At 63.7% G+C, this 55395-nt stretch carries 60 protein-coding genes, 1 other RNA gene and 1 riboswitch (1 of these 62 only partly in view); of the genes, 22 read left to right on the forward strand and 39 right to left on the reverse strand.

What is annotated here, in order from left to right; all coding sequences use genetic code 11:
* Window positions 1-61: 61 nt before the first annotated feature.
* The 3 genes from BMX62_RS09625 to rsmI all read right to left on the reverse strand — a co-directional run bounded on the left by BMX62_RS09625 (window position 62) and on the right by rsmI (window position 1763).
* Window positions 62-382 carry a MerR family DNA-binding transcriptional regulator gene (locus BMX62_RS09625; RefSeq protein WP_202906247.1) on the reverse strand — a complete coding sequence of 107 codons (321 nt, stop codon included), beginning with the start codon at window positions 380-382 and terminating at the stop codon, window positions 62-64.
* A gap of 133 nt (window positions 383-515) precedes the next feature.
* Window positions 516-866, reverse strand: an RNA gene (rnpB, locus tag BMX62_RS09630) — RNase P RNA component class A.
* A 54-nt stretch (window positions 867-920) separates the two neighbouring features.
* On the reverse strand, window positions 921-1763 hold the full coding sequence (gene rsmI, locus BMX62_RS09635) for a 16S rRNA (cytidine(1402)-2'-O)-methyltransferase (protein ID WP_090207999.1): 843 nt from the start codon (window positions 1761-1763) through the stop codon (window positions 921-923).
* A gap of 108 nt (window positions 1764-1871) precedes the next feature.
* On the opposite strand from rsmI, the gene BMX62_RS09640 reads away from it, so the two are divergent.
* Genes BMX62_RS09640 through BMX62_RS09655 form a run of 4 tightly spaced genes read left to right on the forward strand, consistent with a single transcriptional unit; the run spans window position 1872 to window position 6081 of the window.
* Window positions 1872-3725 carry a penicillin-binding protein activator gene (locus BMX62_RS09640; protein WP_090208001.1) on the forward strand — a complete coding sequence of 618 codons (1854 nt, stop codon included), beginning with the start codon at window positions 1872-1874 and terminating at the stop codon, window positions 3723-3725.
* On the forward strand, window positions 3722-4075 hold the full coding sequence (locus BMX62_RS09645) for a YraN family protein (RefSeq protein ID WP_090208003.1): 354 nt from the start codon (window positions 3722-3724) through the stop codon (window positions 4073-4075). The genes BMX62_RS09640 and BMX62_RS09645 overlap by 4 nt, the downstream gene beginning before the upstream one ends.
* Window positions 4076-4087: 12 nt before the next feature.
* On the forward strand, window positions 4088-4678 hold the full coding sequence (locus BMX62_RS09650) for a phosphoheptose isomerase (RefSeq protein ID WP_090208005.1): 591 nt from the start codon (window positions 4088-4090) through the stop codon (window positions 4676-4678).
* A gap of 2 nt (window positions 4679-4680) precedes the next feature.
* On the forward strand, window positions 4681-6081 hold the full coding sequence (locus tag BMX62_RS09655; protein ID WP_090208008.1) for an FAD-binding oxidoreductase: 1401 nt from the start codon (window positions 4681-4683) through the stop codon (window positions 6079-6081).
* Window positions 6082-6087: 6 nt separating this feature from the next.
* On the opposite strand, the gene BMX62_RS09660 is transcribed toward BMX62_RS09655, so the two are convergent.
* From BMX62_RS09660 to BMX62_RS09685, 6 genes are all read right to left on the reverse strand, one after another.
* Window positions 6088-6492 (reverse strand): ClpXP protease specificity-enhancing factor, encoded by a 405-nt coding sequence (locus BMX62_RS09660; protein WP_090208013.1) that lies wholly within the window; start codon window positions 6490-6492, stop codon window positions 6088-6090.
* A gap of 39 nt (window positions 6493-6531) precedes the next feature.
* Window positions 6532-7155, reverse strand: a complete 624-nt coding sequence (locus BMX62_RS09665; protein ID WP_090208016.1) for a glutathione S-transferase N-terminal domain-containing protein — start codon at window positions 7153-7155, stop codon at window positions 6532-6534.
* An 88-nt stretch (window positions 7156-7243) separates the two neighbouring features.
* A complete protein-coding gene (locus tag BMX62_RS09670) occupies window positions 7244-7978 on the reverse strand; it encodes a cytochrome c1 (RefSeq protein ID WP_090208019.1) in 735 nt (244 codons plus the stop codon).
* Window positions 7978-9360, reverse strand: a complete 1383-nt coding sequence (locus BMX62_RS09675; protein ID WP_090208022.1) for a cytochrome b — start codon at window positions 9358-9360, stop codon at window positions 7978-7980. The genes BMX62_RS09670 and BMX62_RS09675 overlap by 1 nt, the downstream gene beginning before the upstream one ends.
* A complete protein-coding gene (gene petA, locus BMX62_RS09680) occupies window positions 9357-9959 on the reverse strand; it encodes a ubiquinol-cytochrome c reductase iron-sulfur subunit (RefSeq protein ID WP_090208172.1) in 603 nt (200 codons plus the stop codon). The genes BMX62_RS09675 and petA overlap by 4 nt, the downstream gene beginning before the upstream one ends.
* Before the next feature lie 189 nt (window positions 9960-10148).
* Window positions 10149-10898 (reverse strand): Nif3-like dinuclear metal center hexameric protein, encoded by a 750-nt coding sequence (locus BMX62_RS09685; RefSeq protein WP_090208026.1) that lies wholly within the window; start codon window positions 10896-10898, stop codon window positions 10149-10151.
* Between the two features lie 65 nt (window positions 10899-10963).
* On the opposite strand from BMX62_RS09685, the gene BMX62_RS09690 reads away from it, so the two are divergent.
* A complete protein-coding gene (locus BMX62_RS09690) occupies window positions 10964-12124 on the forward strand; it encodes a Do family serine endopeptidase (RefSeq protein ID WP_090208031.1) in 1161 nt (386 codons plus the stop codon).
* Window positions 12125-12139: 15 nt separating this feature from the next.
* Here the strand turns inward: BMX62_RS09690 and hisC are convergent, their stop codons facing one another.
* The 10 genes from hisC to BMX62_RS09740 form a co-directional block, all read right to left on the reverse strand.
* Window positions 12140-13237: a histidinol-phosphate transaminase gene (hisC, locus tag BMX62_RS09695; protein ID WP_090208034.1), complete on the reverse strand. Its 1098-nt coding sequence runs from the start codon at window positions 13235-13237 to the stop codon at window positions 12140-12142.
* Window positions 13238-13262: 25 nt separating this feature from the next.
* The gene (gene hisD, locus BMX62_RS09700; RefSeq protein ID WP_090208037.1) at window positions 13263-14579 is read right to left on the reverse strand and encodes a histidinol dehydrogenase; all 1317 of its coding nucleotides are present in this window, start codon (window positions 14577-14579) and stop codon (window positions 13263-13265) included.
* A gap of 34 nt (window positions 14580-14613) precedes the next feature.
* Window positions 14614-15669 carry a 3-deoxy-7-phosphoheptulonate synthase gene (locus BMX62_RS09705; protein WP_090208040.1) on the reverse strand — a complete coding sequence of 352 codons (1056 nt, stop codon included), beginning with the start codon at window positions 15667-15669 and terminating at the stop codon, window positions 14614-14616.
* A 48-nt stretch (window positions 15670-15717) separates the two neighbouring features.
* On the reverse strand, window positions 15718-16374 hold the full coding sequence (gene hisG / locus BMX62_RS09710) for an ATP phosphoribosyltransferase (protein ID WP_090208043.1): 657 nt from the start codon (window positions 16372-16374) through the stop codon (window positions 15718-15720).
* A gap of 5 nt (window positions 16375-16379) precedes the next feature.
* A complete protein-coding gene (murA, locus tag BMX62_RS09715) occupies window positions 16380-17639 on the reverse strand; it encodes a UDP-N-acetylglucosamine 1-carboxyvinyltransferase (protein ID WP_090208046.1) in 1260 nt (419 codons plus the stop codon).
* A 102-nt stretch (window positions 17640-17741) separates the two neighbouring features.
* Window positions 17742-18047, reverse strand: a complete 306-nt coding sequence (locus BMX62_RS09720; protein WP_090208051.1) for an STAS domain-containing protein — start codon at window positions 18045-18047, stop codon at window positions 17742-17744.
* A complete protein-coding gene (locus tag BMX62_RS09725; protein ID WP_090208054.1) occupies window positions 18044-18697 on the reverse strand; it encodes an MlaC/ttg2D family ABC transporter substrate-binding protein in 654 nt (217 codons plus the stop codon). Before BMX62_RS09725 ends, BMX62_RS09720 begins: the two co-directional genes overlap by 4 nt.
* A 15-nt stretch (window positions 18698-18712) precedes the next feature.
* Entirely contained in the window at window positions 18713-19171 is a 459-nt protein-coding gene (gene mlaD / locus BMX62_RS09730) for an outer membrane lipid asymmetry maintenance protein MlaD (RefSeq protein ID WP_090208057.1), read from the reverse strand.
* Window positions 19172-19189: 18 nt separating this feature from the next.
* Window positions 19190-19969 (reverse strand): lipid asymmetry maintenance ABC transporter permease subunit MlaE, encoded by a 780-nt coding sequence (gene mlaE / locus BMX62_RS09735; protein ID WP_420795823.1) that lies wholly within the window; start codon window positions 19967-19969, stop codon window positions 19190-19192.
* Window positions 19969-20760 (reverse strand): ATP-binding cassette domain-containing protein, encoded by a 792-nt coding sequence (locus BMX62_RS09740; RefSeq protein ID WP_238375946.1) that lies wholly within the window; start codon window positions 20758-20760, stop codon window positions 19969-19971. Before BMX62_RS09740 ends, mlaE begins: the two co-directional genes overlap by 1 nt.
* 378 nt (window positions 20761-21138) lie before the next feature.
* Here BMX62_RS09740 and BMX62_RS09745 point away from each other — a divergent pair, with 378 nt between their 5' ends.
* From BMX62_RS09745 to BMX62_RS09800, 12 genes are all read left to right on the forward strand, one after another.
* Window positions 21139-22116 (forward strand): KpsF/GutQ family sugar-phosphate isomerase, encoded by a 978-nt coding sequence (locus BMX62_RS09745; RefSeq protein ID WP_090208063.1) that lies wholly within the window; start codon window positions 21139-21141, stop codon window positions 22114-22116.
* A gap of 30 nt (window positions 22117-22146) precedes the next feature.
* A complete protein-coding gene (locus BMX62_RS09750; protein ID WP_090208067.1) occupies window positions 22147-22674 on the forward strand; it encodes a KdsC family phosphatase in 528 nt (175 codons plus the stop codon).
* Complete coding sequence (lptC, locus tag BMX62_RS09755) at window positions 22671-23234, forward strand: LPS export ABC transporter periplasmic protein LptC (protein WP_090208071.1); 564 nt, start codon at window positions 22671-22673, stop codon at window positions 23232-23234. The genes BMX62_RS09750 and lptC overlap by 4 nt, the downstream gene beginning before the upstream one ends.
* Window positions 23235-23262: 28 nt before the next feature.
* Complete coding sequence (lptA, locus tag BMX62_RS09760; protein ID WP_238375939.1) at window positions 23263-23814, forward strand: lipopolysaccharide transport periplasmic protein LptA; 552 nt, start codon at window positions 23263-23265, stop codon at window positions 23812-23814.
* Entirely contained in the window at window positions 23811-24536 is a 726-nt protein-coding gene (lptB, locus tag BMX62_RS09765) for an LPS export ABC transporter ATP-binding protein (protein WP_090208074.1), read from the forward strand. The genes lptA and lptB overlap by 4 nt, the downstream gene beginning before the upstream one ends.
* A gap of 165 nt (window positions 24537-24701) precedes the next feature.
* Entirely contained in the window at window positions 24702-26219 is a 1518-nt protein-coding gene (locus BMX62_RS09770) for an RNA polymerase factor sigma-54 (RefSeq protein WP_238375940.1), read from the forward strand.
* Between the two features lie 46 nt (window positions 26220-26265).
* Window positions 26266-26589, forward strand: a complete 324-nt coding sequence (hpf, locus tag BMX62_RS09775) for a ribosome hibernation-promoting factor, HPF/YfiA family (RefSeq protein ID WP_090208077.1) — start codon at window positions 26266-26268, stop codon at window positions 26587-26589.
* Between the two features lie 7 nt (window positions 26590-26596).
* Window positions 26597-27070, forward strand: coding sequence for a PTS sugar transporter subunit IIA (locus BMX62_RS09780; RefSeq protein WP_090208080.1), 474 nt, complete (start codon window positions 26597-26599; stop codon window positions 27068-27070).
* Window positions 27067-28008 carry an HPr(Ser) kinase/phosphatase gene (hprK, locus tag BMX62_RS09785; RefSeq protein ID WP_090208083.1) on the forward strand — a complete coding sequence of 314 codons (942 nt, stop codon included), beginning with the start codon at window positions 27067-27069 and terminating at the stop codon, window positions 28006-28008. Before BMX62_RS09780 ends, hprK begins: the two co-directional genes overlap by 4 nt.
* Window positions 28008-28868, forward strand: coding sequence for an RNase adapter RapZ (gene rapZ / locus BMX62_RS09790; protein ID WP_090208086.1), 861 nt, complete (start codon window positions 28008-28010; stop codon window positions 28866-28868). The genes hprK and rapZ overlap by 1 nt, the downstream gene beginning before the upstream one ends.
* 23 nt (window positions 28869-28891) lie before the next feature.
* Window positions 28892-29287: a PTS sugar transporter subunit IIA gene (locus BMX62_RS09795; protein ID WP_090208089.1), complete on the forward strand. Its 396-nt coding sequence runs from the start codon at window positions 28892-28894 to the stop codon at window positions 29285-29287.
* A complete protein-coding gene (locus BMX62_RS09800) occupies window positions 29287-29556 on the forward strand; it encodes an HPr family phosphocarrier protein (protein ID WP_090208092.1) in 270 nt (89 codons plus the stop codon). Before BMX62_RS09795 ends, BMX62_RS09800 begins: the two co-directional genes overlap by 1 nt.
* Before the next feature lie 21 nt (window positions 29557-29577).
* Here the strand turns inward: BMX62_RS09800 and thiC are convergent, their stop codons facing one another.
* Window positions 29578-31467: a phosphomethylpyrimidine synthase ThiC gene (gene thiC / locus BMX62_RS09805; RefSeq protein WP_090208095.1), complete on the reverse strand. Its 1890-nt coding sequence runs from the start codon at window positions 31465-31467 to the stop codon at window positions 29578-29580.
* Window positions 31468-31508: 41 nt separating this feature from the next.
* Window positions 31509-31607: riboswitch (TPP riboswitch) on the reverse strand.
* Window positions 31608-31657: 50 nt separating this feature from the next.
* On the reverse strand, window positions 31658-33163 hold the full coding sequence (gene pap / locus BMX62_RS09810; protein WP_090208183.1) for a polyphosphate:AMP phosphotransferase: 1506 nt from the start codon (window positions 33161-33163) through the stop codon (window positions 31658-31660).
* A 230-nt stretch (window positions 33164-33393) separates the two neighbouring features.
* Between pap and BMX62_RS09815 the strand changes: the two genes are divergently transcribed.
* The 4 genes from BMX62_RS09815 to BMX62_RS09830 all read left to right on the forward strand — a co-directional run bounded on the left by BMX62_RS09815 (window position 33394) and on the right by BMX62_RS09830 (window position 36410).
* Window positions 33394-34050 (forward strand): protein-L-isoaspartate O-methyltransferase family protein, encoded by a 657-nt coding sequence (locus BMX62_RS09815; RefSeq protein WP_090208098.1) that lies wholly within the window; start codon window positions 33394-33396, stop codon window positions 34048-34050.
* A 30-nt stretch (window positions 34051-34080) separates the two neighbouring features.
* Window positions 34081-34404 carry a rhodanese-like domain-containing protein gene (locus tag BMX62_RS09820; protein ID WP_090208101.1) on the forward strand — a complete coding sequence of 108 codons (324 nt, stop codon included), beginning with the start codon at window positions 34081-34083 and terminating at the stop codon, window positions 34402-34404.
* 103 nt (window positions 34405-34507) lie between these two features.
* Window positions 34508-35833, forward strand: coding sequence for a TolC family outer membrane protein (locus tag BMX62_RS09825; RefSeq protein ID WP_090208104.1), 1326 nt, complete (start codon window positions 34508-34510; stop codon window positions 35831-35833).
* A 4-nt stretch (window positions 35834-35837) separates the two neighbouring features.
* Entirely contained in the window at window positions 35838-36410 is a 573-nt protein-coding gene (locus BMX62_RS09830) for a hydrolase (protein WP_090208107.1), read from the forward strand.
* A 13-nt stretch (window positions 36411-36423) separates the two neighbouring features.
* On the opposite strand, the gene waaA is transcribed toward BMX62_RS09830, so the two are convergent.
* Together waaA and hldE are read right to left on the reverse strand one after the other, a co-directional pair.
* Window positions 36424-37680, reverse strand: coding sequence for a lipid IV(A) 3-deoxy-D-manno-octulosonic acid transferase (gene waaA, locus BMX62_RS09835; RefSeq protein ID WP_090208109.1), 1257 nt, complete (start codon window positions 37678-37680; stop codon window positions 36424-36426).
* A 12-nt stretch (window positions 37681-37692) separates the two neighbouring features.
* Entirely contained in the window at window positions 37693-39117 is a 1425-nt protein-coding gene (hldE, locus tag BMX62_RS09840; protein WP_090208111.1) for a bifunctional D-glycero-beta-D-manno-heptose-7-phosphate kinase/D-glycero-beta-D-manno-heptose 1-phosphate adenylyltransferase HldE, read from the reverse strand.
* A 116-nt stretch (window positions 39118-39233) separates the two neighbouring features.
* On the opposite strand from hldE, the gene lpxL reads away from it, so the two are divergent.
* Complete coding sequence (gene lpxL, locus BMX62_RS09845; protein WP_090208114.1) at window positions 39234-40154, forward strand: LpxL/LpxP family Kdo(2)-lipid IV(A) lauroyl/palmitoleoyl acyltransferase; 921 nt, start codon at window positions 39234-39236, stop codon at window positions 40152-40154.
* Here lpxL and BMX62_RS13140 read toward each other — a convergent pair.
* The 16 genes from BMX62_RS13140 to BMX62_RS09920 all read right to left on the reverse strand — a co-directional run.
* Window positions 40148-40498: a hypothetical protein gene (locus BMX62_RS13140; RefSeq protein WP_238375941.1), complete on the reverse strand. Its 351-nt coding sequence runs from the start codon at window positions 40496-40498 to the stop codon at window positions 40148-40150. The genes lpxL and BMX62_RS13140 overlap by 7 nt on opposite strands.
* Entirely contained in the window at window positions 40495-41646 is a 1152-nt protein-coding gene (locus tag BMX62_RS09850) for an ArnT family glycosyltransferase (protein ID WP_238375942.1), read from the reverse strand. Before BMX62_RS09850 ends, BMX62_RS13140 begins: the two co-directional genes overlap by 4 nt.
* Window positions 41639-42724: a glycosyltransferase family 4 protein gene (locus BMX62_RS09855; protein ID WP_090208117.1), complete on the reverse strand. Its 1086-nt coding sequence runs from the start codon at window positions 42722-42724 to the stop codon at window positions 41639-41641. The genes BMX62_RS09850 and BMX62_RS09855 overlap by 8 nt, the downstream gene beginning before the upstream one ends.
* A complete protein-coding gene (locus BMX62_RS09860; RefSeq protein ID WP_090208120.1) occupies window positions 42724-43776 on the reverse strand; it encodes a glycosyltransferase family 9 protein in 1053 nt (350 codons plus the stop codon). Before BMX62_RS09860 ends, BMX62_RS09855 begins: the two co-directional genes overlap by 1 nt.
* A 57-nt stretch (window positions 43777-43833) precedes the next feature.
* Entirely contained in the window at window positions 43834-44856 is a 1023-nt protein-coding gene (locus tag BMX62_RS09865) for an MraY family glycosyltransferase (RefSeq protein WP_090208124.1), read from the reverse strand.
* Window positions 44857-44944: 88 nt separating this feature from the next.
* A complete protein-coding gene (locus tag BMX62_RS09870; protein WP_090208127.1) occupies window positions 44945-45898 on the reverse strand; it encodes a UDP-glucose 4-epimerase family protein in 954 nt (317 codons plus the stop codon).
* Between the two features lie 4 nt (window positions 45899-45902).
* Entirely contained in the window at window positions 45903-49706 is a 3804-nt protein-coding gene (locus tag BMX62_RS09875) for a response regulator (RefSeq protein ID WP_090208130.1), read from the reverse strand.
* A complete protein-coding gene (locus tag BMX62_RS09880; protein WP_090208135.1) occupies window positions 49690-50928 on the reverse strand; it encodes an ABC transporter substrate-binding protein in 1239 nt (412 codons plus the stop codon). Before BMX62_RS09880 ends, BMX62_RS09875 begins: the two co-directional genes overlap by 17 nt.
* A 196-nt stretch (window positions 50929-51124) precedes the next feature.
* Window positions 51125-52093, reverse strand: a complete 969-nt coding sequence (locus BMX62_RS09885; protein WP_238375943.1) for a LysR family transcriptional regulator — start codon at window positions 52091-52093, stop codon at window positions 51125-51127.
* 259 nt (window positions 52094-52352) lie between these two features.
* Window positions 52353-52625 (reverse strand): 4a-hydroxytetrahydrobiopterin dehydratase, encoded by a 273-nt coding sequence (locus BMX62_RS09890; RefSeq protein ID WP_090208138.1) that lies wholly within the window; start codon window positions 52623-52625, stop codon window positions 52353-52355.
* A 15-nt stretch (window positions 52626-52640) separates the two neighbouring features.
* Window positions 52641-53132 carry a ferritin-like domain-containing protein gene (locus BMX62_RS09895; RefSeq protein ID WP_090208141.1) on the reverse strand — a complete coding sequence of 164 codons (492 nt, stop codon included), beginning with the start codon at window positions 53130-53132 and terminating at the stop codon, window positions 52641-52643.
* Window positions 53133-53134: 2 nt separating this feature from the next.
* A complete protein-coding gene (locus BMX62_RS09900) occupies window positions 53135-53443 on the reverse strand; it encodes an alpha-carboxysome major shell protein CsoS1 (RefSeq protein WP_090208145.1) in 309 nt (102 codons plus the stop codon).
* Between the two features lie 52 nt (window positions 53444-53495).
* Window positions 53496-53801, reverse strand: coding sequence for an alpha-carboxysome major shell protein CsoS1 (locus BMX62_RS09905; protein WP_090208150.1), 306 nt, complete (start codon window positions 53799-53801; stop codon window positions 53496-53498).
* 46 nt (window positions 53802-53847) lie between these two features.
* Window positions 53848-54096: a carboxysome peptide B gene (locus tag BMX62_RS09910; RefSeq protein WP_090208153.1), complete on the reverse strand. Its 249-nt coding sequence runs from the start codon at window positions 54094-54096 to the stop codon at window positions 53848-53850.
* A complete protein-coding gene (locus BMX62_RS09915; protein WP_090208155.1) occupies window positions 54096-54368 on the reverse strand; it encodes an alpha-carboxysome shell vertex protein CsoS4 in 273 nt (90 codons plus the stop codon). The genes BMX62_RS09910 and BMX62_RS09915 overlap by 1 nt, the downstream gene beginning before the upstream one ends.
* Window positions 54368-55395 carry the 3' portion of a carboxysome shell carbonic anhydrase gene (locus BMX62_RS09920; protein WP_238375944.1) on the reverse strand. It continues 574 nt past the right edge of the window, so 1028 of the gene's 1602 nt are visible here — the last part of the coding sequence; the start codon falls outside the window, past its right edge; it ends in the stop codon at window positions 54368-54370. Before BMX62_RS09920 ends, BMX62_RS09915 begins: the two co-directional genes overlap by 1 nt.

Genomic DNA, 55395 nt, shown 5'->3' on the forward strand with positions numbered 1-55395 from the left:
GCTTGAAACGCTGTCAAGCGCTTCGGCAATAACACCTTTCGTCCAGCTTGCCAGCCGACGGTTAATATTCTTGCCGAAGGACTTGCTCGCCATTGAACTCAACGTTCGCCAAACCCCTCGCCACAACAAACTCTTCCAGCACCCGGCGCTGATTAGCCAAGTCTGGCTTCTGCGCCTTTGAGGAGACCCGGCAATAGGCCACCAGTCGCGTTGGACCCTCAGGTGCATGCCGCCATCCGATGAACTCCCGCAATTGGGACTCAGTGTAAAGACGACGATTGCTGTCAGTCCGTGCCGCTGGAATGAGGCGCCCCTCGCGGTCCCAGCGCTGCAGGGTCTTGACCGAAACACCCAGCCGCTTCGCCGCCTTGCCTGTACTCATGGTGTTTTCCATAAGTCAAGAGTACACTATCGCGCATTTTTTGCAAGACTAGAGTCTAGCTCCGCAAAAAACCCCGTCCTTGAGGACGGGGTGGGATAGCGGCCGCAGTATGACAGCCGCCAAAGGCGTATCAGGGAGGAGCCGGCCGATAAGCCGGGTTCTGTCGGGGACAGTCATTCATCTGGGACCCACGTCACCATGGACCTCAAGCAGCCTACCCGGGTGCAGTGCGGGCCACACCGATGCACCCCTATTTGGCCTTGCTCCGAGCGGGGTTTGCCCTGCCACGGGGTGTTGCCACCCGTGCGGTGCGCTCTTACCGCACCATTTCACCCTTACCTGTGCCCAAAGGCCATCGGCGGTATCATTTCTGTGGCACTTTCCGTCGGCTCGCGCCGCCCAGGCGTTACCTGGCGCTCTGCCCTGGGGAGCCCGGACTTTCCTCCACGACCTCGGGGGCCGCAGCGACTGTCTGGCCGACTCCAGCCGGCATTCTAGGCCCTTGGGTACCCAAGGGCAAGACGGGCAGCCATCGGCCTTAGCGCAACGCCAGCGCTCGCTGATAGAGGGTGTTTTTGGAAATACCGGTGATCTCTGCGGCCAGTCGGGCCGCCGACTTGAGCGGCAGTTCAGCCAACAGCAATTGCAACACCCGCTCCGCCTCCGGGGTCAAGGTGACCGCCGCCTGCTGGGGAGCACCCGCCACCAGGATCACAAATTCCCCCCGTCCGTGGTTGGGGTCGGCCTGTTGCCAACGCACCAGCCCCGCCAGGGTATCCCCCTGTACCTGCTCGAAGGTTTTGGTCAATTCCCGGGCCACCACCGCGCGACGATCCCCCCCAAACACCTGGGCCATATCCGCCAGGGTATCGCCAATCCGGTGACTGGATTCATAGACAATCAGGGTACAGGGGGTATCCCGCAGGGCCTGCAGGCGGTTGCAGCGCCCCTGGGTCTTGGCGGGTAAAAATCCCTCGAACAAAAACCGATCCGATGCCAGACCGCTCACGGACAAGGCCGCAATCAGGGCGCAGGCCCCAGGTATGGGAGACACCCGCAGGCCCGCCTCCCGGGCCGCAGCCACCAGACGAAAGCCAGGATCACTGACCAGGGGGGTACCTGCATCACTGATCAGGGCAATGGACTGCCCCTGGGCCAGACGGGATAACAGGGCGGGCACCTGCTGTATTTCATTGTGCTCGTGCAGGCTGATCCGGGGCGTGGTCAAACCAAAATGGGTCAGCAAGGCCCCCGCACGCCGGGTATCTTCCGCCGCAATCAGGTCCACCGTCCCCAGAATATCCAACGCCCGCCGGGACAGGTCGGAGAGGTGACCGATCGGCGTGGCCACTACATATAAAACACCTGCCTTGATTGACATGCCGCACCCCGGCCAAGATACTGGAAAACACACTAAAATGGTTCGCCACTCTAACCTGCCCCCACAGGCAGGAGCAATAACGGCGCAGACCCTGGAAATCATGCACCCATGCGATTGACCATCCTGCCCTTGCTGGTTGCACTGCTGATGTCGGCCTGTGCCAGCCTGCCCCAGCCTGCCGACCCGCCCACCGATACCCTGGCCAGAGCCGCCCTGCTGGAACGGGAAGGCGCCCACCGGGCCGCAGCACTGGAATACCTTGACGCCGCCACCCAGCTACGGGGCGCAGACCAGGCCAGGGCCCAGCTCAATGCGGTCCATCTCCTGCTCCATCCACCGGCGGATGCAGAGCGTCAGGCACAGGCCATCGAGATTCTGGAACAGGTGGAATCAGCTCACCTGGATACCGTGGGCCGGGCACGACAGGCTGAGCTCCAGGCCCGTATCAGCCTCATCCAGGACGACCCGCAACAGGCCCTGGCGCAATTGCCGGTTTCCCTGGACCGGCTCCCCATCGGTCTGGTGGCCCGTATCCTGGAAACCCGTGCCAATGCCCTGGCGGCCCTGGCACGCTGGGATGAAGCCCTGGATACCCGCATCCGCCAAAGTGCCCTGTGGCATGGGGAAGACCGGGCACAACAGGCCAGCCATGAAGCCCTGTGGGCCATGATGGCGCAGATCCCCCCGGATCAACTGGCCCCGCTCATCGCCGGAGCAAGCCGTTTTGAGGCCCGCGGCTGGCTGAGTCTGGCAGCCCTGGCTCAAGATACGCCGCCCCGGCCAGCGGCCCTGGAAACGGCGCTGGATGGCTGGCAGCGGCAGTTTGACGGCCACCCGGCCAGCCCCCGGTTTCCCGACCGGTTGCGGGAACGCTGGGCTGCCCGGGAACAGCCACCAGAACATGTGGCCGTACTGCTGCCCCTGAGCGGTCGTTTTGCCACCGCCGCCCAGGCCATACTGGAAGGCATCATCGCCGCCTATTACGATACCCCCGCCGACCGCCGGCCAGAACTGCGCATCCACGATACCGGAGAGCAGGCAGAATCGGCCTGGACCTATTACCAACAGGCCGTGACCGAAGGCGCCCGCACCATTATCGGCCCCCTGGACCGGGATGCGGTCAACCTGTTTGCCCGTCATGGCCCCCTGCCGGTGCCGGTACTGGCCCTGAACCGGGCCGATGGCCACAGCGGATTTCCCCAGGGCCTGTACCAATTCGGCCTCCATCCTGAAGACGAAGCCCGCCAGGCTGCGGAGCGGGCCATCCTGGAAGAGCGCCAGCGCGCCGTGATCCTGATGCCGCGCACAGAGTTGGGGGAGCGTCTTCAGCGGGCCTTCCATGACCGGTTCGAGGCCCTGGGCGGACAGGTGGTCAGCACTCAGTTCTTTGACCCGGAAGCCGCTGACTATGGTGCGACCATCATGGCAGCCCTCAATATCCGCCCCCGGGGTGGCCGGGAGGGCACCTCTCCGCCCAGGGGCGATGTGGATTTGATCTTTCTCTCCGGCAATCCCCGACAGGCCCGGCTGCTCTGGCCCCAGTTGCGCTTCCATCGCGCCGGACAGATTCCGGTGCTGGCCACCTCCCATGTCTATGGGGGCTGGCCCGATCCCCGTCAGAATCAGGACCTGGACGGGCTGATCTTTGCTGATATTCCCTGGTTGTTGCCCCAGGCCAATCCCCGCCCGGAACTGCGTGCCCATCTGGATACCCAGCTTTCGGGCAACACCCGGCGCCTGCCCCGCCTGATGGCTCTGGGCTTTGATGCTTTCCAGGTGTTGCCACTGCTGGAATGGCTTGCCGACCATCCGGGGGAGCGCCATCAGGGACTGACCGGTGGCCTGCGGATGGATGCCAACGGTCAGATAAGCCGGGACCTGAACTGGGGTCAGTTCGTCGGTGGACAGGCGCAGCAGGTCCGGCAGGCCCAGTTGCCCGTCACCGAAGACGCGCAACCATGAACAACCGCAAGGCCCAGGGTGATGCAGCTGAGGCCCGTGCCTGCGCCTTTCTGGAGCAGCAGGGGCTACGGCTGATCACCGCCCAGTTTCGCTGCAAGGCGGGGGAAATCGACCTGATCATGGAAGACCAGGGTACCCTGGTCTTCGTGGAGGTGCGCCAACGGCGCTCCGCCCGCTATGGCGGTGCCGCTGCCAGCATTCACGGCCGCAAACAGCGCCGTATCCTGGCCGCTGCCGCCTTTTATCTTCAGATTCATGGCGGCAATCGCCCGGCCCGGCTGGATGTGGTGGCCATCGAGGCCGATGACCGCCTGAACTGGATTCCCAACGCCTTTGAGGCCAGCCCCTGAGTCGTATCCCCCATGCTCTTGCAAGACATCATCCACCAGAACTTTGCCGAAACCATTGAAACCCAGCAAAATGCCGCCTTGAGCCTGGCCGAACCCATCGAACAGGCGGCCCAATGCCTGCTGGATACCTTTCTTGCCGGACAAAAACTGCTGATCTGCGGCAACGGCGGATCAGCAGCCGACGCCCAGCATTTTGCCTCGGAGCTGGTCAACCGGTTTGAACATGAACGACCAGGGCTGCCGGCAGTGGCCCTGACCACCGATAGCTCCATCTTGACCGCCATCGCCAATGATCATGCCTACGATCAGGTCTTCGCCCGGCAGGTACGGGTACTGGGTCAGGCCGGGGATGTCCTGGTGGCCATCTCCACCTCGGGCCATTCCGCCAACGTACTTGAGGCCATCAAGGCGGCCCGGGAGCGGGAGTTGCGGGTGGTGGCCCTCACCGGTCGGGATGGCGGCGCCCTGGCGCCCCTGCTGTGTGCCAGGGATATCGAGATTCGGGCACCCACGGGACGCACTGCCCGGGCGCAGGAAATTCATCTGGTGGTGATTCACATCCTGTGTGACCTCATCGACCGTCAGTTGCTGGGCATCCGTTAGTCATGTCCCTGCCCACCAGCCTGCTCAAGTCGCTGGCCACGGCAGTGGGTCGGGACAATCTGCTGACCCGCGCTGCAGATTGCTGGCCCTATGGTGGCGACAACTCCCGTCTGCACGCCCCACCCCAGGCGGTGGTCTTTGCCACCTGTACCGAACAGATCCAGGCCGTGGTGCAGCATTGTCGAGCCCATGGCGTCCCCCTTGTTCCTCGTGGACGCGGCACCGGTACCACCGGTGCCACCGTGCCGGATCAGGGCGGGGTGGTACTGACTCTGGAGCGCATGGATCGCATCCTGGACATGGACCCGGATAACCGGCTGGCAGTGGTCCAGCCCGGTGTCACCAATCAGGCCCTGCAGGATGCCGCTGGTCATCATGGGTTTTTCTGGCCACCAGACCCGACCAGTGCCGCCTACTGCACCATTGGCGGCAATCTGGCCTACAACTCCGCCGGACCAAGGGCGGTGAAATACGGGACTCCCAGAGACAACACCCTGGGCTTGACGGCGATTACCGGCAGCGGCCATCTGCTGCGTACCGGTGTCCATACCACCAAGGGCGTGGTGGGCTACGATCTGACCCGGCTGCTGATCGGCTCCGAGGGCACCTTGGGCATCATCACCGAGGCCATTGTCAAACTCACCCCCCTGCCAGAGGCAAAACGCACTTTACAGGCAGTGTACACCTCCATGACTGCCGCTGCCCAGGCTGTTTCCCGAATCATGGCCCAGCCGGTGGTGCCCTGCGCCCTGGAATTCATGGATGGACGGGCCATCGACATGATCCGCCACTATTCCCAGGCCGCCCTGCCCGAGGATGCCGGCGGACTGCTGATGATCGAGGTGGATGGACCGGAGGCGGGTCTGGATGCGGCGGCTCAACGGGTGGCGGCAGCGGCAGCGGGGGAAGGGTGCCTGGAGGTGGCACTGGCCCGGACCCAGGCCGAGGTCAAGGCCCTGTGGGCCACCCGCAAGGCGCTGTCACCGGCCCTGCGTACCATCGCCCCCAAAAAGATCAACGAAGATGTGGTGGTGCCGGTCTCGAAAATGCCGGTTCTCATCAGTGGCCTGGAAAAACTGGGGAGCAGCCACGGCATCACCATTGTCAGTTTCGGTCATGCCGGTAATGGCAACATTCACGTCAATCTGCTGGTGGACCCGGACGACACCGAACAAATGAAGGCCGCCGATGCCTGCCTCAAAGGGGTGTTCGATCTGGTGCTGGGCCTGCGGGGCAGCATTTCCGGGGAACATGGTATCGGACTGGTAAAACGCCCCTTCGTGGCCCAGGAACTGGGCCAACCGGCCCTGGCGCTGATGCATGATCTAAGACGGTGCTTTGATCCAGATGGCATCCTGAATCCGGGCAAGGGCCTGCCGCCACTGCCGGATAGGGCGACCTGATGGATTTTATTTGACCACCCGCAAACTGGGCCCCTTGCGGCGTCCGCCCTGATCCTTGCTGTCGTCGTCCCCACCGGTGGGCGGCGGCTCATCCCCGTCCCCATCCTCGGATTCGGCAAACATCATCCCCTGACCATTCTCCCGGGTATAAATGGCCAGCACCCGGTCAACAGGCACCATCACATTCATGGGACGCCCACCGAAACGGGCATTGAAAGTGATGGTCTCGTTATTGATCAGTAACCCGGTCACTGCCAGGGGCGCCACATTGAGCACGATACGGCCATTTTCCACATACTCACGGGGAACCACCACCTCAGGGGCGGCATCCACCAGCAAATGGGGGGTCATTTGATTATCCACGATCCATTCATAAATGGCGCGGATGAGATAGGGCTTACTGGAAGTCATGGCGCAACTCGAATGCTCAGCAATATCACGGGCAGGGTATCAGTGCATTTCCTTCTCGGCCTCGGTCAGGCTCCGGCGGAAGGCAGGACGTGCGAACATGCGCCGGGCATAGTCGCGGATGGGGGCAGGCAGCTTTTCCAGAGGGATGCCGTAATAGGGCAAGCGCCACATGACCGGCATGATGGCCGCGTCAACAAGACTGAATTCATCGCTGAGAAAATAAGGCTTGATGGCAAACACTTCACTGGCCGCCACCAGGCTCTCATGGAAAATCTTGCGGGCCTTGGGGGTCTGCTTGTCCGAGGCGGCATCGAGATTGTCCAGGCTGCGATACCAGTCCATCTCCACCCGATAAAGCGCCAGACGGGCCGTGGCGCGAGCCACCGGGTCCACCGGCATCAAAGGCGGATGGGGAAAACGCTCATCCAGGTATTCATGGATCACCTGGGTGCCGTAAAGCACCAGTTCCCGGTCCACCAGGGTGGGTACCGAGTCATAGGGATTCAAGTCGGAGAGGTCTTCAGACTGATCTCCTGCTGCAATGTGGTGGATATCCACCGTGATGTCCTTTTCAGCCAGCACAATCCTGACCGAATGACATCTCGGGCAGGTGGGTGCTGAAAAGAGCGTCATGACGGATCTACGATTGGCGATTAACGCCATGGAGGCTCTCCGCTTGGGTGGCCGCCTGGTTCCGTGGGGCCTGCTGAAACAAAGGGGCATCCTTGCCCCTTTTCCGAAGCGACGTCAATCAGTGCACGTCTCTCCAGTATTCCCGCTTGAGCAGATAGGCCAGGAAAGTGAAGAAGGCCAGGAACAGCAATACCCACTTGCCCAGTTCATGACGTTCCATCTTCACCGGATCTGCCACATAGGCGAGGAAGTTGGTGATGTCGCGGACCACTTCATCATACTCCTCGGTGGTCAGCTTGCCCTCGGCAACCTGTTCCAGCTTGATGTTGCCGTCTTCACCCACATTGGCCTGCCAGCCCTGCAGTTCCCACAGAACGTGAGGCATGCTCATGGCTTCAAAGATGGCATTGTTCACGCCCATGGGCCGGCTGTCATCCAGATAGAAGCTGCGCAAGGTGGTGTAGATCCAGTCCGTACCCCGCAGGCGAGCGGTGAGGCTCAGATCGGGGGCAGGCTGACCAAACCACTCTTCTGCGTCATCGGGCTTCATGGCAATCTTGATCAGTTCGCCAACACCCGTTTGATCGCCAGACGGATCACGGGTATGGATGAACTGCTCCCGAAGCTGGTCATCGGTCAGCCCCAGGTCACGGCCCATGCGGTTGTAGCGCTTGAACTGGATCGAATGACAGCCGATACAGTACTGGAAGAAGTGCTCCGCGCCACGCTGCAGGGAGGCCGTATCGCTCATGTCGATATTGGCCCGGTCCAGAGGCAGGGAAGGGCCAGCCGCCAGCGCCGCAGTGGGCGCTGCACAGGCCAGCATGAATACAAGCGTCATCATTTTTTTCATCACGAAGTCACCCTCGCCGGAACCGGCTTTTCCTCGTTGAGCTGGGTGTACAGGGGCAGCAGCAGGCAGATCACCAGGTACACGGTCGGAATGAACCACATGGCCACCAGCAGGGTCTGGTCGACACCGGCTCCCAGGCGCAGGTAATCCCAGTAGGTGTAACCGCCCACCAGCACCAGGAAGGACAGCCAGCTGAACAGGGAAGACCGGGGCTGACTATGGAACCAGAGTACGAAGAAGAACAGCAGGTAGACCGCCGTCAGGCGCAGGCCCAGTTCGGCATAGAAGGGCTCCACCGGCTGCAGACCCAGATAACCCAGCACCACAAAGGTCAGACCGAAGAACACGATGTTGAACTTGTGGATGGCACTGCGATAGCGCCAGGACTTGATCGGGTTACGGTCGATCCAGGGCAGGAAGAACAGGATCAGCACGGCACCGAACATGAGCAATACACCCAGGAACGGATCGGGCACGGCACGCAACACGGTGTAGAAGGTGCCAAAGTACCACACCGGATGGATCAGTTCGGGGGTCACCATCGGGTCAGCCATCTGGAAGTTGGCTTTTTCGATGAAGAAACCGCCGGCCTCCGGGGCAAAGAACACCACAGCAAAGAACAGGATCAGGAACACGCCGAAACCGAACATGTCCTTGACGGTGTAGTAGGGATGGAAGGGAATGCCATCGGCGGGATGACCGTTGCTGCCGGTGAACTTCTTGATTTCCACGCCGTCGGGGTTATTGGAACCCACGGCATGCAGGGCCACGATATGCACAAACACCAGCATCACCAGCACCAGCGGCAGGGCCACCACATGCAGGGCGAAGAAACGGTTGAGGGTGGCATCGGAGATCAGGAAGTCACCCCGGATCCAGGTCACCAGGTCGCCCCCGATCACCGGAATGGTGGCAAACAGGTTCACGATCACCTGGGCACCCCAGTAGGACATCTGACCCCAGGGCAGCATGTAGCCGGCAAAGGCTTCTGCCATGAGCACCAGATAGATGGCCACCCCAATGACCCAGATCAGCTCACGGGGTCGTTTGTAGGAGCCATACATCAAGGCCCTGAACATGTGCAGATACACCACAATGAAGAAGGCCGAGGCCCCGGTGGTGTGCATGTAGCGGATGAACCAGCCCCACTCCACATCACGCATGATGTATTCAACGGAGGCAAACGCCAACTGGGCGTCCGGCTTGTAGAACATGGTCAGGAAGATGCCGGAGACAAACTGGATCACCAGAACCAGAACCGCCAGGGATCCAAAGTAGTACCAGAAATTGAAATTCTTTGGTGCGTAGTACTCAGCCAGATGCTCGTTCCAGGTCTTGGTGAGCGGGTATCTGGCGTCGATCCAGTCTACTAGAGCTCTCATGCGGCAACTCCTTCGTCATCCTCGCCGATCAGGACGAGGGTCTCCGACAGGTACTTGTGGGGCGGAACCGCCAGGTTGGTGGGGGCAGGTACGTTACGCCACACCCGACCGGCCAGATCGAAGCGTGAGCCGTGGCATACACAGAAGTAGCCACCTCGCCATTCGCTACCCAGGTCTGGAGGGGTCAGTTCAGGGCGGTAGCTGGGGGAGCAGCCCAGGTGAGTACAGATACCGATCAAAATGGAATACTCCGGCTTGATGGACCGGGTTTCATTCTGGCAGTAGGCCGGCTGCTGGGATTCCACCAGGGAATCCGGGTCCGCCAGCCGGGGGCGGTTTTCCGGCAGCAGATCAAGCATCTGCGGGGTGCGATGGGTAATCCAGATGGGCATACCACGCCATTCCACACGAATGAGCTGTCCTGGCTCCACCTGGGAAACATCCACTTCAACCGGTGCTCCCGCTGCCTGGGCACGGGCACTGGGCGCCCAGGATGCCAGATAGGGGTAAGCCACCGCGACGACACCCGCTCCGCCGACCACGCTGGTGGCCGCGACCAGGAATCGCCGTCGACTCTGGTTCACGCCTTCGTTAGCCATCAAAAAGATCTCCAATTGAGTTCCAGAAAAACCGCCGGTCGCCGGACACCCGCCAACGGTCGAGCACAATAAATCCGCCCGCCGCAACAAAGTCCCCTTGACCCGTCGGGGCACTCAAAACGCTGTAGGATTCCCGAAGATGCCCGCAACGTCAAGAGAAAACGCCCCACCATCCAGCAACATTATCATTTATATGGGATTTTCCATATCCATGAATACATGGGACAATGCCAGTGTCCGGGCCAGGTACTCTCCCAGCGCCTGTACACCATATCGTTCAGTGGCATGATGTCCCGCCGCGAAATAATGGATACCCGCTTCCCTGGCCACATGCACGGTGGATTCTGATATCTCTCCGCTGATATAGGCATCCAGCCCCAGGGATGCCGCCTTTTCGATCATGCTCTGGGCGCCGCCGGTACACCATCCCAGCCGACGGATCACATCGGGTCCGCCGGAAATCCACAGCGCCTCACGCCCCAGGCGTCGGGACAGGCGCTCCCCCAATGCCTGGGGGGACAACGGGGCATCGGGCACACCGATACAGCCGACACCATCGTCCCGCAACCCGCCCTGGATCTGAAAGTCCAGTAACCGGGCCAACTGGGCGTTGTTTCCCAACTCCGGGTGGGCATCCAGGGGCAGATGATAAGCCAGCAGACTGATATCATGTTCAAGCAGGCGCTTGAGCCGCTCCCGCTTGAGGCCGACAATCCGGGAGTCCTCGCCCTTCCAGAAATAGCCGTGATGGACCAGCAGGGCATCAGCCCCCTGGTCGATGGCCGCCTCGATCAACGCCTGGCTGGCAGTGACGCCAGTCACGAGACGGGAAATATGCGGCCGACCCTGCACTTGCAGCCCATTGGGGCTATAGTCGTTGAATGCGCCCACATTGAGCAACGTGTCGACATGGCTGACCAGGTCCCGCAGAGCGACCATAAGCTTATCTCCATATTGCAGTGTGAGCGGGCCATGACCCTACACCACTATCAGATGTTATTGCCATGACCCCGATCAGTCGTTTTTTGCTTCAAGTGGTGGGCGTTGGCCTTGCCGTGGCCGCCCTCATGCTGGTGTTTTTTCCCGATGTGCTGCGGGAACCCCGTCCCGTGGTGGAAGTCCGGCAAAGTGAACGGGCCATTCTGCCCGGTGCCATGACCGGCCCGGTCTCCTATGCCGATGCCGTCAGCCAGGCCGCTCCAGCCGTAGTCAACATCCACACCCGCAAGACCGTGGTGCAACGGGGCCACCCCTTCATGGACGATCCTCTGTTCCGGCAGTTCTTCGGTGATCGTTTTGATGGTCCCCGCCAACGGACCCAGACCAGCCTGGGATCGGGGGTGATCATCAGTCCCCAGGGTTTCATCCTGACCAACAATCATGTCATCGAGGGGGCTGACGAGATCGAGGCCCTGCTGGCGGACGGCCGCAGCGTGGCGGCCACCGTGGTGGGCACCGACCCGGAAACCGATCTGGCCATCTTGAGGATCGACGCGGCCGGGCGCGCCCTGCCCAGCATCGTGGTCGGCGCCTCCGCCGGCCTGCGGGTAGGGGATGTGGTCCTGGCCATCGGCAATCCTTTTGGTGTGGGTCAGACCGTGACCCTGGGCATCGTCAGCGCCACCGGTCGCAGTCGCCTGGGCATCAACACCTACGAAGACTTCATCCAGACCGATGCCGCCATCAATCCGGGCAACTCCGGCGGCGCCCTGGTGAACGCCCACGGCGAACTGGTGGGTATCAACACCGCCATTTTCACCCGTTCCGGCGGCTCCCAGGGGATTGGTTTTGCCATTCCGGTGGATCTGGCCCGGGACGTGATGACCCAGATCATCGAACAGGGCACTGTGGTGCGGGGCTGGTTGGGCATCGAGGTCCAGGAGATCACGCCCCAACTGGCCCGGTCCTTTGGTCTGCCGGATGCCCGTGGTGTGCTCATCGCCGGCGTGCTCGCCAGCGGCCCGGCGGCCCGGGCCGGGATTCGTCCGGGGGATGTGATCACCCATCTGGACGGGGATCGGGTCAATGACGCCCAGGATGCCCTGAACTTCATCGCCCGTCGCAAGCCCGGCGAGACCCTGGCCATTCAGGGGGTGCGGGAGGGCCAGCCGGTGCGGATTCAGGCCGAGGTGGGTCAGCGACCGGCTGTGCGCAGGGCTTCCTGATCCCTGCCCTCAGGCTCAGAGGGCGGCCTCAAGGGCCGCCAGGAAACGGGTGTTTTCCTCCGGCGTCCCCACCGTCACCCGCAGGCAGTCGGCCAGCAGGCCGCCCTGCCCTGACAGATCCTTGATCAGCACCCCGCCGGCGCGAATCCCCTCGAAGATCTCCCGCCCCCGGCCAGGGGGCACCCGGAACAGGATGAAATTTGCCTCGCTGGGGAAGGGCGCCACCCCCGGCAGGGCCGCCAGGGCCTTGAACAACGCCTCCCGGTCCCGGCGAATCCAGGCCGCCTGCTCGTCCAGTACCCCATGATGGGCCAGGGCAAATTCCGCCGCCGCCTGGGTCAGGACATTGATGTTGTAAGGCAGACGGACCTTGTCCAGTTCTTCGATCCACGCCGGCATTCCACATAGATAACCCAGCCGCAGACCGGCCAGTCCCAGTTTGGAGACGGTACGCATCACCAGCAGACGGCTATCCTTGCCCACATCCGGCAAAAAGCTGTCCCGGGCAAAGGGACCATAGGCCTCGTCCACCACCACCAGTCCAGGTGCCGCCCGAATCAGGGTTTCCATCTCGGCCCGGGGCCAGAGGTTGCCGGTGGGGTTGTTGGGCCAGGCCAGAAACGTCACGGCGGGCCGGTGTCGTTCCAGGGCCGCCAGCATGGCCGGCATGTCCAGGGAAAAATCCGGCTTGAGGGGGATACCCACAAACTCCAGACCCAACCAGCGGGCCACCATCCGGTACATGACAAAGCCAGGCTCCGGCGCCATCACCACCCGTCCGGGGCCGGATACGGCCATGAGCAGGATCTGGATCAGTTCGTCGGAACCGTTGCCCAGCAGCAATGCCGCCTCACCGGGCACCCCCATCACCGTGCGCAAACGGGTCACCAGTTCGGTGCCCTTCGGGTCCGGATACCGGTTGACCGGCAACCGGCTCAGGGTCTCGGCCCAGGCATTGCGCAACGACGGCGGCCACTCATAAGGATTTTCCATGGCATCCAGCTTGATCAGGCCCCGGGCCGAAGGCACGGGGTAGGCGGACAGTTCACGGATCTCGGCCCGGATCAGGTGTTCCGGGCCAGGTGCCGTCACGGCGAGGGGATCTTGGGGCATGGTGTCGTGTACAGGCAATGAAAGCTCAACGATCATCAACCGGGGGGTCGATGCGGTATTCCGCCGAACAGGCATGGGCCACCAGCCCCTCCCCCCGGGCCAGCACGGAGGCGGTCCGCCCCAGATCGGCGGCCCCGGCGGCGGAGCAGTGAATCAGGCTGGAGCGTTTCTGGAAGTCATAGACCCCCAGGGGCGAGGAAAAACGCGCCGTGCGGGAGGTGGGCAGCACGTGGTTGGGACCGGCACAGTAATCACCCACGGCCTCGGCGGTGTGGCGCCCCAGGAAGATGGCGCCGGCATGGCGAATGCGCCGGGCCATGGCCTCTGGCTCGGCCACGGACAGCTCCAGATGCTCCGGCGCCACATGGTTGGCCACCGCCACCGCCTCGTCCAGATCCCGTACCCGGATCAGGGCGCCCCGGGCGGCCAGGGAGGCACGAATGATCCCGGCCCGGGGCATGTGTTCCAGCAGGGCATCCATGGCCCCCGCCACCGCCTCCAGGAAATCCCCATCGGGACTGACCAGGATGGCCTGGGCATCTTCGTCATGTTCGGCCTGGGAGAACAGATCGGCGGCGATCCAGTGGGGATCGGTGAGGCCATCACAGACCACCAGAATCTCGGACGGCCCCGCCACCATGTCGATCCCCACGGTCCCGAACACCATGCGCTTGGCGGTGGCCACATAGATGTTGCCGGGGCCGACGATCTTGTCCACCGGGGGGATGGTCCCGGTGCCGTAGGCCAGGGCCGCCACCGCCTGGGCCCCGCCGATGGCAAACACCCGATCCACCCCGGCCACAGCCGCCGCCGCCAGCACCAGGTCGTTCACCTGGCCGTCCGGCGTGGGTACCACCATGATCACCTCGGGCACCCCGGCCACCTTGGCCGGGATCGCGTTCATGATCACCGAGGAGGGATAGGCGGCCTTGCCGCCGGGCACATAGAGCCCCACCCGGTCCAGGGGACTCACCTGCTGGCCCAGCACGGTGCCATCAGGCTCGGTGTATTGCCAATCAGACAATTTTTGGTGCTCGGCATAGCGGCGTACCCGCTCCGCGGCCCGTTCCAGGGCCTGTCGATGTTCCGGGGCGATGCGGGTCAGGGCCTGCTCAAGCCGGTCCCGGGGGATCTCCAACTCAGCCACGGCGGTCTTTTCCAGGCGGTCGAACCGGGCCGTGTATTCCAGCACGGCCGCATCGCCCCGATGGCGCACATCGGCCAGGATGTCGCCCACGGTGGTGAACACGGCCTCGTCGGACACGCTCTCCCAGGCCAGCAACTGATCCAGTCGGGTGCGGAAATCGGCTTGTCGGGAGTCCAGGCGATGGATCTGGGGCATGGGGGCCTCGCAACACAAAGGATTGAATGGGGGTTCAGCGCCCGCGTCGTGCCCGAACCGCGGCGGCCAACTCCCGCAACAGGGGGGCGGTATCGTCCCAGCTCATGCAGGCATCGGTGATGCTCTGGCCGTAGACCGGGGGCTTGCCCGCCACCAGATCCTGACGACCCGCCATCAGATGACTTTCCAGCATCACGCCGATAATACGCCGATCGCCGCCATGAATCTGGGCCGCCACGGAGCGGGCCACTTCCACCTGGCGGGCCGGATCCTTGCGGCTGTTGGCATGACTGCAGTCGATCATGAGGTGAGGCACCAGACCCGCATCCTCCAGGGCCTCGGCAGCCGCGTCCAGGCTTTGGGGATCATAATTGGGCGTCTTGCCGCCCCGCAAAATGATGTGACAGTCCCCGTTGCCGGCGGTGGAAAAGATGGCCGAATGGCCCGCCTTGGTCACGGACAGAAAATGATGGGGCTTGCCGGCGGACCGGATCGCATCCACCGCCACCTGAAGGCTGCCGTCGGTACTGTTCTTGAAACCCACCGGGCACGACAGGCCGGAGGCCAGTTCCCGGTGAACCTGGCTTTCCGTGGTGCGGGCGCCGATGGCCCCCCAGGCCACCAGGTCTGCCACATACTGGGGGCTGATCAGGTCCAGATATTCGGTGGCCGCTGGCATGCCCTGTCGGGCCAGATCCAGCAACAGACCGCGGGCCAGGCGCAACCCCGTATTGATTTCGAAACTGTCATCCAGATTGGGGTCATTGATGAGCCCCTTCCAGCCCACGATGGTCCGGGGTTTTTCAAAATAGACACGCATCACCACTTCCAGATCGATGGCCAGTTCATCCCGCAATCCCTGCAGACGGGCGGCGTAGTCCCGGGCCGCCTCCACATCGTGGATGGAACAGGGACCGGCAATCACCAACAGACGATCATCCTCCCCCTGGAGTATCCGGTGAATGGCGTTGCGGGACTCGTAAACGGTCCGGGCCGCCTCGTCGCCGAGGGGATACTCCCGGTGGAGCTGTTCCGGGGGAGACACTTCCTGGATACCCAGGATTCTCAGATCATCGGTCTGGTGTGGCATCGAATTTGGTGATCCTCTCGGGAAATGTGGATGTCACGGGGCTGGCCATCACTGGCGGCACTGGGCGGCCTGGGCCTGCACCGCCGCCTCAAGATCCTTGAGCAGACGTTTGACCCAGGCGGACTTCATCTTCATGGCGGCCTTGTTCACCACCAGACGGGAACTGATGTCGGCAATATGCTCCAGGGGCACCAGGCCGTTGGCCTTGAGGGTATTGCCGGTGTCCACCAGATCCACAATGGCGTCGGCCAGCCCCACCAGGGGGGCCAGTTCCATGGAGCCGTAGAGCTTGATGATCTCCACCTGCTTGCCCTGCTCGGCGTAATAACGGCGGGTGATGTTGACGAACTTGGTGGCCACCCTCAGGCGACCGCTCAGGCTGGCGGCCTCCGGGCGGCCCGCCACCATCAGACGGCAGCGGGCGATGTTCAGGTCCAAAGGCTCGTACAACCCTTCCCCGCCGTGCTCCATCAGCACATCCTTGCCGGAAACCCCCACATCGGCGGCCCCGTACTGCACATAGGTAGGCACGTCGGTGGCGCGGATCACCACCAGTTTCACATCGTCACGGTTGGTATCCAGGATCAACTTGCGACTGGTTTCAGGATCATCCCTTGGCTCGATTCCGGCCTGGGCCAGCAGCGGCAGGGTATCCTTGTAAATCCGCCCCTTGGACAGGGCAATGGTCAGGGTCTGTTCAGGCATGACGCTCATCCGGGCACCCGACGAATGCCGGCACCAAGCTGGGAAAGTTTTTCCTCAATGCACTCGTAACCACGGTCAATGTGATAGATCCGGTCCACCAGGGTGTCACCATCGCTCACCAGACCCGCCAGAATCAGGCTGGCAGAGGCCCGCAGATCGGTGGCCATCACCGGTGCGGCCTTGAGTCGTGGCACCCCCCGGATAATGGCGGTATTGCCCTCGATACGAATATCGGCCCCCATGCGCTGCATCTCCAGGGCGTGCATGAACCGGTTTTCGAACACCGTTTCCGTGATGGTGGCAATGCCTTCGGCCACGGTGTTCAAGGCCACGAACTGGGCCTGCATGTCCGTGGGAAAGGCGGGATAGGGGGCTGTACGCAAGCTCACGGCCCGGGGGCGCCGCCCCTGCATGTCCAGTTCGATCCAGTCCTCACCCACATTGATATGGGCACCCGCCTCTTCCAGCTTGAGCAGGACCGCGTCCAGGGTCTTGGGCGCTGTATCCCGGGTGCGTACCCGGCCTCCGGTCATGGCGCCGGCCACCAGAAAGGTGCCGGTTTCAATCCGGTCTGCCAGTACCCGATATTCACAGCCATGCAGGCTGGACACCCCTTCCACGGTGAGGGTGTCGGTGCCGGCCCCGTGGATTCTGGCCCCCATGGCCTTGAGACAGTTGGCCAGGTCCACCACTTCCGGCTCCCGGGCGGCATTTTCGATGACGGTAATGCCATCGGCCAGACAGGCGGCCATGAGCAGATTTTCGGTACCGGTCACGGTGACCGTATCCAGTACCAGACGCGCCCCCTTGAGGCGATTGGCACGGGCACGGATATACCCCCCTTCCACCCGGATATCCGCCCCCATGGCCGCCAGGCCCTCCAGATGGATATTCACCGGACGGGAACCAATGGCGCAGCCCCCCGGCAGGGACACTTCCGCCTCGCCGTAACGGGCCAGCAGAGGGCCGAGGACCAGAATGGAGGCGCGCATGGTACGCACCAGCTCGTAGGGGGCCACACATTGGTGGAGGGTGGAGGGGTCCACCTCGATGCGCATGCGCTCATCCACCGTCAGGGACACCCCCATACGGCCAAGCAGCTCCATGGTGGTGGTCACGTCCTGCAGATGGGGCACATTGCCGATGGTCATGGGGCCATCGGCCAGCAATGTGGCCGCCAGAATGGGAAGGACCGCGTTTTTGGCACCGGAGATGCGAACATCGCCCTCCAGTGGACGGCCACCGCTGATGATCAGTTTATCCATAGGGGGAGGGATGATAGCGGAAAAGCAGGCCAAGGGGGGAGTACCGGCCTTGACGTTCTCCTCTCCCTGAAGGAAGAGGATTCCTGCTGCGAGGTTGCAAAATCAAGCTTCCTGGCGCAACACATCCTCCAGATCACTGACCGCGACCAGGGCCTGCATGTGCTCGGGCATGCCGGTGAAGACCAGAGGACCGCCCTGGGTACCCCCACAATCCTTCATCCAGCCCACCAGCAGCGCCACGCCGGCGCTGTCACTTCGGGTCACCCCCGACAGATCCACCCGGCAGGGACCGGACCCACCCTGGAGCAGGGTCCGGGATTCCCGCCACAGATCGGGTACCGTGGCCAGGGTCAGTTCACCCATGACCCGGATACCGGCCTCGGTCCGTTCCAGCCGCGCCTCGCTCACCGGCCCGACCCCGCCTCGGCCTGAACGGCTTCCTCGATGAGGGATTCGTCACCGGCCTCCAGACGCTCGATCAAGGCATCCAGGCCATGGCGTTCCACCTCGGCACCGAAGTTGGTGCGGAAATTGGTCACAAAACTCAAGCCTTCCACGGTCAGATCGAAAATCTTCCATTGGCCATCCACGGGCCGCAGGCTGTAGATGACGGGGATGTTGGATCGCCCCTGCCCCATGACGATCTCGGTGGCCACCGAAGCCATGCGGTCATCCTGACGGCTGCGATGGGGCAGTACCCGGATATCCTTGTCCATGTGCTCGGCCATCTGCAGGGTGTAGGTGCGCATGAGCATGTTCTGGAAGGCGGTGGTGAATCGCTCCCGCTGCTCGGGGGTGGCGGTGCGCCAGTGGCGGGCCAGGATCAGCCGCGACATGCCCTGCACATCCACCACCGGCAGGATGATGTCGTCCACCAGGGCGTAGAGAAACTCCGGATCATTGCGAGTCCGTTCAGGATCTTCCCGCAGTTTGTTCAGCACCTGGGCGGAGGTCTGCTCCACCAGCTTCACCGGATCCTGGGGGGCCGCCACTGCCGGTACCAGGCTCAGAACCAGGACCAGACAGGCGGTGAAAGTCAGATGGACAAGGGGTTTCATCAAGGGGACTCCACATCAGTTTCCGGTAAGGTTGACCAGCACCCGGCCGATCAGTTCCTCCAGCACCAGGGCCGACTGGGTGAACAGGATCACGTCGCCGTCCCGCAGTACCTCATCCTCGCCGCCGGGTTCCAGGGCGATGTACTGCTCCCCCAGCAGGCCGGCGGTATAGATGCTGGCCTGGGTATCCGTGGGCAACTGGTCATAGCGGGCGGAGATGGTGAAGCTGACCCTGGCCTGATAACGCTCGGCGTCGTAGGTGATGGCGGTCACCCGCCCCACCCGGACGCCGGCCATGGTCACCGGGGCACGCACCTTCAGGCCACCGATGTTGTTGAAATAGGCATGCACCTCATAGCCGTCGCCGCCCCGGTATTCGCCCAGATTGCTCACCTGGACCGCGAGCATGAACAGGGCCGCCAGGCCCAAGGCCACGAAGATGCCCACGGTGATTTCAATCCTGCGCGTCGTCATCTTGCTGCCGTCCCGTTATCAGATATCACCGAACATGAGTCCGGTCAGAATGAAGTCCAGGGCCAGAATGGCCAGTGCCGTGTGCACCACGGTGCGGGTGGTGGCCCGGCTCACCCCTTCCGAGGTGGGCGTGGCATCGTAACCTTCAAACACGGCGATCCAGGCCGCCACCACGCCAAAGACCATGCTCTTGATCACGCCATTCATGATGTCTTCGTGGAAATCCACGCTGGCCTGCATCTGGGACCAGTAGGCACCGGAATCCACCCCGAGTACCCCCACACCAATGAAATAGCCACCGGCCACGCCGACGGCACTGAAAATGGCCGCCAGCAGGGGCATGGAAATCACGCCGGCGAGAAAACGCGGTGCAATCACCCGTTTGTACGGGTCCACTGCCATCATTTCCATGCTGGAGAGCTGCTCCGTGGTCTTCATCAGGCCGATCTCCGCCGTCAGCGCGGAACCGGCCCGACCGGCAAACAGCAACGCGGTCACCACCGGCCCCAGTTCACGGACCAAGGACAGGGCGACCACGGTACCCAAGGCTTCGGCGGCGCCGAAATCCACCAAGGTGATGTAACCCTGATAGCCCAGCACCATGCCCACGAACAGCCCCGAGACAGCGACGATCAGCAGGGACAACACCCCCACCGAATAAATCTCCCGCAGCAGGAGTCCTGGCCGGCGCACCAGCGTCCCCATGGCCAGCAGGGTGCGCAGCAGGAACAGATGCCCCCGCCCCAGGCGCTCCAGCACCCCCAATGTCCAGCGGCCCAGTCGTTGCAAGGATCCCATCACCGCGTATCGCCTCCCATGAGGTCATCCTGATAGTCCGGCGCCGGATAATGGAAGGGCACCGGGCCATCGGGCAAGCCTTCAAGAAACTGGCGGGACCAGTCCGAGGCGTCCTGGCGCAACTGCTCCGGCGGACCGGCGTCCACCACCCGGCCCTCGGAAATGAGATAGACCCAGTCGGCAATGGAACTGGCCTCGGCCACGTCATGGGACACCACGATGCTGGTCATGCCCAGGGCATCGTTGAGGCGACGGATCAGGGAGACGATGACCCCCATGGTGATGGGGTCCAGGCCGGTAAAGGGCTCGTCGTACATCATCAGCAGCGGGTCCAGGGCGATGGCCCGGGCCAGGGCCACCCGCCGGGCCATGCCGCCGGAGAGTTCACTGGGCATGAGGGACACCGCCCCCCGCAGGCCCACCGCCTCCAGCTTCATGAGCACCAGATTGCGCACCAGGGGTTCCGGCAGGCGGGTGTTCTCGCGGATGGGGAAGGCCACGTTGTCAAACACGTTCAGATCCGTGAGCAATGCCCCGCTCTGAAACAGCATGCCCATGCGCCGGCGCAGGCGATACAGTGCCCGGCGTGACAGGCGATGGACATCCTGCCCCTCCACCAGCACCTGGCCGTGATCGGGGCGCAGTTGCCCCCCGATCAGCCGCAGCAACGTGGTCTTGCCGGTGCCGCTGGGGCCCATGATGGCCGTCACCTGTCCCTGGGGAATGGTGATATTGAGGCCGTCGAAGATCTTGCGCTCACCACGGGCAAAGTGCAGGTCGCGGATCTCGATCCAGGGCGTCTTGTGGGGAGAGGGATTAATGGTCCGGATCCTGGGTTTGAATGGGGGCGGCCACCGCCGGGCACAGATCATGGGGGCCACGGCTAAAGCCGGGAAGGCTTCTTGTGGCCATTGTGCTGAAACCGCCAAGAAGCTGCAAAATAATCTTGCTCAATTCCCCTCAGGCATTGATAGCATAAAAGCACCGCAAACAACCCACCGCTCTGCGGTAACCTGGGATGCCGACCACCGGGAACCCCCCGCACCGTTGGATGGGACGCCTTACACAGCGACTTGAATGCAAATGGCCACGATTTTACTACATGGTGTGCTGCGCGCAAGCGCAATTCCTTCCGCGACTGAAGTTGCGGGTTTCCTTGCGGAGGATTTATGAAACTCAATCCGGACAAAACCCGCGAACTGGCCCTGGCGGTGCTGGACACGGAGGCCGAGGGCATCCGTGGCCTGATGACCCGCATCGACGCCCGGTTCATCCGCGCCTGCGAACACCTGCTGGCCTGCACCGGGCGGGTGGTGGTCACGGGCATGGGCAAGTCCGGCCATGTGGGCAACAAGATCGCCGCCACCCTGGCCAGCACCGGCACCCCCGCCTTCTTCGTCCACCCGGGCGAGGCCAGCCACGGAGACCTGGGCATGATCACGCCGGGGGACACGGTCATTGCCCTGTCCAACTCCGGCGAAACCGATGAACTGCTCACCATCCTGCCCCTGATCCGCCGCCTGGGGGTGCCGATGATCGCCCTCACCGGCAATCCCCGTTCCACCCTGGCCCGGGAAGCCACCGTGAATCTGGACGTGAGTGTGGCCCGGGAAGCCTGCCCCCTGGGCCTGGCCCCCACCGCCAGTACCACCGCCACCCTGGCCATGGGGGATGCCCTGGCGGTGGCCCTGCTGGAAGCCCGCGGTTTTACTGCCGACGACTTTGCCCGCTCCCACCCGGGAGGACGCCTGGGCCGCCGGCTGCTCCTGCATGTAGGGGACATCATGCACACCGGTGATCGCATCCCCATGGTGCGGACCGATGCCCGCCTGAGTGACGCCCTGCTGGAAATCAGCCGCCAGGGCCTGGGCATGACGGTGGTGGTGGACGAACAGGGACGACTCATGGGGGTCTTCACCGATGGCGACCTGCGCCGTACCCTCGACCGGGGGGTGGACGTGCATGTCACCGCCATCGGCGAAGTGATGACCCGCCAGTTCAAGACCGCCACCCCCACCATGCTGGCCGCCGAAGCCCTGAAGATCATGGAAGATCACAGGATCAGCGCCCTGCCGGTACTGGACGAGAACCGGCGTCTGGTGGGTGCCCTCAACATGCACGACCTGCTGCGCGCCGGCGTGGTCTGATCCGGGTCCGAGCCGTGGTATCTTTACCCGATGACAGCATCTTTCACTGAACGCGCACGACGGGTGCGCCTGGTCATCTTCGATGTGGATGGCGTGCTCACCGACGGCAGCCTGTTCCTGGACGACGACGGGCGCCAATACAAGGCTTTCAACAGCAAGGACGGCCTGGGCCTGCGCATGCTCATGGACAGTGGCGTGCAGGTGGGCATCCTCACTGGCCGCCGCTCGGGGGTGGTGGAACACCGGATGCGGGAACTGGGCATCCGGCTCGTGGTTCAGGGCCGCCGGGACAAACAGGTGGCCCTGGAAGGACTGCTGGCAGAGGCGGGGGTCGATGCCGGGGATACCGCCTATGTGGGAGATGATCTGGTGGATCTGCCGGTGATGCGTCGGGTGGCGCTGGCCGTTGCGGTGGCCGATGCACACCCTCTGGTCAGAGAACAGGCCCATTACGTCACCCAACAACCGGGTGGGCGTGGTGCAGCCCGGGAGGTGTGTGAATCCATCATGGAAGCCCAAGGCACCCTGCAGGCCGCTGTGGCGGCCTTCCTGCAGTGAAGCCCGCCTCGCTGTTCCTGGTTCTGCTCATGACGCTGGTGGCAGCCGGCGGCTTCTGGCTGGCCAGGGACGCCGATGAACGCCGCCGGGTGGTGGAAGAGGCGGCCATCGAGGGAACCGATTTCTTTTTGGAGCATTTTTCCGCCGTACACATGAATGCCCAGGGAGAACCTCATTACCAGCTTCAGGGAGACCGGATGGAACAGCGTCAGGCCGATGGATCTCGCTGGCTGGAAGCGCCCGTGTTGACCCTGCGTTACAGTGCCGATGCCCCCTGGACCCTGCATGCCGAACAGGGCTGGATCTCCCCCAGCGGAGATCAGGTCAAACTGCTGGGGCAGGTCCATATTCACCGGGCCAGCCAAGGGGAACGGGAGCCCATCACCATTGTGACCAGAGACACCACCCTCTGGCCCGGTCCCCGGCAGGCCGTCACCGATGCCCCGGCCCATCTGCAGACCACCTTTCAGGAAGCCCAGGGCCGGGGGCTGTTCCTGGACCTGCAGCATGACATTCTGGAACTCAAACACGAAGCACGGGGCGTCTATGTTCCTCATTAGGGCAGTGCCCAGTCACTCAATAAACGCCATGGCCCTGGGCCCTTCCAGCACCGGTGGCCGGGGTATTTTTCAGGGCTTCCCCAGGCGGCAGATGATCCTGACCCTGGCCATCCTGCTGTCGGTGGGTCCCCTTCAGGCCCAGGCGGATCGTACATTGCCCATCCATATCGAAGCAGACTCGGCCACCCTGGACGATAACCGGGGCATCAGCATCTATCGGGGCAATGTGCGCATCACCCAGGGCACCACAGAAATCAGTGGCGACACGGTCACGGTCCATACCCCGGGGCGGCAACTGGAGCGCATGACTGCAGAAGGCCAGCCGGCGACCCTGCGCACCCAGGACCCACAAGGCCGGGAAGTTCAGGCCGAAGCCACGCGGATGGCGTTTTTTCCCAATGAACAGCGCATGGAATTGAGCGGCAATGCCCGGGTTCACCAGGGCACGGATGAGTTCCGGGGCAGTCGCATCATCTACGACCTGCATACCGCCACCCTGGAAGCCCGTACCGGAGACACTGGCCGGGTCGAGGCCATCTTCACCCCCAGGGAACAGACCTCGACTCAGGAGACCCCATGAGTCGCCTGCAAACCCAGGATCTGGTGAAACAATACCGCGCCCGCAAACCCGTGGACGGGGTTTCCCTGCATGTGGAGAGCGGCGAAGTGGTGGGCCTGCTAGGTCCCAATGGGGCCGGAAAAACCACCTGCTTCTACATGATTGTCGGCCTTGTTCCCTGCGATGGCGGCTGCATTACACTCAACGAAAAAGACATCACGCCCTTGCCCATGCACGCCCGCGCCCGACTGGGGATCGGCTATCTGCCCCAGGAAGCCTCGGTATTTCGTAAATTATCGGTCCAGGATAACCTGCTGGCGGTGCTGGAAACCCGCCGTGACCTCAACCCCGGGCAGCGTCGGGAACAGATGGAATCCTTGCTGGAGGAATTTCAGATCGGCCATATTCGGGACAGCCTGGGCATCAGCCTCTCCGGCGGTGAACGACGGCGGGTGGAAATTGCCCGGGCTCTGGCCTCCGAACCGGCTTTCATTTTGCTGGACGAACCCTTTGCCGGCGTGGACCCGATCTCGGTGATCGAGATTCAGCGTATCATCACCCATCTGGTATCCCGGGATATTGGCGTGCTGATCACCGACCATAATGTGCGCGAAACCCTGGGTATCTGCAACCGGGCCTATATCCTCAGCGACGGTCACCTGATCAGCGAAGGGCCGCCGGAGGTGGTGCTGGCAGATCCCCAGGTGCGCCGGGTCTACCTGGGGGATCATTTCCGACTATGAAGCTAAAGTTTTGAGCCAACTCAAGGTTTGCCCACACTGGGTCACATTTTCCGTGCCAGGCCGTATAATCCAGAAGACATACCGGATGCATGACGGACAAACGCCGTCGGCACCACCACTACCCTTCAACCCCTGCCCGACGACCTTGGTGGCACACCGCACACTATGTTGAAACCTTCTGTCCAGCTCCGTCTCGGTCAGAGCCTCACCATGACGCCCCAGTTGCAACAGGCCATCCGCCTGCTGCAACTGTCCACGTTGGAGTTGCAGGCCCAGATTCAGGAGACCCTGGAAAGTAACCCGATGCTGGAAGCCGTGGAAGGTGCCGATACCGATGCCGATGTGGATATCGACACTGAGGCCCAGGTGAATTCCGGTCTGAACGAAACCGTTCAGCGGGAGGCTCTTGACGATGGTGGCCGCCAGGTGGCCGACCGGGATACGGACAATGCCCCGGAACCGACCCAGGACATCCCCGAAGAACTCCCCGTGGACAGCAACTGGGAAGACCTCTACGACATGCCCGCCACGGGGGGCGCGCCGGCGGACAGTGATGGCCGCGACCTGTTCGAGAACCAGAGCGCCCCCGGCGAGGATTTGCGCGCACACCTGCTGTGGCAGATTCACCTGTCCAGCATGACCGAGCGGGACCGGGTCATTGCCATGACGATCATTGATGCCATCAATGATGACGGCTACCTGCTGGAACCCATTGAACAGATTCATGCCGGGCTGGCCCAGGATCAGGAACTGGACCTGGAACTGGACGAAGTGGAAGCCGTGCTGCGTATGGTTCAGCATCTGGACCCGGCAGGGGTGGGAGCACGGGATCTGGCCGAATGTCTGCTGCTGCAACTGGAACCGCTGCCCCCCGAAACCCCCTGGCTACCCCAGGCCAGAGTCCTGGTCAGGGAGCATCTGGAAGCCCTGGGCAGCCGGGATCTCAAAGCCATTCAGCGCCGCCTGGGACTAAAAGATACCGAGTTGCAGGCGGTGATCGCCCTGATCCAGCGCCTTAATCCACGGCCAGGGGCACTGATCAGCACCAGCGCGCCTGAATACGTCATTCCCGATGTCTTTGTGCGCAAGCGGGATGGCCATTGGCAGGTGGAACTGAACCCGGATATTGCCCCCCGGTTGCGGGTCAATCCCCTCTATGCCAGTTTTGTACGACGGGCCGATACTAGTCAGGATAATGTCTATCTGCGCAACAGCCTGCAGGAAGCCCGCTGGTTCATCAAAAGCCTGCAGAGCCGTAGCGAAACCCTGCTGCGGGTGGGCACTGCCATCGTGGCTCACCAGCGTGGTTTCCTGGAGCAGGGAGACGAAGCCATGAAACCCCTGGTGCTGCGGGACATTGCCGAGCAACTGGAGATGCACGAATCCACCATTTCCAGGGTCACCACCCAAAAATACATGCATACCCCCCGGGGTGTGTACGAATTCAAGTATTTCTTCTCCAGTCATGTCGGGACAGCCGATGGCGGCGAATGCTCCGCCACCGCCATCCGTGCCATGATTCGCCGACTGATTGCCGAAGAACCTCAGAGCAAACCCCTGAGTGACAGCAAGATCGCCCAGATCCTGGTGGATCGGGGCATCCAGGTGGCGAGGCGTACTGTTGCCAAGTACCGCGAGGCCATGGCGATTCCGCCATCCAACGAACGCAAGCGCCTCGCCTGATTTTTCCAAGGCCTCACATTCACACCCTCAACCAAGGAGTTATCCCATGCAGATCAACCTCACCGGTCATCACGTGGACCTGACCGACGCTCTGCGCGATTATGTCAATGAAAAACTTCAGCGCCTGGAGCGTCACTTCGATAACGTCATTGACGTGCATGTGGTCCTGACCGTGGAGAAGCTGCAACAGAAGGCAGAAGCCAATATGCTGGTCAGCGGCAACACCATTTTTGCCGATGCGTCCCATACCGACATGTATGCCGCTATCGATGCCCTGGTGGACAAACTGGACCGTCAGGTGGTCAAGCATAAGGAAAAGCTCAAGGACCACCATCGGGGCGAAGGCTCACACCGCAACCATATCGGGTAAACCATCCATGAACATCGGTGATCTTCTCGCCCCGGAACGTGTCACTTGTCTGCCGGATGTGAGCAGCAAAAAGCGCGTTCTGGAAATGCTGGGAGAAATGCTGGCAAGTCATCTGCCCAGACTGACCCAGGGAGAGATCTTCGACAGCCTGCTGGCCAGGGAGCGTCTGGGCAGCACCGGTCTGGGGCATGGCGTGGCCATTCCCCATGGCCGGCTTGCTGGTGCTGATACCGCCTGCGCCGCCCTGATCAAGCTGGAACGGGGCGTGGACTACGATGCGCCCGACAGCGAACCGGTGGACATCCTGTTTGCCCTGGTGGTGCCTGCCGAATGTACCGACGAGCACCTGCAGATTCTGGCATTGCTGGCCCGCCTGTTTTCCGATCCAGAGACCCTGGCGCAACTGCGTAGCGCCAAGGGCGCCGAGGATCTGCTGGCTTTGGTGCATCAGTGGGACACCACTTCCCACCATCAGCCATGACCGGTGGTACCCTGACCGTCCATGATGTGGTCGAAGCGATGGAGGAACGCCTCGGCCTGAGCTGGGTGGCCGGTCGTCAAGGAGGGGGCCGCACCCTCACCCATCAGGCTCATGTCCAGGACAGCCCGGCCCTGGTGGGACATCTGAATGTCATCCATCCCAACCAGATTCAGGTGCTAGGGCCCGATGAGGTGCGCTATCTTTGGACCCTGCGCCAGAACTCCCAGCGGGATATCTTCGAACACCTGGTCAGCGGCACCTCCGCCATGCTGGTGGTGACCGATGGCCTCACCGCCCAGCCAGAACTCCAGAGCCTGGCGGATGAACGTGCTGTTCCCCTGCTGGTGTCCCCCCTGCAAAGCCATGAAGTCATCAACATCCTGCACTATTTTTTCAGCGACCGGCTGGCAGAAACCACCACCCTGCACGGTGTTTTCATGGAAGTGCTGGGCATCGGCGTCCTGCTCACCGGAGAGAGTGCCGTAGGCAAAAGCGAACTGGCACTGGAACTGATCACCCGTGGTCATCGCCTGATTGCCGATGATGCCCCGGAATTTGCCCGGATTGCCCCCGATATCCTGCGGGGTACCTGTCCGCCGGTACTGGAAAATTTTCTTGAAGTCCGTGGGTTGGGGGTGCTCAATATCCGCGCCATGTTTGGTGACAGCGCCATCAAGAGCAGCAAGTACCTGCGCCTGATCATTGACCTGAAGGATCAGGCAGAGCGACCCGCCTCGGATCTGGATCGCCTGCATGGTGACCACGCCACACGGACGGTCCTGGGCCTGCCGGTGCCCGTCATCACCCTGCCTGTGGCTTCGGGTCGCAATCTGGCGGTGATGGTGGAAGTGGCGGTGCGCAACCACCTGCTGCGTCTGCGGGGCTACTTTGCCGCTGACGACCTGGCTGCCCGCCAGCGACGCCAGATGTGTGCTTGATGAAGCTGATTATCGTCAGTGGCCTTTCCGGGTCAGGCAAAACCGTGGCGCTGCACGCCCTGGAGGATGCCGGCCATTACTGCATCGACAATCTGCATCTGGAACTGCTGCCTGCCGTGGTCAACCAACTGCGCCAGTCTCCCCATGCCGGCTATGGCGAGGCGGCAGTGGGCATTGATGCCCGCAGCGGCATCGAATCCCTCGATCAGTTCAGTCGCATCGTTGATGAAATCCGCGCCATGGGGGTGGAGTTGCAGATCATCTTCCTGTATGCCGAACTGGCCACTTTGCTGCGTCGTTTCAGCGAGACCCGCCGCCGGCATCCCCTGGCCCGTCAGGGTATCCCCCTGATGGAGGCCATCAATCTGGAACGGGATCTGCTGGCCGTCATTGCCAATCAGGCGGATCTGGCCATTGACACCACCCGTAGCAACGTCCATCAACTCAGCCAGTCCATCCGGGAACGGGTCCGCCAGGCTGGCCGACAGGGATTGTCCCTGCTGATCCAGTCCTTCGGCTTCAAATATGGCTCCCCGGTGGACTCGGATTTCGTGTTCGATGTACGCTGTCTGCCCAATCCACACTGGCAGCCAGGTCTGTCAGCCCTGACCGGCAAGGATCAGGCAGTGATCGATTTTCTGGAAAAACAGCCCATGGTCGCAGCCATGCAGACCACCTTGCGGGATTTCCTCCACACCTGGATTCCCCGGTTTGAGGCGGATAACCGCAGTTATCTGACGGTATCCATCGGCTGCACCGGAGGCCGCCACCGATCGGTTTATCTGACCGAGAGACTCGCCCGGCATTTCCATGAATACCATGGAGACGGCGTGACCGCCCGTCACCGGGAACTATCCTGAACCCAGCCCCCCGGGATACCTCCATGTCCGTCGGACTCCTGATCATCACCCATCATCAAATCGGCGAGGATCTACTGAGCACGGCTCGCTCCATGATGGGTTCCATTCCCCTGGAAACCCGCTGTCTGGCGGTTTCACTCTCTGGTGACCCGGATGTGTTACTGGATCAGGCGGTAGACCTCTATCAACATCTGAACCAGGGAGACGGGGTGCTGGTGCTCACGGACATGTACGGCTCCACCCCCAGCAACATTGCCAACCGCCTGCTGCAACAGCCCAAGGTGCAGGTCATCGCCGGTGTCAATCTGCCCATGCTGGTCCGGGTGCTCAATTACCCCAATCTGCGCCTGCATGAACTGGTCAACAAGGCCATCAGCGGCGGTCATGACGGTATCCTGCTCTGCGAGACCCACGGTTAATGCCCAGCCAAGCACTCACCATTATCAATCGGCTCGGCATGCATGCCCGGGCCGCCGCCAAATTTGTCAGTCTGGCCAGCAGCTTCGATGCCACCATTACGGTGGAAAAAGGGGGGCGGCGCGTCAACGGCAAAAGCATCATGGGGGTCATGATGCTGGCTGCCGGAAAAGGCAGCCAGGTGCAGTTAACCGCCGAGGGGGATGATGCCGAGGCCGCCCTCAAGGCTTTGGAGGGCTTGATCAACGACAAGTTTGGTGAGCCGGAATAATCCCCCAACGGGCCTAAGGGCCTAAACCTCCCGATAGACCCGGGCACCGCCCTTGACGAACTCCCGGGCCTTCTCCCGCATGCCCTGGTCCAGCCCCTCTTCCGCCGACACCCCCTGGCGGGCGGCGTATTCACGCACATCCTGAGTGATTTTCATGGAGCAGAAATGGGGGCCGCACATGGAGCAGAAATGGGCCACCTTGTGGGCCTCCTTGGGCAGGGTTTCGTCGTGAAATTCCCGCGCCCGCTCCGGGTCCAAGGACAGGTTGAACTGATCCTCCCAGCGGAACTCGAACCGGGCCTTGGACAGGGCATTGTCCCGCACCTGGGCACCGGGGAAGCCCTTGGCCAGATCCGCCGCGTGGGCGGCGATACGATAGGTGATGATGCCGTCGCGCACATCCGCCTTGTTGGGTAGCCCCAGATGCTCCTTGGGGGTCACGTAGCAGAGCATGGCGGTGCCGTACCAGCCGATGTTGGCCGCCCCGATGCCGGAGGTGATGTGGTCATAGGCGGGGGCGATGTCCGTCACCAGTGGCCCCAGGGTGTAGAAGGGGGCCTCGAAACAGTCCAGCAGTTCCTTGTCCACGTTCTCCTTCACCTTGTGCAGGGGCACATGGCCGGGGCCTTCGATCATCACCTGTACGTCGTGTTCCCAGGCCACCTGGGTCAGCTCGCCCAGAGTCTCCAGTTCGGCGAACTGGGCCGCGTCGTTGGCATCCGCCAGACTGCCGGGACGCAGGCCGTCTCCCAGGGAGAAGGCCACGTCATAGGCCTGCATGATCTCGCAGATCTCGCGGAAATGGGTGTAGAGGAAGTTTTCCTGATGATGGGCCAGACACCACTTGGCCATGATGGAACCGCCCCGGGAGACGATGCCGGTGAGCCGGTTGGCGGTCAGGGGCACATAGCGCAGCAGCACCCCGGCGTGGATGGTGAAGTAATCCACCCCCTGCTCCGCCTGCTCGATCAGGGTGTCCCGGAACAGTTCCCAGGTCAGTGCCTCCGCCTTGCCGTCCACCTTCTCCAGGGCCTGGTAGATGGGTACGGTGCCGATGGGCACCGGGCTGTTGCGCAGCACCCATTCCCGGGTCTCGTGGATATGCTTGCCGGTGGACAGGTCCATCAGGGTATCGCCGCCCCAGCGGCAGGACCACACCAGCTTCTCCACCTCTTCCTCGATGCTGGAGGTCAGGGAGGAATTGCCGATGTTGGTGTTGATCTTCACCCTAAAATTGCGCCCGATGATCATGGGCTCCAGTTCCGGATGGTTGATGTTGGCGGGAATCACCGCCCGACCGGCGGCCACTTCGTCACGGACGAATTCCGGCGTGATGAGATCCGGGATGTTCGCCCCCAGGGGCTGACCGGGATGCTGGCGCAGCAGGGCGGCGTAACGGGGATCCTCGCGCATTTCCCGCAGACGGCAGTTTTCCCGAATGGCCACGAACTCCATCTCCGGGGTCACGATCCCCCGGCGGGCGTAGTGCATCTGGGTGATGTTATGGCCGGACCGGGCGCGCCGGGGGGCGCGGATATGGGCAAAGCGCAGATGGGCCAGTTCCGGGTCTTCGGCGCGGGCCTGACCATACCGGGAACTGGGGCCGGACAACACCTCGGTATCCCCCCGCGCCTCGATCCAGGCCCCGCGCACGCTGGGCAGACCCTGCAGCAGATTGATCTTCACCTCCGGATCACTGTAGGGGCCGGAGGTGTCATAGACGGTGACGGGGGGATTGTGCTCAACCCCCTCCCCCATCCGGGTGGGGGCCAGGGTGATCTCCCGCATGGGCACCCGGATATCGGGGCGGGAGCCGGTCACATGGATCTTGCGGGAGCCGGGAAAGGGTCGGGTGATGGCTTCGGAGACCTGGGCGGTCTTGCGGACAAAATCCTGGGGGATGGCACTCATGCTGTCTACCTCGCGTGAAGGCGGGGGAGACGGAAGGCGCGGACGACCCTCCGAAGCTTCCCTCCGCCGGTATGATCCGGTTCAGGTTCCAAGGGTGTTTCTCAGCCCAGCCCTGTCGGCGGGCACCCCTAGCCTCGTGGCCGTCCAAGCTATAGCAGGCCGCTCAGGTTTGCAACCACAGCCACCCACATTAACCGGATGTGGACTGCCGCAACATGGCCTCCAGCCGCCGGCACACGGTTTCCAGCACCGTCACCCGGCCAAAACGCTTGTCGTTGGCGGCCACCAGGGTCCAGGGCGCAAATTCGGTGCTGGTACGGATCACCATTTCATTGACCGCCGCCTTGTAGGCTTCCCATTGCTGACGGTTGCGCCAGTCCTCGTCGGTGATCTTGTGCTGCTTGTAGGCCACCACCTCCCGCTGCTTGAACCGGGCCAGCTGCTCCTCCTCGCTGATGTGCAGCCAGAATTTCACCAGCACGATGCCGTGCTCGGTCAGTTGCTCCTCGAAATCGTTGATTTCGTGGTAGGCCCGGCGCCAGCAATCCTCGGTGGCAAACCCCTCCACCCGCTCCACCAGTACCCGCCCGTACCAGGAGCGGTCGAACAGGGCCATCCGGCCCCGGGGCGGCACGTGGCGCCAGAAGCGCCACAGGTAATGATGGGCCCGCTCCTCGTCGGTGGGGGCCGCCACCGCCACCACCCGGTACAGCCGGGCGTCGATGCCGGCGGTCAGGCGCCGGATCGCCCCGCCCTTGCCGGCGGCGTCCCAACCCTCGAACACCAGTACCGTGGCCACCCCCTGATCCTTGGCGCGCCAGGCCAGATCCCGCAGTCGGGCCTGGGCCTGGGACAGGCGTTCCTTGTAGGCGGCTTTTTCCAGGGTCTGGGTCAGATCCAGATGATCCAGCACGGTAATCCGGGCGCTGTCCTCCGGCGGCAGGCTGGGGGCATGGGACACCGTGACTGCCAGGGGCGGCGCCGAGGCGGGCGCCAGCCGCTCCCGAATGGCGTCCAGCAGGGTCCGGCCCACGGTCAGATCCCGATAGCGCCGGTCCGTGGCCTCGATGAGATACCAGGGCGCCAGACCGCTGTCGGTTTCCCGGATCACCCGTTCACCGGTGGTCACCAATCGCTGATACTGGGTGGCCTGCTCCTTGCCTCGGGGCAGCCGATACCAGCGGCTGGCCGGGTCCTTGAGGCGCTGCTTGAGGCGGGTTTTCTGTTCATCCCGGGTCAGATGAAACCAGAATTTCACAATCAACGCCCCGTCGGCAGCCAGCATGTTCTCGAAATCACGGATACGGCTCAGGGATTCGTGCAGCCGGGCCTCGTCCCACTCATCCCGGATATGCCGCCGGATGGGTTCTGAATACCAGGCACCGAAGAAGATGCCGATGCTCCCCCGCGCCGGCATGGCCTGCCAATAGCGCCACAGCCGGGGCCGGGCTTGCTGATCACTGGTGGCTTCCCAGAAGGCATGGGTCTCCACCCCCCGGGTATCCAGCCAGGCATTGAGGCGGTTGACCACCTCCCCCCTGCCCACACCATCCACCCCTTCGACGATCACAATCACTGCGGTGTCGGTATCCCGGAGTTGACGCTGGGCTTCCAGCAATTCGGCGCGCAGCTCGGGCACTGCGTCCTTGTAGGCTGCCTTGGACAGGCGGCGTCCCAGTTCGGCGGCTTCAAACATAAACTCTTCCTCCATGGGCCATGGCCCGGACTCACAAGCTTCCAGCATGCCACAGACGGCATCCGGGCAGCATCGCCGGGACCGTTTTTTTGCGCATTGCACAATATCATCAAGGACTTGCCGTAACATCAGTAAGCGCTTAATCTCTCAGCCTGCCGATCTGGCGACTGTCATGTGACAGCCGTTATCCCTCCCCGCCCTGAAGGACGGGGTTTATTGCGGAGGAACTGATGAACCTCAATCAAGCCCGATTCAACATGGTTGAACAGCAGGTCCGCCCCTGGGACGTACTGGCCCCCAAGGTACTGGATGTGATGGAAAACCTGCCCCGGGAGCGGTTTGTCCCCCCGGTTCACGGCAAACTGGCCTATGCAGATCTGGAAATTCCCCTGGGTCAGGGTGAGTTCATGCTGCGCCCCACCGTGGAAGGGCGATTGCTACAGGCACTGGACATTCAGCCTGAAGACAGCATCCTGGAAATTGGCACCGGATCGGGCTATCTAACGGCCTGTCTGGCCCGTCTGGGACAACAGGTGGACAGCATCGACATCCACGGTACGTTCACCCGTACAGCAGCAAAACATCTGCACAATACCGGGATTACCAATGTTCGGCTGGAAACCGGCAATGCCGCCGAAGGCTGTACCGGACAAAGGCCCCATTACGATGTGATCGCCGTCACTGCCTCCATGGCCCATTACCGGGATTGCTTTGAACGCCAGCTTAACCCCGGTGGGCGGTTATTTGTGGTGGTCGGGGAAGCGCCGGCGATGGAGGCCATGCTGGTGGTGCGTCAGGGGGAAAACGAGTTCATCCGCCATGTCCTGTTCGAGACCAGCCTCAAGCCCCTGAGGGGATTTGAACCCAGGCCCCGATTCGTCTTATGACGGGCATCCCACCGTTTCCAGGGTCCAGGCATGCAACACCTTTCCCCCCCACAGCTCAAGGCGTATCTGGATCAAACCAAAGACCCCGCCCCGTTGTTGATTGACGTGCGTGAACCCTGGGAATACGAGATTGCCCGTGTCCCGGGGTCGCGGCTGGTTCCCCTCGGACAGCTTCAGTCACTGGTGGAAGACATCCCCCCGGATCGGGAACTGGTGATGATCTGCCATCACGGCATCCGCAGCCGGCACGCGGGCATGCTGCTGGAGCGGCAGGGGTTCACCCGCATCATCAACCTCACCGGCGGCATTGATGCCTGGTCGCGCCAGGTGGATCCGGACCTGCCCTGTTACTGATCTCCCGGCCGGCTACCCTATGCATTTTTGCCTAGTTCCCGGTAGGATGGCCGGGATTCACCATGGACTATTTTCTTCTTGCCCGCCCGGGCCGGAGACACTGATGATCCGTTTTCCCAAAACCCTGCTGGCTGCCGCCTTCGTCGGACTCACCCTGGCAACCGCACCCGTTCAGGCCACTGATCTCATGGAGATCTATCGCACGGCCCTGGAGCGTGACGCACAGCTGCGCGCCGCCGAGGCCCAGTTCCGGGCCACCCTGGAACAGCGGCCTCAGGCAAGGTCGCTCCTGCTGCCCCAGATCGAGGGTTCGGCGGGCCACGCCTACACGGACACGAACCGGGGGGGCGCCTCGTTCGATTACCGCGCCACCAGCTTCGAGCTGTCCCTTAACCAGAACCTCTATGATCACCGCAACTACGTGGCCCTGCGCCAGGCAGACCTGGGCATCGCCCAGGCCACGGCGGTGCGTGACGCCGCCCGACAGGATCTGATCCTGCGGGTGGCGGAAGCCTATTTTGGTGTACTGGCGGCCCAGGATAATCTTTCCTTTGCCCAGGCGGAAAAAGACGCCATTGGTCGTCAGTTGGAGCAGGCGGAACGCCGCTTCGAGGTGGGCCTGATCGCCATCACCGATGTCAAGGAAGCCAAGGCTCAATATGATCTGGCCGTGGCCGAGGAAATCGCCGCCCTCAACCGACTGGATCTGGCCGGCGAGGCACTGATGGTGATCACCGGCCAGTTCCATGAAGACCTGGCCCTGCTGTCGGATCGCATGCGTCTGGTCTCGCCGGAGCCGGGCCACATGGATGCATGGGTACACAGTGCCCTGGAGGCCAACCTGGCCCTGATCGCCCGTCGCTTTGGCACCGAGGTGGCCGCCGAGGAGATCAAGCGTCAGCGGGCCGGTCATTACCCCACCCTGGGTCTCTCGGCCAGCTATACCGACCGGGATTTTCACAATGCCCCCGGCGGACAGATGGCCAGCAATTTCCTCGACAGCCGGGACACCCAGGTGGGCATCCAGCTGCGCGTCCCCGTCTACACCGGTGGTCGCACCACCGCCCTCACCCGGGAGGCCCGGGAGAGCTTTGATGCCGCCCGGGAGGAACTGGAACTGACCGAGCGCCAGACCGTGCGCCAGGCCCGCAGCGCCTTCCTGTCGGTGAATGCCGGCATCTCCCGGGTCAATGCCCTGGCCCAGGCCCTGGAATCCACCCGCGCCTCCTTCGAAGCCGCCGAAGCCGGCTTCGAGGTGGGCACCCGCACCGCCGTGGACGTGCTGCTGGAACTGCGCCAGGTATTCCGGGCCGAGCGGGACTACGCCGAGGCCCGTTACGCCTATCTGCTGGACACCCTGCGCCTGAAACAGGCCGCGGGCACCCTGGGCGAGGATGACCTGCTTGCCATCAATACCTGGCTGGACTGATAACATGGACCTGAACCCTCCCTCCCTCCTGTGCAGTGCCGAACACAGCCAGCTTCTGGTGGTGGACATCCAGACAAAACTGGCCGTGGCCATGGACGCCGACACCCGCCTTGAGGTTTATCGACGGGCCGGCAGCCTGGCCCAGGGGGCCGGTGTGCTGGGTATCCCGGTGACGGTAACCGAACAGTATCCACGGGGCATCGGGCACACCGCCGGTGAAATCCAGGGCATGCTGCCGGAGGCGGTTCAGGTGCTGGAGAAGACCACTTTTTCCTGTTGCCGCGACGCGGGCATCATGGACGCCGTGAAACGCGCCGAGCGGCCCCAGGTGGTGATCTGCGGCATGGAGTCCCATGTCTGCGTGCTGCAGACCGCCCTGCTGCTGGTGGAGGCCGGATTTCAGGTCTTCGTAGTGGAGGATGCCGTCTGCTCCAGAGACCCACGCAACAAGGCCAATGCTTTGGCTCGTATGGCCAGGGCCGGGGTGATCATCACCAATTTTGAATCGGTGCTGTTTGAATGGCTGGCAGACTCCCGCCATCCAAAGTTCAAGACCATCCTGAATCTGATCCGTTAAGCCGAGCCGGCCTTCAAGAGGCCTGTTCCACCCAGTCCAGCACCCGCTCCACCGCACCCCGGTTTTCATCCAGCACCCGTCGGGCCGCCGTTGTCATGGCACGGCGGGCCGACGGGTCCGCCCACAGGGCCGACACCGCCTCCGCCAGCCCACCGGCGTCCGCCACCCGGCACACCCCCCCGGCCTGCTCCAGGGCCTGGTAGACCTCGGTGAAATTGAATACCCGCGGACCGGTCACCACCGCTACCCCATGGGCGGCCGGCTCCAACGGGTTATGCCCGCCGGTGGGCACCAGACTACCCCCCACGAAGGCCACCGAAGCCACTCCGTAGAGCCCCAGCAACTCCCCCATGGTATCCCCCAGCCACACGGCATCCCCGACCCTGGGCGGCTGACCGGCACTACGACGCATCACGGTGAAGCCCTGCATCCGGCACAGGGCCGCCACGGCCTCGAAACGCTCCGGATGGCGGGGCACCAGGATCAGCAGGGCCTGGGGCCACCGGGACAACAGGGACCGATGCGCCGCCAGCACCGGCTCATCCTCCCCCGGATGGGTGCTGGCGGCGATCCACACCGGCCGCTCGCCCACCTGCGCGCGCAACGTCGCCGCAGCCCGGATCAGGTCATCGGACAGGGTCAGGTCATACTTGATGTTGCCGCTCACCCGCACCTGATCGGGCCGGGCACCCAGGGCCAGAAAACGGCGGGCATCCTCCTCCCCTCGGGCCGCGATCCCGGACACCCGAGCCAGGGTCTGCCGGACCAGGGGCCGGATGCGGGCATAGCCCCGGGCAGAACGGGCCGACAGGCGGGCATTGACCACCATCACCGGGATGCCCCGGCGGGCACAGGCCCGATACAGATTGGGCCACAGCTCGGTCTCCATGACCAGCAGCCGCTCGGGACGCACCCGTGCCAGAAAGCGGGCCACCCCATCGGGCAGGTCATAGGGCAGATAACAGTGTTCCACCGAATTCCCGAAACGACGGATCACCTCGGCGGAACCGGTGGGGGTGGTGGTGGTGATCAGGATGGCATGCCCGGGGAACCGCCGCCGCAGCCCCGCCACCAGGGCCGCGGCGGCCGCCACCTCCCCCACCGAGACCGCATGCACCCAGAGCCGGGGCCGCGCCGGCAAGCGGGGCGACCAGCCCAGGCGCTCCCCCCAGCGGTGACGATAATCCGGATTGGCGCGGCTGCGCAGGAGCAGCCGCGCCAGCACCAGCGGCGTGATGAGATAGAGGATCAGGGAATAGAGTACGCGCATGCCAGAGGGTCGTCAGGTGCCCCGGATCCGGTCGATGACCCGGGTGGTGGACACCCCATCCAGGAACGGCAGCACTTCCACCCGGCCGCCCAGGGCACGGACATGGTCACCGCCCACGATCTCCTCGGGCCGGTAGTCCCCGCCCTTCACCAGCACGTCCGGCGACACGGCCCGGATCAGACGCTCCGGCGTATCCTCCCGGAACGGCACCACCCAGTCCACCGAGGCCAGTCCCGCCAGCACCGCCATGCGTCGATCCATACCGTTCACCGGCCGCCCATGGCCCTTGAGACGGCGCACAGAGGCGTCATCATTCACCGCCACGATGAGGCGATCCCCCAGACGCCGGGCCTGTTCCAGATAGGCCACATGCCCCGCATGGAGGATGTCGAAGCACCCGTTGGTCATCACCACCCGCTCCCCCTGGGCCCGGGCCTCCTGCACCGCCAGCAGCAGGTCCGCCTCCGACAGCAGGCTGCTCCAGCCGCCCTGATGCCCCCTGACCGCCGCCCGCAGTTCCGCCGGGGTCACGCAGCCGGTGCCCAGCTTGCCCACCACGATGCCCGCCGCCAGATTGGCCAGGGCCGCCGCCTGGGCCAGATCCTGTCCGGCCCCCAGGGCCGCCGCGATCACCGCGATCACCGTATCCCCCGCCCCGGTCACGTCATAGACCTCCCGGGCGCGGGTGGGCAGGTGCAAAGGGTCCCGTCCCGCCCGCAGCAGCAGCATGCCCCGCTCGCTCAGGGTGATGAGCAGGGCCTCCAGATCCAGGTCCGTCCGCAACCGTTCACCCCGACTGACCAGCAGATCGTCACGGGGACAAGGCCCCACCACGGCCTCGAACTCGGCCAGGTTGGGGGTGAGCAGGGTGGCGCCCCGGTAGCGCTCGAAATCACGCCCCTTGGGATCCACCAGCACCGGCACCCGGGCCTCCCGGGCCGCGCGGATCATGGGCGCCACCTGGGTCAGGGTCCCCTTGCCGTAATCGGACAGCACCACCACCGCCTGCCCGTCCAGATGCCCCGCCAGACGATCCGGCAGGGAGGCGGTATCCGCGGCCCCCAGGGGCTGTTCGAAATCCAGGCGCAACAACTGCTGATGGCGGCTTAAGACCCGCAGCTTGGTGATGGTGGTCAACCGGGACGAGCGGACAAAATCACAGCGCACCTGGGCCTGGGCCAGGAGTCTTTCCAGGGCATGGCCGGCCTCGTCCTCGCCCACAATGCCCAGCAGCCGGGTCTGCACCCCCAGTCGGGCCAGGTTGACGGCCACGTTAGCCGCCCCGCCGGGACGTTCCTCGACCTCGTTCACATGAACCACGGGCACCGGGGCCTCGGGGGAGATGCGGGCGGTGGCCCCGGACCAGTAGCGATCCAGCATGAGATCACCCACCACCATGATCCGGGTCTGTTCAAAGGCGGGCATGTGCAGATTCACGGCTTGACGACCTTGCAGAGGAAACCGGAGAGGGATCTTACCATGGGGCGCTCCATCGCCCTGCGGACACGGACCCATTTGCTACAATCCGCGACCAGTCCTGTGCAAACATCCCCATGGCCCGAAAACAGTCCCCCTCCCACCTGTACCACCCTGTCCACTGGCCCATGTGGCTGGGGGTGGCCCTGTTCCGCACCCTGGTCCGGGTGCTGCCCTGGCACTGGCAGATCCGGACCGGCGAGACCCTGGGCGCCCTGCTCTACCCGCTGGCCCGGCGGCGGCGGCGGATCGCCCAGATCAATGTCGGGCTGTGTTTTCCCGACCTGGACCCGGCAACGCAAAAGGCCCTGGTCAAGGCCCATTTTCGCGCCATGGGCGCGGGCATCTTCGAGACCCCCCTGAGCTGGTGGGGCAGCGACCGGGCGCTTGAGGGACTGGCCCGGATCGAGGGCCTGGAACACCTGCAACGGACACTGGCAAAAGGCAAGGGGGCCTTGCTGCTGTCGGCTCACTTCACCACCCTGGAACTGGCGGGACGCCTGCTCTGCGCCCATCAGGACTTTGCCGTCATGTACCGCCCCCACGAAAATCCGGTGATGGAACACTGCTTCCGGCAGAACCGGCAGACCCATTATCTGCGGGCCATCCGCCGCGACCAGGCCCGGGACGCCATCCGCGCCCTGAAGCAGGGCCAGGCCCTGTGGTACGCCCCAGACCAGGCCTTCAAGAACGGCAACGCGGTGATCGTCCCCTTCTTCGGTGTCCCCGCCGCCACCAATCCGGCCACCGCCCGCCTGGCGAAGATCAGCGGCGCCCCGGTCATCCCCTTCTTCGGCTACCGCCTGCCCGGCCGACAGGGCTACCGACTGGTGATCGGCGAGCCCCTTGAAGACTTCCCCGGAGAGGATCCGGCCCAGGACGCCCGACGCATCAACGCCGTCATCGAGGCGGCCATCCGGGTGGCGCCGGAACAGTATTTCTGGACCCACCGGCGCTTCAAGTACAAGCGCGGCTGGGGATTGCCGAAATACTATTGATCCCTCACCCGGCAATCTCCCTCCAGCACCCCCGGCAGCACCACCACGCCCATCACCGGGCCTGCCCCCGCACCGGATGCCAGCCACCGGGGCATCAGGTCCCCGGTGTACAGGCCCAGTTCCGTCGTGAGCCAGTCCCCAAGCCGACCAGGAATCTGTCGCTGTCGGTCCGCGTCCCAGGCCACCAGCAGATCATCACCGGGTCTGCACCGCAGTCCGCCGGGATTCACCTCCGGGATCACGGCCTGACTCCGGGGCAGGCGAAAACGCAGATTGCCCGCCACAAAGGCCCGATCCCCCACGATCAGACCCTGGCTGAAGCCCAGATCCCGGATCTCGCTCACCCGCTCGTCAAAGGGGTAGACATGCCGATGCTGGGACTCAGCACCGGCCAGGTCTGCACCCGCAAGGCCATCACCACCAGCACCAGCACGGGCACCAGCAGACAGACCGACAGATACGCCCGCACCCGGGCACGGGTCAGGGCTGCGGTGCCCATCATGGCGAACACGAACAGGGGAAAGACCAGCAGCAGGGGCAGCATCCAGCGGTCCTTGAAGTGGGACACCCCCAGCAGGGCCATCAGCACCAGCAGACCCAACAGGATCCAGAAGTAGCGGTGGATGGGAAAAGCCGCCGGACCGCCCCGGCGCTTGAACAGGGCATGGAAAAAATCCCGCCGGAACACCGCCCCCATGACCAGCAGCAGCAATGCCAGGAAGCCCAGTACCGCCAGCACCAGGGAACCCAGCCCGGACCAGGGCCAGAATCCGCCCCCGAAATCCAGCTTGTCCAGGGACTGGGTGCCCAGATCCCGGCTGTGCCAGACCCACAGGGCGTGGGGCAGGATCACCAGCAACGCCACCAGAGCACTCCACAGGATGCGCGGATGCAGCAGCAGGGACCGTCCCCGGGCACAGCTCAGCAGAGCCAGCCCGGCGGCGGCGGCGAACACCAGAAAGTTGTACTTGGACAAAACCCCCAGCCCGAACAGCAGGCCGATCAGCAGGTAATGCCCCACATGGGGCCGGTCCAGCCAACGCAGCATCGCGTAAAAGGATGCGGCCGCCACCGTGGTCACCATCACCGAATGGGTCAGATCCCGCTGGGACTCCCAGGCCATCTGGGGGATCAGGAACAGGGACAGGGTGGCCAGCACCGCCAGTCGGACATCCCCCAACAGACGCCGGGCGGAGAGGAACACGAACAACCAGGTGAGAAACAGCAAGGTGTTCTTGACCAGGCTCAGGGCCCACAGGTCCATGCCCAGCACCCGAAACGCCACGGCCTGCAGCCAGGCATAGAGGGGGGGCTGCCCGGAATACCCGGCCAGCCACCACTGGGTCACGATGACCTGCTCGGCCTCGTCCAGCGCCAGCACCGCGGACCCGGTGGCGCGGACGATCACATGGAGGGTGAAATAGACCCCCAACCCCAACAGCAGCCAGAAGCCCCAGTGTCGGTGTGGTTCTCCCATTGCGCCTTTATCCATGCACCAGTTCCTGATAGACCGCCAGATTCCCGGCCACCATGGCCTCCACGGAGAACCGCGCTGCCACCCGACGGCGACCGGCCTCCCCCAGGCGCCGCAGGGCCGAGGGATCCCCGAGCAGATCAATCACCGCCCGCGCCAGGGCCGGGGCATCCCCCGGCGGCACCAGCACACCGGCCTCGTCATCGCCGATGATCTCGGGCACGCCGCCCGCCCGGGTCCCCACCAGGGGCACCCCCGCGGCGGCGGCCTGCAGCAGGGAAACCCCCAGCCCCTCCATGTCCGCCGGGTGCACCACCAGATCCAGACAGGGCAGGATGCGTTCCAGGTCATCCCGGAACCCCATCAGACGCACCTGCCCCGTCAGCCCCATGTCCTCGATCCGCGCCCTGAGCTGGGCTTCCAGCGGCCCTTGCCCGAACAACAGCAGCCGCACCTCGGGATGGGCCGCCAGGATCGCCGGCGCCGCCGTCAGCAGATGACGATGCCCCTTGCGGGTAATCAACTGGGCAATCACCCCCACCGCCCGCTCACCGGGCGCAAGGCCGCAGGCGGCCTGGAACCCTTCCCGGTCACACGTTCCCTGCCAGGCATTCATATCCACCGCGCTGGGCACGCAGACCACCCGTTCAGGGGACACGCCTTCCGCCAGCAGCACGTGCCGGATCGCTTCCGAGATGGTGATGACCCGGTCGAACAGACGGTACTTCAACCGCGCCCACGGGGCCGGCTCCGGATTATCCACCCGCCGGGACAGCACCACCGGCACCCCGACCCGCCGGGCCGCGATCCCCCCCAGCACGTCCGCGCCGCGACGACTGTGCAGATGCACCAGATCCGGACGGGTCTCCCGGATCACCCGCTGCAAGCGACCCACGAAACCCAGATCCAGATCCCCCCCCATGGGCACCTCATGGACCGCCTCGCAAAACACCGCCGAGGCCCCGGCAATGGCCGCCCCCGAAGGGCACACCAGGACGTTGGCCACACCCCGGGCCGACAGCCCTTCCAGCAGGTAACGGACCTGCAGCGCGCCGCCATACAGATGGCGGCCGGTCTCCACATGCAGGATACGCATCAGGACGACTCCTTGATCGGCGTTGTCGGCAACAACCGCGCCACCGCTGCCATGACTTCATCCACCGAGATGCCCGTCAGACAATCAAAACACCCGTCGCAAGTGGGATTGCGTCGGCAGGGGGCACAGGGCAGGTCGTGGTAGATCACCACGGTGTTGTCCCGCCCGGTGTCCAGGTAGGGACAGGTGGACCCGAACAGGGCCACCGTGGGGACGTCGAAGGCCGGTCCCATGTGGGTCAAACCCGTGTCCACCCCCACCAGCAGCCCGGCCCTGCGGATCACCGCCGCCGCCTGGGTCAGGGAGGTCTGCCCCACCCGGTTATCCACCGCCGTGCCGGCCAGGGCCTGAATCCGGTCGGCGGCCTCCCGGTCATCGGGACCACCCAGCAACACCATGGGCTGCCCCCGTTCGTGATGAATGCGCCGGGCCAATTCCGCCCAGGCGGCCTCCACCCAATGTTTCTGTGGCCGGGTGGTGAACGGGCAGCCCACCACATAGCCCCGGACACCCTGGTCCTGGGCCACCTGCGCCCCCACGGACTCATCCTCCGGGCGCAGCCCCACCTGCATGAAGAAGGCACCCGGCTCAAGCCCCAGGGCCTGGGCCAGATACCGGTATTCCGAACCGATGCGACGGGGATCGCCGCCCCGGGGCACCACCTGGGTCATGAACACCCCGCTGCCCTCCCGGGACCCCAGTCCCACCCGCTCCCGCGCCCCCGACAGGCGGGTGAGCAGACCGCTTTTCAACAGCCCCTGCAGATCCACCCCCATATCGTAAGGCTCGGCCCGCAGTTCCCGGACAAACCGGACCACCTCCCGCCCCAGACGGATCCACCGCAAGCGGCGGAACAGGGCGCGCCACTGTGCCTTGGGCCAGACCACCACCCGGTCCACCTGGGGATGCCGGGATACCAGCTCCGCCACCTGAGGCTCCACCAGCCAGGTGATGCGCACATCGGGCCAGGCGGCACGGAACACGGCGGGCAACGGTGAGGCCATCACCACATCGCCGATGGCGGAGAGACGAACGATCAACAGGGACTGCATGGGAGGCTTTCCGAAAATGGCGTCGGCGGTATTTTATAACAGCGCCTCAACCGCACTTCAGATGTCCTGCTGCTCCGCGGCACCCGCCTTGAAGTACCAGGCCAGCCCGATCAACGGCCCATAGGCCACCAACACCCCGATCACTCCCTCCAGCCGGCCCAAGGCCACCAGAGTTGCCAGGGGCAGCAGCCAGAACAGGTTCAGGGCACCCACCGCCAGGGACACCGGCCCATGCCCACCCAATCGACGGGCGGCGTACTGATAGGCATGACTGCGATGGGCCTGATGCAGGGGTAAACCGCGCCGCCATCGACGCACCAGGGTCAGGGTGGCATCCACCACGAATACCCCCAGCAGAATCACCCAGGCCCAGAACAGGGCCGGTGCGGCCCCGGCGGCATGAATCAACAGCAGACCCAGCATCAAGCCCACAAACCCGCTCCCCCCATCCCCCATAAAAATCCGGGCACGGGGAAAATTCCACCACAGAAATCCAGCGCTGGCGGCGGCCAACAGGGCCGGCAACCACCCGCCGGGGCCGGTGGTCGTCAGCCAGAACAGCAGGGCCGCCCCGACACCGACGGTGATGGCCTCGATCCCGGCGATGCCGTCAATCCCGTCCATGAAGTTGTACAGGTTGAGCATCCACACCAGACATACCAGAGCCAGCAGATGCCCAACCCAGCCCGGCTCCCAGATCATCCCGCCCAGCAACAGGGGAGGCAGACCACCCAGCCAGGCCAGCCCCCAGGCGGCGGCGACAAAATGGACCAGCAGACGCCGGGACGCGGGGACGTGACCCCAATCATCCAGCCAGCCCACCGCCGCCACCAGCCCACCGGCACCCCATAGCCCCACCAGGGCCTCGAAGGTCAGCGCCCCTGCCAGCCAGAGCACCGGCAACAGGGCCAGTACCGTGATGACGATGGCCAGACCGCCGCCCCGGGGCGTGGGCAGGACATGGGAACTGCGATCATTGGGCAGATCCAGCAGGTTCCGGCGCAAGGCATGGCGACGCAGCAGGCCGGTCAGCCCCAGGCTGATCACCATCGCCAGCAGGATCAGCAGCAGTCCCGACATGAGCACCAGGGAGACGGACGATGGGACATGCAAGGACAGGGCGCGGTGTCTTTTTTCTCGGGGGAACTGGCTGTCATGTGGTCCTCGATCATAGCACGCCCGCCGCGCCCCCCACTGCCCGGCGCAACCCCTCTGGCAAAGATACCGGCGGTTGCCAGCCCAGACGCTGCCGGACCGGATGGGCATCCACCTGCAGGCAGCCGCATAGCCGGGCCACCGCCGGCTCCCGCCCCAGCCATCGTCCGGCCCGGAACAGCCAGCGGGGCGGCAAGGGGAACAACCGGGGCTGGCGGCCCAGGGCCGCCGCCAGATGACGGACCAGGTCCGGGGTGGAAAGATCGACGCCATCACTGACCAGAAAGGTTTCGCCGGCGGCGGCGGGATGCACCGCGCACAGGCTCAGCAGGTCCACCAGATTGTCCAGCCCCACCAGACTGCGCCGGTTGTCCACACTGGCCAGAGGCAGGGGAATCCCCCGCCTGATCCAGCCCATCAGGCGGGCCAGATTCCCCTTCATGCCGGGGCCATGCACCAGCGGTGGCCGGATCACCACCACCTCAAGACCGGTACCGGCGGCCACCTCCCACAGAGCCTGCTCCGCTTCCCACTTGGACCGGCCATAGGCATCCTGGGGCGCTGGCATCTGCCCCACGGCAAAGGGCTGACCTGGCGGGGACTTTTCCCCATGCACCTTGACGGAACTGAGAAACACCAGCCGACGCACCCCCATCGCAGCGGCCTGGATGGCCAGTTGCCGGGTACCGAGCACATTCACTTCCGCGAAGGCCGCCGTGGGATCGGCGGCGGTTTCAGTCATCACATGCACCCGGGCGGCGGCATGGATCACCACATCCATCCCCTCCAGCAGCCGCCAGTCCGTGGACGGCCCGATCTGGCCCACCACCTGGTCACCGGGATGACGCAACCGGCGCACCAGCCGGCATACCGACCGGCCTTCCCGTTCCAGCGCGGTGCAAAGGGCCGATCCGACAAAACCGCCGGCGCCGGTGACGGCAATCCGCGGGGAATCCGGCGGGGCCATGGTCCTAATCCTCGGCCATGTGGTCGGCCATGGCCTGTTCCAGGGCTTGGCACTGGGCCTTGAGGGCCGGTAGCTGGGCCTCCAGGGCCGTCAGGTCTCCCTGCAGGCATTGGCGCTCCATCACCAGAGTCAACCCATGCAGGGCATCCGCCCCCATGGTGCCGGTCATGCCCTTGAGGGTGTGAATCATCCGGTGGGCTTCGTCCAGATTGCCGCTGCGGACGTACCCCAGCAGAGCGTCCAACTGGCCGGGCAGATCCTTTAAACAATGCTCGATCAAGGACCGGGCCAGTTCCTCATCCCCCATCGCCCGTTCCAGCAGGCCGACGGCATTGAACACTGTCGGAGCCGCGGGGGCATTGTCCGATGTCTCCTTCATGTCGGGGCGGTGGATCGGCAACCACCGTTCCAACACCTCCGCCAGCCTGGCCGGATTCACCGGCTTTTCCAGATAATCGTCCATCCCCGCCGCCAGACAACGCTCCCGATCCCCCTGCATGGCATGGGCCGTCATGGCAATCACCGGAATATGCCCGCCGTCCTCCCGTTCCGCCTCGCGGATCGCCTGGGTGGCCGCCATGCCATCCATCTCGGGCATCTGCACATCCATCAGCACCAGATCGTAGGGGATATTGATCAGGGCGTTGAGGGCTTCCAGACCATTGGCCACCGGGTCGGCCCGCAGGCCCATTTTTTTCAGCATCCCCAAGGCCACCTGCTGGTTGACCACGTTATCCTCCGCCAGCAACACCCGCCCGCCCCGGGCCTGGAGACCACGAATGATACCCTCGGTGAGGTCTTCTTGGCGCAAGGTCACGGTGTCCGGGTCTGCTTCATCCCCCATGACCAAAGACAGGGTTTTGAACAGTTCCGTTTCCGGCACCGGTTTACACAGATTGCCGGCAAACCCGATCTCCCGCAGACGGCTTGCCTGACCACGACGCCCCACGGAAGCCATCATCACCAATGGCATGTCCAGCAATCGGTCATCAGCCTTGATGGCCCGGCCCAGGGACTCGCCATCCATGCCCGGCATTTCCATGTCCAGGATGGCCAACTGGTAGGGATCGTCCCCGCCCAGGGCCTGATACAACTGACCCAGGGCGGAGGGACCATCGGCCACCGCATCCGGGCGCATACCCCAGTGGCTCAGTCGCGCCACCAGAATCTCCCGATTGGTGGCATTGTCGTCCACGATCAACACCCGCATGCCCTCCAGTGCCGCCGGTAGCGGTGGTACCTGGGTCAGGGAACCAGCCCGGGCCGTGAGGCAGACGGTGAACCAGAAGGTGGACCCCTCTCCCTCCACGCTTTCCACCCCGATGTCCCCGTCCATCAGACGTACCAGTTGCCGGCAGATCGCCAGCCCCAGACCGGTACCGCCAAACTCCCGGGTTACCGAGGCATCCACCTGGGAAAAGCTCTGAAACAGTCGGTCCATCCGCACTTGGGGGATGCCGATGCCCGTATCCCGGATCTCGAACCGCAGTTGCACCGGCCCTGGCACTGTTGCCACGTCCTCCGGACTGACCCGCACCGTCACCTCCCCGGTCCGGGTAAACTTGATGGCATTGCCCACCAGATTGGTAAGAATCTGCCGCAAACGACCCACGTCCCCCGAAAGCAGGACAGGCACCCTGGGATCCGCGGCACAGATGAACTCCAGCCCCTTTTCCTCGGCCTTGAACACCATCATGGAGGCAAAGTCGTCCAACATGACCCGCAGGTCAAAGTCAGTGATTTCCAGTTCCAATTTACCCGCCTCGATCTTGGAAAAATCCAGAATGTCGTTGATCAGGGACAGCAGCGATTCGGCGCTGGCCCGCACCGTGTTGGCATAATGCCGCTGTTCATCATTGAGGGTGGTATCCAGTAACAGCCCGGTCATGCCAATGACCCCATTCATCGGGGTGCGGATCTCGTGGCTCATGTTGGCCAAAAACTCGCTCTTGGCCTGGCTGGCCTGCAGGGCCTGGAGCAGGGCCTGATCCAGTTCGATGTTCTTGCAGGCCAGTTTCTGGGCGTAATCGTTGAGTTTTTCCTCGTCCTGCCGGCGCTGATGGACATCCCGGGCCACGGCGTAGATCATCTCGCCCACCGGCAGGGAGCGCCATTCGATCCAGCGGTAACTGCCGTCCTTGTGACGATACCGGTTCTCGAAACGGATCACTTCCTGCTGGGACTTCAACTGGACGATGGCCTCCAGGGTGGCCTCCATGTCATCCTCATGGACAAAATCGAGAAAGCTGCGCCCCTGCAGTTCCTCGACCCGATAGCCCAGCACCTGCTCCCATAGGGGATTGAGGCGCACGAACAACCCTTGGGTATTGGCAATGCATAACAGGTCCAGGCTCGACGTGAAATAGCGGTCCAGTTCGGCGCTTTTCTCCCGCAGGGCGAACTCCGCCTGCTTGCGCTCGGTGATGTCCATGAAGGCGCCGATCATTTCCCTGGGCTGGCCGTCCTCGTCCCTGGACAGGCGAAGACGGTCTTCCACCCAGATCCAGTGGCCGTCCCCATGCCGCAGCCGATAACACTGCACCAGAACGCCAGGGCTACCCGCCTCGCGCCACTCCCGCTCCTGATCCAGTATCTCCTGACGGTCATCCGGATGCAGGTTGGCGTGCCACCAGTCCGGTCGGCTCAGGATGTCATCCGCGCTCAGCCCGACCACGGACCTGACATTGGCGGTGATAAAACGGGCCGCGGGGGCGTCCAGTCCCGTGGTGTAGACAACCGACGGACTGTTACTGAGCAACTGATCCAGGCGCTTGCGGGAGGTAAATGCCTGCTCAAGACTTTCCAGGGTCTGATTGAAGGTCAGGGCCAGGGTGGACAGTTCATGGGGCCCCTGCACCGGCAACCGGTCGGACAGGGACTGCCGGGTCGCCACCTGACGCAGATTCTGCACGAAGCGGCGCAGGGGGCGGGCGGTCAGATAGGTGGACAGCACAATGGTGGAAATGACGATCAGCAGGCTGATGAAAAAGATGATCACCATGTTCTGCCGCAGCATCGCCATGCCATGAAAGGCGTCCTGCCTGGGCATGGCAATGGCCAGTTGCAGATGCTCGACACCCCGCAGGGTCAGGGGGGCCTGACGGGATAGCCAGTCCGGTGACGCCGGTGTCCATTGCCCCTGGGCCTGTTCCCTGAAAAAGCGGTTGCCCAGAATCGGCACCTGCTGATGGTCCAGCACCACCACGGTGTAGTCCTGCCGATCCATGAAGGCAAAGAATCGCTGCAGGGATGGCATGTCCAGGGAGATGGCCAGTGCCCCTTCCGGATGGTCATGGACGAATACCGGGGCGGCAAACAGGAGGCCGTCGGCGTCCACATGCCAGGCGTTGAGACCCGCCTGGGGCAGATGCTCAAGCCCCAGGCTGATCAGGTCATGGTGTACTGGCCGGTTGTTGCTGACGATCTCATTGCCCTGAAAATCCAGCAGGGCAAAGCGGGCCGGGGATCGTTGTCCGGCAATGTCGTTGAGGGACCGAAACAGGACCGGCAGATAACGATACCGGTCCTCGGTGTCGATCAGACCATTGACCACCAGATGATTGATTGCCAGGGTCTGGGCGCGGGACTGAATCGCATACAGGCGATCCTGAAACAACTCCAGGTTGTAGCCCAGCATGCTGTCCAGGCGCATGTCCAGTTCCCGTTCCAGGGTCTTTTGCTGGACATGAAACAACACCCCGCCGGACAGACTCAGCAACACCATTGTCAGTGGCACCGCCCATAGGGAAACCTGGGCCGGCAGACTCAGGGACCTGAGGCGCTTGAGCATATCAGTCGCACCGGGCATGGGGCATGATCACCCCGTCCACAAAACGGGCCATGCGAAAATCCGTGATATCCAGTGCATCGTGACGGGAGGGGGTGAAGGGGGGCGCATAATCACGTACCAGGCCGGCATGATATTCGATCCGCTCCAGGGCATCCCGCACCTGGGCCCGCTCGGTGGTCCCCGCCAGGGTGATGGCCCGGGCCAGCAGATGAATCAGGTCATAGGCATGGGCGGCCCCCGTGGGGGCAAAGATGTCCTCAATCCCTCTGGTGTCGGGGAACAGGCGCTGATACCGGGCAACGAACGCCTCGGCCCGATCCGGGAAGGGTGGATCGAAAAAGGAGAAGGTCTGCAAAAAGGACAGATTGATGTGGTGGAGTGCGTCCTGCATGAGTCTTTCAAAGTCGCTGCCCACAATGCCCCAGTGGGAAATGATGGGCAGATTGCTCTCTTCGGGCCGGGCCTGCATGGCACGGATGAACTGGACGGCGTCGGGAGAATTGCCCACGAAAATGATTGTGTCGGCACCGGCGGCATGGATCCGTTCCAGGGCGGAGGAAAAATACTGCTCTCCCCAGTTGAACCATTCCGTCCTCACCGGCGCCAGACCCTGCCCCCGCAGGGCCATCACCAGGGCCAACTCGTTGGAACGGCCCCAGCCGGTCTGTTCCAGCATCAGGGCCGGACGGCGGTAACCCTGGGCCAGGGCATACTGCATCAAAAACCGGCCAGCCAATTCATCGCGCACGGACACCCGGAACACGAAATTGGGGTGATGATTGTTGTCCACCAGCTGAGTGCCGGCGGCCCAGGGAATGAGATAGGGAATACCGTACTCGTGGATGGTATCAAGTTCGGCAAACACCACTGGGGTATGCTTGCCGCCGAGAATCGCCACCACATTGTCGTCTTCAGCCAGGGCGCGGGTGTTGTACACCCCACGGGCCGGATTGCGCCGATGGTCGTAGACCTCCAGGGTCAGCGGACGCCCCAGCACACCGCCGGCAAGGTTGATTTCGTCGATGGCCACCAGTGCCCCACGGCGAATGGACTCGCCCGCCTGGGCATCCTGACTGGAGAGGTCGGCATTGAGGCCGATGATGATGGGGTCGGCAGGGGATTCGCTGGCGGCGATGGACAACGGTGCAAACAGGCAGAAAAGACAAAGCACCCACCACCAGTACCACCGAATGACAGGCCGGGGGCCAGAGAGAACAACACCGTACAGCCTTTGATCCATGACCACCTACCACCTACCCTGAACCACACAGGTTATTGCAACCACCTCAAGCCCCACGGGGTACACCCGATTTTTGAACAAAGGGATGCACGCGGCAAAATATATGTGGGATCAGTCTAAATACCCGGCCAGTTTAGCGGCGCTACGGGAATCCTCGCAAGGGGAGTTTGCGTCGCTGTCCATCATGCCGTCCAGATCAGTTGCATGGCCCGGATTGGCACAGGGCAGCATGGGTGCGGGCCAGGGTTTCCTGGATATTGACCTGATGCTCCACGGCAAAGGCCAGGAAAGTACGGGCAATCAAAGACAGTTCACGCCCCTTGGGATGAACCAGATACCAATCTCGTTGAATGGGAAAACCTGCCACATTCAGCATGGAAAGACGGCCTGCACCAGCGTCCAGATTCAGGGAATGCAGGGACAGGATGGAAATCCCCAGGCCGGCAATGATCGCGTGCTTGATGGCCTCGTTACTGCCCAGCTCCATGCGAACATTGGGCTTGAGACCATGTTCGCCAAATAAACGGGTGATGGTATCCCGGACCCCGGACCCAGGTTCCCGCAGAATAAAGCGTTCCTGAACGATCCGCTCCAGCGGGATGTTGCTCGCTCCCACCAGGGGATGATCGGCGCGGGCAACGATAATCAGGGGATTGGGGGCCAGATAGGTGGCTTCTACCGGCAGGCCAATGGTGTCTGGTTCACCAAAGATATATAGATCATCCTCATGGTTGGACATGCGCTCGATGACTCGGTGCCGGTTACTGACTTTAAGAGAGACATCAATACCAGGATAGGCTTCACAGAACGCCCCCAGGATTTCCGGGGCAAAATATTTTGCGGTGGTGATGACCCCCAGACGAAATCGCCCCCGCTTGAGTCCCTTGAGGTCTGCCAGACGGATTTCCAAATCCACCAGGGCGTCCATGAGGGTACGGGCCGCCCGATATACCTCCCGACCGGCTTCGGTGGGTTCCACATTGCGCCCCGCAGGCATGAACAGGGGCGCTCCCACAGTCTCGGACAGTTTTTTGATCTGCATGGAGACGGTGGGCTGGGTCAGGAACAGTTCCTCCGCAGCCCGGGTGAAGCTGCCCAGTCGAACGATGGCCTCCAGAATCTGCAACTGGCGCAGACTGGCATGGCGAATGAACCGACTGGGCATGTCAGGCCGCGGGGTTTCATCCCCGGACGGGGGCTCTGCCCTGCTGTCCTCCTGGTCCATGCTGGTCAGTCGGGCCAAACCCGCCGTGGCGCCATATATCCGTGATCTGTTGCCTTGGACTGCCGGGATGAACGGGGCTTGGTGGAACCGGAGCGACGGGCCGGGGTTTTGGCGGCTGTACTCCGGGAAGGGGAGGGTGTGCTGGTGGTTTTCACCACAACCGGCGATGCATCCGGGGCTGACGGGGATTTGGGTTCGGTCACGGGTGCGCCTCGTTGGTGTCCGTGGGCTGCAAGGTATCCAGGGCGGTGACGAAACGGTGCTGTGCGTCACTCAGCTCGGTGGCATTGTCGTCGGCATGCAGGGTCATGTTGACATAGGTACGGCCAAAACTGATGTCGGGATACACGCCTTCCCGTTCCGACAACGCCCCGGCCTGCTCCAGAAAGCGGCGTGTGGCTTCATAGTCCGGAAAAGCCAGACGACGTTCCAGCCGCAACGGGCGTTCACGGCGGGTCCAGTCGGGATGCATGGGCAGCTCTCCTCATTAAAAATAGACACGGTCCCCGAAGTCATGATGCCGTGGCTGGGTCAGAGATGCCAGCCACTGCTCCAGGCCGCGACAGCCGTTGACCTCCTCATCCAGCAGCGCGGCAAAAAAGTCTTCGTGGGCAGCGTCACCTAAACGGCGGCAGCTCAGTACCGCTTCCTGGTAAAGCGCGATGATCTCCTGTTCCAGGCGCAGATCTTCCCGCAGCAGGGCCACCAGATGCGCACCGGCCCGGGCCGGACGCAGCTGGGAGGCAGCGGGGGCGAAACCCAGCGCCAGCATGCGCTGGGTGAGACGGTCGGCATGGTGCATTTCCTCCACCATCTCCCGGCGCAGCCGTGCGGCGGCTTCCGGTAGACCCCAGGCCTCCACCAGCGAGGCCTGGGTCATGTACTGCTGGACCGCCGAAAACTCAAGGCTCAGGGCGCGACCCAGATAGCCGGGAATGCGGGGATGAATGCGGCCGGATGGTACCGGACGTCTCATCATCGTCAGGCGGCGTTGCTACCGCCGGTCTTGCCCAGGATCGGCTCCACTTCCCGGTGGGGACGGGCAATGATGTGGGCGGCCACCAGGCCGTCTCCCACCCGTTCGCAGGCATCGGCACCAGCCCGCACGGCGGCGTTCACCGCGCCGGTCTCGCCGCGCACCAGCACGGTCACATAGCCGCCACCGACGAATTCCCGTCCGATCAGCCGCACTTCGGCGGCCTTGGTCATGGCATCGGCCGCCTCGATGGCGGGGACCAGACCCCGAGTCTCGATCATCCCAAGGGCGATACCGTAATTGTCATTGGCCATCTTCAGTTTCTCCGATCATTCACTTTGGTGTGTGTTCATCCCGGATGCCGGGTCATTCGGTGCTGGGGCCACCCACGGGGAGGATGGGTTCCACTTCCCGGTGGGGGCGGGCGATGATGTGAGCGGCCACCAGGCCGTCGCCCACCCGTTCGCAGGCATCGGCGCCGGCCCGCACGGCGGCGTTCACCGCGCCGGTCTCGCCCCGTACCAGCACGGTCACATAGCCGCCGCCGACGAATTCCCGTCCGATCAGCCGCACTTCGGCGGCCTTGGTCATGGCATCGGCCGCCTCGATGGCGGGGACCAGGCCGCGGGTCTCGATCATCCCCAGGGCAATGCCGTATTTGTCGCCACTCATGGTGTCTCTCCTGTGTTGTTTCGGATCATCGTTATCAAAAGCCCTGTCATGCCGGTTCCCACTGGTCAATCACCCCGCCCACGGTCAGGTCGGTGAGGATGTCCGCGTTGCCCATGGCATGGCGGGCCGCGGAACCACTGACCAGGAACACCCAGTCACCGGGGCGGGCGCCCACCGGATCGGTGGCCACCGCCTGTCGGCCCTGGCCGTCCTGCACCAGACGCAGATCCACATGGGCCAGTCCCGGAATTCGCTGGGTACAGACCACCGACCCCACCACTTGCCGGACTTCCATCAGCCCGACTCCCCGCCGCCGGCTTCGTGTTCCGGCGGCCAGCGGTCGATGATGCCGACGATGGTCAGGTCGCTGGGAAATTCCTTGCTGCCGGCAGCCTCCCGGGCCGCCGAGCTGCCCACGCAGATCACCCAGTCACCGGGGATGCAGCCTACGGCGTCCACCGCCACCTGACGGGAACTGCCGTCGCGCACCACCAGTAGATGCTTGTGCTCAAAACCGGGTATCCGGTTGGTGGAGACCAGCGGGCGTTCCACCTGACAGATCTTCATCAGTGTCCTCCTCGTCCGCTTGGGTCCGTGGATGTGGCCACCCGCTCCAGACCGCCGCGGGTATCACAGTCCCGTACCACCAGCAGACGGTGCAGCAGGCCGTCCCGGATCAGGGGGGCGTAGCGTTCAGTCACGGCCCGGTCCACCTGCTGGCAGCGGGCGATGGCCCGTTCCCGGGCGCCAGGCACCTGGCCGTGGTAGTCGAACCGGATCACCACCGGGATGGGCAGGCCGTGGGGGTGATTGAGTCCCCCCAGGATACGGCACCCCACATCCAGGTCGGCGGCACCTTCTTCCACCGTGTGCAGGTAGGCGAAGAAGGTGAGGTTGCGCAACTGGATCTCCTCGAAACCGATGCCCACGCCGATGAAGCGTTCCGCATGGCCCTGGTCCGGGTAGGTGCCGTCATGTCGACGCACCACATAGTCCAGTTGGGACAGGTTGTTTTCCACCAGCCGGGCGATCAGTGTCACCATGCCCTCGTCCGGGGTGGCGGGGGCCTGGCGGCGCACCTGCTCCAGAATATGGCGCCGGGCGGCCTCCGGTGTCATGGACAGGGTTTGATGGTAGATATGGCCGGTGTCCAGACTCCGTTGCAGGTCCGTGTGTCCCTGGGCGTCGGGGACATGAATCCGCAGGGCATCGGTGTCCGTGTCCAGGCCGATGAGCAGCAGGGCGACAGAGGCACCGCAGCAGAACCCGTTTTCCACCGCCTGGCGGAAGGCCCGCAGGCGCTCCAGGCCGGCTCGGGCCGCGGCATCATCGTCGGAGCCATGGGCCGCACAGCCCTCGTGGGCCGGGTTGCGGGAGCTGAAGTGGTAGACCACGGTCTTTAAATAGCGGGTGGGCGCATCGGCGGTGTTGGGGACGCCGGCCCGGTAGCGGGCATGTTCCACCTCCACCCACTTGCTGACCGTGTCTTCCACGTCGAACAGGGCACCGGCAAAGGAGCGGCGCCGCACGGCGCCAAAGGGCAGGCGCAGCACATAGCTGATGGTGTGAGCCAGACGCCCGTCGGCGCAGGGGG

Source organism: Ectothiorhodospira magna, from assembly GCF_900110965.1.
GTDB lineage: Bacteria > Pseudomonadota > Gammaproteobacteria > Ectothiorhodospirales > Ectothiorhodospiraceae > Ectothiorhodospira > Ectothiorhodospira magna.

What these genes read in the sequence shown, in the direction of transcription:
- lpxL (WP_090208114.1), top strand. Translation starts at nt 39,234, where the DNA reads ATGGCCCGAAAACAGTCCCCCTCCCACCTGTACCACCCTGTCCACTGG.
- BMX62_RS09645 (WP_090208003.1), top strand. Translation starts at nt 3,722, where the DNA reads ATGAACAACCGCAAGGCCCAGGGTGATGCAGCTGAGGCCCGTGCCTGC.
- BMX62_RS09640 (WP_090208001.1), top strand. Translation starts at nt 1,872, where the DNA reads ATGCGATTGACCATCCTGCCCTTGCTGGTTGCACTGCTGATGTCGGCC.
- BMX62_RS09910 (WP_090208153.1), bottom strand. Translation starts at nt 54,096, where the DNA reads ATGGAAGTCCGGCAAGTGGTGGGGTCGGTGGTCTGTACCCAGCGAATT.
- BMX62_RS09675 (WP_090208022.1), bottom strand. Translation starts at nt 9,360, where the DNA reads ATGAGAGCTCTAGTAGACTGGATCGACGCCAGATACCCGCTCACCAAG.
- hisG (WP_090208043.1), bottom strand. Translation starts at nt 16,374, where the DNA reads ATGCCTGAACAGACCCTGACCATTGCCCTGTCCAAGGGGCGGATTTAC.
- mlaD (WP_090208057.1), bottom strand. Translation starts at nt 19,171, where the DNA reads ATGACGACGCGCAGGATTGAAATCACCGTGGGCATCTTCGTGGCCTTG.
- murA (WP_090208046.1), bottom strand. Translation starts at nt 17,639, where the DNA reads ATGGATAAACTGATCATCAGCGGTGGCCGTCCACTGGAGGGCGATGTT.
- hpf (WP_090208077.1), top strand. Translation starts at nt 26,266, where the DNA reads ATGCAGATCAACCTCACCGGTCATCACGTGGACCTGACCGACGCTCTG.
- BMX62_RS09895 (WP_090208141.1), bottom strand. Translation starts at nt 53,132, where the DNA reads ATGATGAGACGTCCGGTACCATCCGGCCGCATTCATCCCCGCATTCCC.
- BMX62_RS09725 (WP_090208054.1), bottom strand. Translation starts at nt 18,697, where the DNA reads ATGAAACCCCTTGTCCATCTGACTTTCACCGCCTGTCTGGTCCTGGTT.
- BMX62_RS09860 (WP_090208120.1), bottom strand. Translation starts at nt 43,776, where the DNA reads ATGCAGTCCCTGTTGATCGTTCGTCTCTCCGCCATCGGCGATGTGGTG.
- BMX62_RS09685 (WP_090208026.1), bottom strand. Translation starts at nt 10,898, where the DNA reads ATGGTCGCTCTGCGGGACCTGGTCAGCCATGTCGACACGTTGCTCAAT.
- thiC (WP_090208095.1), bottom strand. Translation starts at nt 31,467, where the DNA reads ATGAGTGCCATCCCCCAGGATTTTGTCCGCAAGACCGCCCAGGTCTCC.
- BMX62_RS09890 (WP_090208138.1), bottom strand. Translation starts at nt 52,625, where the DNA reads ATGCATCCCGACTGGACCCGCCGTGAACGCCCGTTGCGGCTGGAACGT.
- BMX62_RS09745 (WP_090208063.1), top strand. Translation starts at nt 21,139, where the DNA reads ATGAAACTCAATCCGGACAAAACCCGCGAACTGGCCCTGGCGGTGCTG.
- BMX62_RS09660 (WP_090208013.1), bottom strand. Translation starts at nt 6,492, where the DNA reads ATGACTTCCAGTAAGCCCTATCTCATCCGCGCCATTTATGAATGGATC.
- BMX62_RS09650 (WP_090208005.1), top strand. Translation starts at nt 4,088, where the DNA reads ATGCTCTTGCAAGACATCATCCACCAGAACTTTGCCGAAACCATTGAA.
- lptB (WP_090208074.1), top strand. Translation starts at nt 23,811, where the DNA reads ATGAGTCGCCTGCAAACCCAGGATCTGGTGAAACAATACCGCGCCCGC.
- BMX62_RS09870 (WP_090208127.1), bottom strand. Translation starts at nt 45,898, where the DNA reads ATGGCCCCGCCGGATTCCCCGCGGATTGCCGTCACCGGCGCCGGCGGT.
- hprK (WP_090208083.1), top strand. Translation starts at nt 27,067, where the DNA reads ATGACCGGTGGTACCCTGACCGTCCATGATGTGGTCGAAGCGATGGAG.
- hisC (WP_090208034.1), bottom strand. Translation starts at nt 13,237, where the DNA reads ATGCCCCAAGATCCCCTCGCCGTGACGGCACCTGGCCCGGAACACCTG.
- waaA (WP_090208109.1), bottom strand. Translation starts at nt 37,680, where the DNA reads ATGCGCGTACTCTATTCCCTGATCCTCTATCTCATCACGCCGCTGGTG.
- BMX62_RS09625 (WP_202906247.1), bottom strand. Translation starts at nt 382, where the DNA reads ATGAGTACAGGCAAGGCGGCGAAGCGGCTGGGTGTTTCGGTCAAGACC.
- lptA (WP_238375939.1), top strand. Translation starts at nt 23,263, where the DNA reads ATGGCCCTGGGCCCTTCCAGCACCGGTGGCCGGGGTATTTTTCAGGGC.
- BMX62_RS09815 (WP_090208098.1), top strand. Translation starts at nt 33,394, where the DNA reads ATGAACCTCAATCAAGCCCGATTCAACATGGTTGAACAGCAGGTCCGC.
- BMX62_RS09830 (WP_090208107.1), top strand. Translation starts at nt 35,838, where the DNA reads ATGGACCTGAACCCTCCCTCCCTCCTGTGCAGTGCCGAACACAGCCAG.
- mlaE (WP_420795823.1), bottom strand. Translation starts at nt 19,969, where the DNA reads ATGGGATCCTTGCAACGACTGGGCCGCTGGACATTGGGGGTGCTGGAG.
- BMX62_RS09770 (WP_238375940.1), top strand. Translation starts at nt 24,702, where the DNA reads ATGTTGAAACCTTCTGTCCAGCTCCGTCTCGGTCAGAGCCTCACCATG.
- BMX62_RS09665 (WP_090208016.1), bottom strand. Translation starts at nt 7,155, where the DNA reads ATGGCGTTAATCGCCAATCGTAGATCCGTCATGACGCTCTTTTCAGCA.
- BMX62_RS09855 (WP_090208117.1), bottom strand. Translation starts at nt 42,724, where the DNA reads ATGCGTATCCTGCATGTGGAGACCGGCCGCCATCTGTATGGCGGCGCG.
- BMX62_RS09655 (WP_090208008.1), top strand. Translation starts at nt 4,681, where the DNA reads ATGTCCCTGCCCACCAGCCTGCTCAAGTCGCTGGCCACGGCAGTGGGT.
- BMX62_RS09795 (WP_090208089.1), top strand. Translation starts at nt 28,892, where the DNA reads ATGTCCGTCGGACTCCTGATCATCACCCATCATCAAATCGGCGAGGAT.
- petA (WP_090208172.1), bottom strand. Translation starts at nt 9,959, where the DNA reads ATGGCTAACGAAGGCGTGAACCAGAGTCGACGGCGATTCCTGGTCGCG.
- BMX62_RS09670 (WP_090208019.1), bottom strand. Translation starts at nt 7,978, where the DNA reads ATGAAAAAAATGATGACGCTTGTATTCATGCTGGCCTGTGCAGCGCCC.
- BMX62_RS09820 (WP_090208101.1), top strand. Translation starts at nt 34,081, where the DNA reads ATGCAACACCTTTCCCCCCCACAGCTCAAGGCGTATCTGGATCAAACC.
- BMX62_RS09705 (WP_090208040.1), bottom strand. Translation starts at nt 15,669, where the DNA reads ATGCCACACCAGACCGATGATCTGAGAATCCTGGGTATCCAGGAAGTG.
- BMX62_RS09800 (WP_090208092.1), top strand. Translation starts at nt 29,287, where the DNA reads ATGCCCAGCCAAGCACTCACCATTATCAATCGGCTCGGCATGCATGCC.
- BMX62_RS09825 (WP_090208104.1), top strand. Translation starts at nt 34,508, where the DNA reads ATGATCCGTTTTCCCAAAACCCTGCTGGCTGCCGCCTTCGTCGGACTC.
- BMX62_RS09875 (WP_090208130.1), bottom strand. Translation starts at nt 49,706, where the DNA reads ATGCCCGGTGCGACTGATATGCTCAAGCGCCTCAGGTCCCTGAGTCTG.
- rapZ (WP_090208086.1), top strand. Translation starts at nt 28,008, where the DNA reads ATGAAGCTGATTATCGTCAGTGGCCTTTCCGGGTCAGGCAAAACCGTG.
- rsmI (WP_090207999.1), bottom strand. Translation starts at nt 1,763, where the DNA reads ATGTCAATCAAGGCAGGTGTTTTATATGTAGTGGCCACGCCGATCGGT.
- BMX62_RS09750 (WP_090208067.1), top strand. Translation starts at nt 22,147, where the DNA reads ATGACAGCATCTTTCACTGAACGCGCACGACGGGTGCGCCTGGTCATC.
- BMX62_RS09780 (WP_090208080.1), top strand. Translation starts at nt 26,597, where the DNA reads ATGAACATCGGTGATCTTCTCGCCCCGGAACGTGTCACTTGTCTGCCG.
- pap (WP_090208183.1), bottom strand. Translation starts at nt 33,163, where the DNA reads ATGTTTGAAGCCGCCGAACTGGGACGCCGCCTGTCCAAGGCAGCCTAC.
- BMX62_RS09850 (WP_238375942.1), bottom strand. Translation starts at nt 41,646, where the DNA reads ATGGATAAAGGCGCAATGGGAGAACCACACCGACACTGGGGCTTCTGG.
- hisD (WP_090208037.1), bottom strand. Translation starts at nt 14,579, where the DNA reads ATGCCCCAGATCCATCGCCTGGACTCCCGACAAGCCGATTTCCGCACC.
- BMX62_RS09690 (WP_090208031.1), top strand. Translation starts at nt 10,964, where the DNA reads ATGACCCCGATCAGTCGTTTTTTGCTTCAAGTGGTGGGCGTTGGCCTT.
- BMX62_RS09865 (WP_090208124.1), bottom strand. Translation starts at nt 44,856, where the DNA reads ATGTCGGGACTGCTGCTGATCCTGCTGGCGATGGTGATCAGCCTGGGG.
- BMX62_RS09915 (WP_090208155.1), bottom strand. Translation starts at nt 54,368, where the DNA reads ATGAAGATCTGTCAGGTGGAACGCCCGCTGGTCTCCACCAACCGGATA.
- BMX62_RS09905 (WP_090208150.1), bottom strand. Translation starts at nt 53,801, where the DNA reads ATGAGTGGCGACAAATACGGCATTGCCCTGGGGATGATCGAGACCCGC.
- BMX62_RS09885 (WP_238375943.1), bottom strand. Translation starts at nt 52,093, where the DNA reads ATGCCCAGTCGGTTCATTCGCCATGCCAGTCTGCGCCAGTTGCAGATT.
- BMX62_RS09880 (WP_090208135.1), bottom strand. Translation starts at nt 50,928, where the DNA reads ATGGATCAAAGGCTGTACGGTGTTGTTCTCTCTGGCCCCCGGCCTGTC.
- BMX62_RS09900 (WP_090208145.1), bottom strand. Translation starts at nt 53,443, where the DNA reads ATGGCCAATGACAATTACGGTATCGCCCTTGGGATGATCGAGACTCGG.